Source organism: Antarcticibacterium sp. 1MA-6-2 (genome assembly GCF_021535135.1).
Lineage (GTDB): Bacteria > Bacteroidota > Bacteroidia > Flavobacteriales > Flavobacteriaceae > Gillisia.
Genome location: NZ_CP091036.1, coordinates 1,614,800 through 1,670,601, shown reverse-complemented (window position 1 = coordinate 1,670,601; position 55,802 = coordinate 1,614,800). Strand labels below are relative to the sequence as shown.

Genomic DNA, 55,802 nt, shown 5'->3' with positions numbered 1-55,802 from the left:
GATCTGAAGTAGTTTGTTTCCTGGACGATGATGTGGTACTTGAAAAAAGCTATTTCGAAAATCTTTTGGAAACTTACTATAAAAAACCTGATGCAGTTGGAGTGGGAGGTTATATTCTAAATGAGGTGAAGTGGGAAAAAAAGAAAATCCGGCTTCGTATAGAGAGTTTAAAATTGATGGATGGACCAGAAACCTTGGCAGCAGGAATTTGCTGCGAAAGAAATTTGGACTATTAAGCGATAGAGCACCTGGCATAATGCCGGACTTTTCCAACGGTTTTTCCACAGGTTTTCTGCCACCATCCGGAAAGATATATCCTGTAGAATATTTTATGGGAGGAGTCGCTTCTTACAAAAGGGGATTGGTTGAAAAAATAAATTTCTCACCCTACTTTGAGGGATACGGTCTTTACGAGGATATGGATTTTTGCCTTAGAGCTTCCTCACTGGGGCAGCTTTATGTAAATACTGCGGCACCCTTACATCATCTCCATGAAGAATCGGGACGCCCCAATAATTTTGAATATGGTAAAATGGTGGTGCGGAATGGTTGGTATGTATGGCGCGTAAAATACCCACAACCGAAACTACGAGCACAGCTGAAATGGCACGGTACCCTTTTACTGTTAACCCTGGTAAGAATAGGTAATATTTTTACGACTTCTAAAAGAAACGAAGCCTTAACTGAAAGTCTGGGAAGAATTGCTGGCTGGTACAGCCTTTTTCTGGATAAGCCGCTGATAAAAGATTCTCGGGAGTTATGAATTAAAAATCAATTTTTTAGCCTTAACAAGAAAAACGATTAGTTATAACTTTTATTGACTGGTAAAGGAGTCGACGTTTTCATTTTCAGGAGGTTCATTTTATATGGTGTTTATTCAACCGTGGAAAGTTTGTATTATTTCAGCAAATATGTGACGAAAGGAATCATTTTTTGATCACTCAAGATTTACTGGGAAAAACTTGGCTAAGGTTACGAATTAGACGTGCATAATGAATCAGAAGGTTATGTTTATATTTATTTCCGGAAAAACCACTTACTCCTCTAATTCTTAAAGGTATGTAAAAAGGTTTAAATGTTTTTCCTTCGATTTTATTGTATTGGTGAATGGAATCCCATAATGATAATTCAAAATTGTAGAGAAGAGTTATATTTTGACCTACCTCCAATTGGTACGGCCAAAAATCTAAAGTGAAAAAAAAGCACCTGGAATCCATATTTCCCTGTTTATAGGAATTTGCATATACCAAATGGTTTTGTTTCTTTCTATACTTTAGAAATGTTCTGGAAAGTTTTTTGAAGTTTAGAACCTGTAATCTTCCGGCTATTTTAGCAATCGCTTTTGCTTCTTTTATAAAGGTTGAGTTTTGAATGGCAAAATCAATTATTTCCAGTTCTTTAAATGCCTTACCACGATCGGGTTGAATCGGTTCAGATTTAAATGACAGGTATTCAATTCTTTCTGGTAGCAAGGGAAATTCCGCTAGTTGATCACCTGAATTTTCAGCAAAAACAATTTTATAATTTGTTTGATGAATATAGAAATTTAAGGCTTCAAGATATTGCTGCTTTCGAATTTTTGGTTCTGTGACCTTAAGTTTGGAATAAGTATTCGGAGTAATTGTGGCCGTAAGTAATATAATAAGATCTTGGTTCCTGTTTTTCATGTAATAAATGAATGGGATTTTAATCTATTCCGGATTAATACAACCCAAAGATTAAATTTTCCAAAAATTGATTTATTTTAATTACGTAAGTTAATATTTTATGATTGAAAATGGCCATATATTTAGTTGTTCAAATCTTAGACCTCAGAGAAGACAACTAAACATAATAACCGGGAAACCAGGAATAAAATTGCTGGTGCAACTTATTTTAAAATGTGCAGAAAAGAAAAGAGCTGGTGAATAAAAAAATGAAAACTGTATTTTTAGCTTTTACTTTAAAAAATAGCTCGGTTGCCGATTTTTTTGTAGAATTAGCTAATCGATTAAGTCTTACTTATAAAGTAATAATTTTTTCCCACGCGGTAGAGGAAAATTCCTTATCTATTAACAAGGAAATTATAATTAAAAAATGGCCTTCACCTCGTCCAACCCGAATGGCTGATTTGGTTTTTCTTCAAAGAATGATCAAAAAATATCGGCCACAGATAATGATTTCAAACTTTGCAGCCGTAAACTTATTTCTTATAGTAGGGTTCTTTTATAGAATTCCTCAACGCATTGCCTGGTACCATACTTTATATGCCCAAATTAAGAAGAACAGAATTTTAAAGTTTAGGAAACAATTTATTTATAAACTGGCGACTCATGTTATTGCAAATTCAACAGCGTCTAAAAAAGATTTGGTGGAGCATTTCGGAGTAGCAAAATCCAAAATCTTCGTTGTGCATAATGCGCTACATCGAGCTGAAATAATAAATACTGGAAATCCTGACCAAGTAGTTTATGCAGGTAGACTTGATGCTGTAAAAGGTTTATTAACCTTAATCAAAGCAATGTCTATTGTAGTTAAAGACTATCCTTCTGTAAAACTGCACATTGTTGGAGATGAAAAAACAGGCGATCAGGTAGAAAAAATTAAAGAGATGGTGAAGGATCTAAAGTTGACGGAGAATATTATCTTCAGAGGGAATATATCCCGAAATCAGGTCCTGAAAGAGTTTTCTAAAGCCTGGTTTACGATAGTTCCTTCACACGTCGAAGCTTTTGGATACGTAGTTATTGAAAGTTTTTCTGTAGGAACACCAGTTGTAGGATCTAAAACTACAGGTATTTCCGAAATTATAAGGGATAAAAAAGATGGTTTTCTTTTTAGAGTTCAAAATTTCAATGAACTTGCAGAAAAAATGATCTTACTATTAAAGGATCATAATCTAAGGAATGAAATGAGCATAAACTGCAAAAGAAATTTTGAAGAAAATTTTGAGCTTTCTTCCTCAGTTGAACGCCTCAATAAAATTCTCAATTTAACATAAGGAGATTTTTGATGAAAAAAGATGAGGAAGACATTATAGAAATAAATAAGAGGCAACAGATCTTTTATGACACCAAAGAAAAGAATTGGGCCACAAAGATCTGGTATTCTCTCCGTAATAGGAATCTTCAAAAGATTAGGAAAAGCCTGAACCTTGAGAAGCAAATTCAGGAATTGCACCTGGAATGGTGTGGAGATCTTTCAAATAAAAAAGTCTTGGATCTTGGTTGCTATGAAGGCAATTCCCTCTCTATATATCTGGCCCATAACTCTAAGGAGTACCTGGCTATCGACCTCAGTGAGAAAGGAATTAATCATCTTAGCGGTAGAATTAAGAATATTGAAAATGCACAAGCCGTTGTCGTAGATTTTCTTTCTGAAGATTTTCAAGAAGGTAGTTTTGATCTTATATATGCATATGGGGTGTTGCATCATTTTAAAAATACCAATCAATTAATTGCACGTCTTAAGGAGAAGCTTAACGAAAATGGAACAATTATAAGTAATGATCCTTTAATGACAAGCTTTCCTGTAAAAGTAGCCAGAGGAATTTACAGACCATTCCAGAGCGATAAGGATTGGGAATGGCCTTTTACAAGAAAAACCTACTATAAATTTGCTGCTGCTTTTGAAATAAAAGATCGAAGAGGGATGCTGGGCAGGGTAAAAAAATTGATGTTGTTAAACCTCTTACCTTTTTCTGAACAAAAAAAAACAATGATAGCCGAGAAATGGCATAATAAGGATTGGGAGAATTCAAGACATTCTGATATAGAATTGTTTCGTTGTATGCATATAACGATGTTGATGCAAAAGAAGAATTAAATGCGCTTCGCAATTTTTACTCACGTCTTACATACTGTAGAAGCCGGATGCTATACAGCTTATTCTCCTTATGTGCGTGAAATGAATTTATGGCTAAGGCATGTTGATGAGGTGGAAATTGTGGCCCCGGCCCCACAACCCCCTAAGGGGGAATTTATAGCTAAAAAAACTTATCGTCATTCTAATATTGCCTTTACACAAATACCCGACTTTGATCTTTTAAATTTTAGAAGTACACTTAAAGCATTTTTTAAGATTCCTGTCATTATTTTTAGAATAACAGGTGCCATGAACCGAGCGGATCATTTGCACCTGCGGTGTCCCGGAAATATCGGCCTTCTGGCCTGTATCTGCCAAATCTTCTTTCCAAAGAAAACTAAATCTGCCAAGTATGCTTAGAATTGGGATCCTGAAGCACGACAGCCCTGGACCTACAAACTTCAGAAGTGGATCCTTGCCAATACTTTATTGACAAGGAACATTAAGGTATTAGTATATGGAGAATGGCCTAATCAGTCGAATAATATTTTACCTTTCTTTACAGCTTCTTTTCCTGAGAAGGAAATTTTTGATGCTAAGGAAAAGAGCTTTAACAATCCGTTTCGTTTTTTGTTCGTGGGTAATCTGGTTCGGGGAAAAAATCCGCTGAAGGCGATAAAGATGGTACAGGAACTTCAGACTTTGATGGGCCTTAATCAGGAAAGTTGGCAATTACACTTAAACATCTATGGAGACGGTCCCGAACGTGCAATGCTGGAATATTATTGTGAAAAACATAATCTTAAACGGCTGGTGAGATTTAAAGGAAACCGTACTTTGGAAGAGCTTAAAATGGCATATGAGGATGCTCATTTCGTTATTTTGCCTTCACAATCTGAAGGATGGCCAAAAGCAGTTGCTGAAGGCATGTTCTTTGGTTGTATTCCTATTGCTACGGCCGTAAGCTGTGTGCCATGGATGCTTAATTACGGGAGTCGTGGTATATTAATTCCGGATTTAGGAAAAAGAGAAGAGGAAAGAGAGAAGGGAGAAAGAGTGGAGAGTGGAAAGTGGAAAGAGGAAAGTCATGAGGTGTTAGATGAGACGGTGAAGAAGATAGTTAAAATTATAAAGGATCCTGTTGAGATGAGGAGGATATCGCGACAGGCACAGGAATGGAGTCAACAGTATACGGTGGAGAAGTTTGAAGAGGCTATAAAGAAAGTTTTGCCCCCCCAGGCCCCGAAGGGGGAGCAACAAAAAATTGTATGAGGGTACTTCAACTTATTGACAGTTTGAGACCCGGGGGGGCAGAAAAGATGGCAGTAAATATTGCCAATGCTTTGCTGCCGCATATAGACGGATCTTATTTATGTTGTACTAGGCAGGAGGGGTTGCTAAAGGAACAGCTAAAACCGGAGGTGGAATATCTTTTTTTAAATAAAAAAAGTAGCCTGGATCTCTCTGCTTTTTTAAGACTAAGAAAATTTATTTTCAGGAATAAAATAACAATTGTCCATGCCCACAGCACCTCCTTTTTCCTTGCAAGTATTATTAAAAAATCAGGATTAAAATTTAATCTTATCTGGCACGACCATTACGGAGAGAGCGAATTTTTAGAAAAGAGGGAGTACAAACTACTAAAATTCTTCTCCGGCTCTTTTACGGGTATAATTTCAGTTAATTCTGATCTTAAAAATTGGGCACAAAAGAACCTGAACTGCAAAAATGTGGTAGAAATAAGAAATTTTATCTCTGAACCTACGCCTTCTTTAGATCAGAAGACACTTATAAAAGATCCTGAAAAATCTTTCAAAATTATTTGTGTCGCTAATTTGAGGCCGCAGAAGGATCATTTTAATCTCCTGAGCGCTTTTGAGATGCTGGATCCGACAATGTCTGTGAGTTTGCACTTGATTGGGGAAAATCCCGGCACTCTTTATTCAGTCGCTTTTTTAGAGGCCATAAGCAAATCTCCTGTTAAACAAAAAATTTTTTATTACGGAACTCAAACTGAAATAATATATTTATTAAAACAAGCTGATCTTGGAATATTAGCTTCAAAGTCTGAAGGTTTGCCATTAGCCTTACTGGAATATGGTATGGCAGGCTTACCTGTAGTCTGTACCCGGGTGGGTAAATGCGCAGAATTAATAGGTTCAGCAGGTAAAATAGTAGAGAGAGAAAATCCTTCAGCCCTCTATAATGGAATACTTTTTTATCTTAGAAACAGGGATAAAATGAAGCTTGATGCTGAACGTTTTAAATTTCAAACTGAAAAATTTTCGGAGAAAGAAGTGCTTAAAAATTTGCTTCAATGTTATAAGCTGTGCTAACTAGAGCAAAAAATATTAATTCTGAATATCTGAGGCTTCTTATATTACATATAGGCCTTGGATTTCTTGTTTACTATTTACGGTCTACATCGACTATTGTTATGTTGGCGACACTAGGTTATTTTCTATTTATAACTATTCAGAACGAGAACAGGAATAATGAAGCCTTAATGGGTGCGGCTTATATAGCCGGAGCTGAAGTTTTTTTTAGAATGACTTAGTGGAATGATCTTTTATGAAACCGGGAAATATGCGGTAATAATATTCTTAGCGATTGGTATGTTTTTTAAAGGAACATCATCAAAAACGGTTCCTTACTGGACATACCTTTTAATTTTAATTCCCGGTATAGTTGTAGCCTCCATTACAATGAGCTTAGAAGGTGATTTCAGAAGGTCAGTTATTTTTAATCTAAGTGGACCAGTTTGTCTTGGGGTTGCAGCTATTTATTGCTATTACAAAAAGATAAAACAACAAGATTTTCAGAAGGTCATTATGATGCTACTGTTACCTCTCATTTCGCAGGCTGTTTATTTATACTTATATACTCCAACCCTTCATGAGGGTATTATAAGTTTATCCGGCAATTATGCCGCGACTGGCGGTTATGGACCTAATCAAATATCAACGGTAATGGGCCTGGGAGCCTTTCTTCTTGTGACAAGACTTTTTACAGTAAAAAATAAGCTTATAAATATAATTGATCTTTTATTACTCGCATTTATGGGATATCGTGCAGTTATTACCTTTTCCAGAGGAGGGGTTCTTACAGCTCTTATTTGTATAGCCGCCTTTATTTTGTTTTTTTACATAAAACAGAACAAGAGAGAATTGACTGGAATTAATCTGAAAATTTTTATTTTACTAGGATCTATTGGTGCAATATGGCTGCTCTCTTCTGTAAATACTTTCGGTTTAATCGAAAACAGATATGCAGGGAGAGATGCGGCAGGACAATTAAAAGATGATATTACTACTGGAAGAGTAGAGTTAGTAACAACAGAATTACAAGCATTTTACGACCATCCTTTGACTGGTATTGGAGCAGGAAAAGGTTATGAGTATAGAGAAGAAACATTAGGTATAGAAATAGCTTCTCATAATGAAATCAGTCGTTTACTTTCGGAACATGGAATACTAGGTATCGTTGCACTACTTATTCTTATCTTTGTCCCCATAGTTTTTTGGACGAAGTTCAAAAACAACTACTATTTTCTGGCTTTTGTGGCCTTTTGGTTTTTAACAATTAACCACTCAGCAATGAGAATTGCACTGCTTACTTTTGTGTATGGGCTGGCATTATTATATATCGTAGATGAAAAAAAGGATCCTGTATATAGGAAACGACTTAGCAGTTAACAGTTTTACGGCTACCTACATTTCCTTTTTCAGCAGGGTGCTTAAGAAGGAGGGATACCAGGTACGGAAAGCTTCCAACAAGAGCAATAAAGCTTTGCGGCTGGTGGAGATGCTGGGGCTGATAGCTAAACACCATAAATCTACAGATATCGTTCTTATCGACACCTATGGGGCGATGAATTTTTATTACGCTTATCTTGTAGCAAAGGCCTGCCAGATCTATAACCTCGATTATATCCCTATCCTTCACGGGGGAAATTTGCCGGAACGGTTAAGTGATAATCCTATTTTTAAGCAAGAGCCTATTCGGAAAGGCAAAAGTGAATGTGGCACCTTCTTCATTTCTGTATAATATCTTTAAAGAAGCAGGTTTTGAAAATCTGCAGATCATCCCGAATTCAATAGAGTTAAATAAATATCCTTTTAAGGAACGGGGGAGTTTTACACCCAGCCTTCTTTGGGTACGAAGGTTTCAAACCAGGTATAATCCTATGCTCGCGGTGAAAGTGCTGGAGAATTTACTCCTTACTTATCCCGATGCTGAATTGTGTATGGTAGGTCCCGAAAAGGACGGAAGTATGAAATCCTGCAGGGCATATGCAGAAAAATACCGACTTCCTGTAAAGTTCACAGGAAAACTGAAAAAGAAGGAATGGGCAGAAATTTCTACAGATTACGACATCTTCCTGAATACCACCAATATTGATAACACGCCTATAAGCGTCATTGAATCTATGGCGCTTGGGCTGGCAGTAATTTCTACCGATGTCGGCGGAATGCACTACCTGATAAGCAATAAAAAAGATGGCTTGCTGGTGCCACCAAAAGATGAAGTGGCGATGACAGCTGCAGTAAAACAGCTTGTGGAGAATCCTGATGAAACCCGGGAGATGGTGCAGAAGGCAAGGGAGAAAGTTTCCGGTTTTGACTGGGAGATCGTGAAGGAGCAGTGGAACGAATTACTAAAGTAATGGGTAAGACCATTCTCTACATAGGCAACAAACTTTCCTCCTCAAAAACCAATCCCACCACCCACGCTACCCTCGAAGAAGGCTTAAAAGCAGAAGGATACAAAGTGATTTCAGCATCTCCGGTAAGGAATAAGATCCTGAGGCTGTCACATATGATCCTGGTGTTCTTCAAAAATTTCCGAAGAACAGATTACGTGCTTATAGACGTTTACAGTACACAGAATTATTGGTACGCTGTTTTGCTAGCCCGACTTTCAGCAGCATTTTCTAAAAAATACATTCCTATTCTTCACGGCGGAGCTCTTAAAGATCGCTTTAACCGCTCTCCAAATTCTACTAAAAAACTTCTGAAAAATGCCTGGTATATTATTTCTCCGTCCCATTACTTAAAAGAGGAAGTAGAGAGCTTGGGGTATTTGAACGTAAAATATATTCCGAACCCGCTGTTCCTTCAGAAGTACGAATTCAAAGAAAGAAATAAGTTTCAGCCGAAGTTGTTATGGGTGAGGGCTTTTGACAGGATCTATAATCCGTTACTGGCATTAAAAGTCCTGAAAATTCTTCTGGAGAAATATCCCGGAGCAGAACTTTGTATGCTTGGCCCTGATAAAGATGGTAGCCTGGAAATATGCAGAAAGTTTGCTAAAAAGAATAATCTCCCGGTAAAATTTCCCGGCAAGCTGAAGAAAAGTGAATGGGCAAAACTTTCGGTTCACTATGATATATTTTTAAATTCCAGTGAGATCGATAACACACCTGTAAGTGTTATTGAGGCAATGGCCCTGGGCTTACTGTATTGTTTCTACTAATGTTGGGGGCCTGCCTTACCTTATTGAGGATAAAAAGTGTGGCTTCTTAGTACCTGTTAATGATGCTGTTGCCATGGCCAAAGGGGTGATTTGGTTAATTGAAAATCCCGATGAAGCCAAACAAATTGCAGAATGTGGCAGAAGAAAAATAAAAGAATTTGACTGGCAGTTGATTAAACAGGAATGGGATGAGGTACTCGTCTGAAAATTTTTATATTAGGCGTAAAGTTTCTCCAATGCCTCAAAAGTCGCTGGTCCACTTTGATATTTCTGAAAGAAAGGTGCTGCTGCGCCTTCTGGACAATATTGTGGTTCTACTCACTCTCAGCCTGGTTGGCATTATCTTCCATTTTCCCTACTTCAGAATAAGCGAATACAACCTGGAATGGACGTTTACTCTACTGTTATATCTTAACGTTTTTGCAACCATATTTGAATTGTATGACCTTCAGCAGGCAGGAAGATTTGAAGTTACTTTAAAGAATGTAATCCTTACTGCGTCTCTTACGCTGTTGTTTTTTGTGCTTACCCCGTATTACACTCCCAGTCTTCCGGAGAATCGTTTACAGATCCTCTTCTTCTTTATTGCAATGGCTGGCTCTTTACTAATTTGGAGATATGCTTATATTACCTTAATTTCTTCAGCCAGGTTTTATAAAAAGGTATTGTTAATAGGAGATGCGGGAGAATTGGATGCTATGGTTAGTGCGTTGCAAAAGAGCGATCCTAATTATTCCATAGTTGGTTATGTAAATACTTCTAAGACAGATAAATTACCGGAGTCTCCAAATCTGTTACAATTTGAACCGGGAGAAATATCTTCGGTTCTAAAAGAACAGCATATTAACGAAATAGTAGTGGCAAGTTCTACAGTGCGTAATAGGGGAGTGAGTTATTCTCTTTTAGAGGAACTGAATAACCTGTTGCTGGAGGGGGTGTCAATTAAAGATTATACCCAGGTCTATGAGGATATTACCTACCGCGTGCTTAAGACAGCATATTGGGAGCGATTTCTATAAATTCTTCCTGTTTAGCCGAAGCAACCAGAACAAACTTTATAGATTTTTCCACAGGATGTTTGATCTTACAGCAGGGGTTATAGGTCTTTTTTTCTGCGGAATAATAATTCCTCTTGTTTGGCTTGGGAATTTAATTGGCAACCGCGGAAGTTTATTTTACACCCAGGAAAGAATAGGAAAAAATGCAGAGCCTTTTCAAATTATGAAGTTCCGCACAATGCCTGAAAACTCTGAAATTAACGGGCCACAATGGACAGAAAAAAACGACAGCAGGATCACCTGGTTTGGCAGAATATTAAGGAGAACTCGCTTTGATGAATTTCCGCAATTTTACAACATCATAAAGGGAGAAATGAGCGTTATAGGCCCCCGACCGGAACGGCCAAAGTTTGTCAAAGAACTTTCTGAAATAATGCCATTTTACAAAACCCGCCACTTAATAAAACCCGGCCTCACTTACTGGGCGCAGGTAAAAGCCAACTACGGCTCCAGTCACGACGATAGCCTTGAAAAACTGCAATATGACCTTTATTACATTAAACATAGGGGATTGTTCCTGGATCTTAATATTCTGTTGAAGACGTTTAGTACAGTCTTGTTCTTCCGCGGACAGTAGGGGGGTAGTATTGAGAAGTGAGTATTGAGTATTGAGGCGGGAGACCGCTGCGCTGTTAGATTTGAGACGTGAGATTTTAGATTGTTTCGCGGTATCAACTCGCTACCGTCATCGCGAAGCCGTTCTTCAGAACGGCTGTGGCGATCTCATGACTTGGAATTCAATTATACTCGTATTTCTAAACAATGAGATTGCCGCACTCAGGGATCTATTCCCTTACGACACACGCTCATCTTCTTCGCTCGCAATGGCGGTATCGATTTAATTTACATATTTTTCACTCGCAAAGAGCTGAAAAATATGTAAATTAATTATCTAACACTACAGCATTGAAACGCTCCTGGGTCTATATTATGGCTAATAAGAACAAAACCACTCTCTATACCGGAGTAACCTCCCGGCTTAGTCAGCGGGTCATCGAGCACAAGACAAAAAAATATAAAGGATTTTCTGCCAGATATAACTGTGAAAATTTAGTTTTCTTCCGCGAATTTACAGATATAAAACAGGCTATTCAATATGAAAAAAAATTAAAGGCGGGAAACCGTGCCAAGAAAGAGAGCCTTATCAATGAGCAAAATCCTGAATGGAAAGATCTTTATGACGATCTTAAATAGATTCTATAATCATTGTGAAGCCGCTTTGTTAAAGCGGTAAATGTGCCCCCCCCCCCTACCGTCATCGCGAAATAGTTATGGCTGTGGCGATCTTGTGACCTGGAATACAACCATGCTCGCAAAACTTTCTCTCGCTACCGTCATCGCGAAGCCGTTTAAGGCTGTGGCGATCTCATGAATTGAAATTCAATTATACTCGTAGTTCTAAACATGAGATTGCCACACTCAGGAATCTATTCCCTTACGACACGCTCATCTTCTTCGCTCGCAATGGCGGTATCGATTTAATTTACATATTTTTCACTCGCAAAGAGCTGAAAAATATGTAAATTAATTATCTAACACTACAGCATTGAAACGCTCCTGGGTCTATATTATGGCTAATAAGAACAAAACCACTCTCTATACCGGAGTAACCTCCCGGCTTAGTCAGCGGGTCATCGAGCACAAGACAAAAAAGTATAAAGGATTTTCTGCCAGATATAACTGTGAAAATTTAGTTTTCTTCCGCGAATTCACAGATATAAAACAGGCTATTCAATATGAAAAAAATTAAAGGCGGGAAACCGTGCCAAGAAAGAGAGCCTTATCAATGAGCAAAATCCTGAATGGAAAGATCTTTATGACGATCTTAAATAGATTCTATAATCATTGTGAAGCCGCTTTGTTAAAGCGGTAAATGTGCCCCCTACCGTCATCGCAAAACAGTTATGGCTGTGGCGATCTTGTGACCTGGAATACAACCATTCTCGCAAAACTTTCTCTCGCTACCGTCATCGCGAAGCCGTTTACGGCTGTGGCGATCTCATGACTTGGAATTCAATTATACTCGTAGTTCTAAACATGAGATTGCCACACTCAGGAATCTATTCCCTTACGACACGCTCATCTTCTTCGCTCGCAATGGCGGAAAAAAACAACAGCAACCGAGAACCTACAACGAGAACCTACAACCGAGAACCCACAACCGAGAACCTACAACAGAAAACCTACAACTAATATTCCTTCCTCACCGCCTCTTCCTCCGTTCGTATTTAACCACTGCAAACAGGAACAGGAATGCAGCAAGGAATTTTGAGACGCGGGCGATGTAGTCCCCGTGTCTTACGTAGAAAGTTTCTTCAGTATTAAGAGTTACTTCTCCCCGTATGCTTCCAACCTCTGTATAACCCAGAGTCTCCAGGATATCTCCTTTTTCATTTATAAAAGCGGAAATCCCGGTGTTGGCACTTCGCACGATTGATCTTCTTGTTTCTATCGCACGCAGTTTAGCGTAGTTGAGATGTTGCTTATGTCCCTGGGTGTCGCTCCACCAGGCATCGTTAGTAATGATCGTAAGGAAGTCCGCACCATTTCTTACGTAGCAGGTGACGTATTCCCCGTAGACGGACTCATAACAAATAATTGGCGCGGTGGAATAGCCGTTGTTCAGCTCGAATACTGCACGTTCCTCCTGGGTGGTTTTCATCGCCACGGTTCCCCCAAGATCAATCATAACATCTCCCAGGATGGGTTTCAGGATGCTCTGGTAAGGGAAATTCTCAACTCCCACCACCAGCTTTGATTTGTGATATAGCTGCGGCGGACTCTGCTGGTTCATTAAAAATGCCGAATTATAGTCATTGTACCAATCCATCGGCCCGAGTTGGTTGGATTGTTTGGCCACTCTCTCAGGATCATTAAATCTCTCGTACATTGAAATTCCGCTGAGGAAATTCAGGTTCGGACTCTGTTCCAGTATCTGTTTGCTGTAGAAAGCGGCTTCAGATTCCGGAAATTTGTTTAAGACAGTACCACTGGCAAAAACGGTTTCCGGAGCAACGACAAGGGCAGTATTATCTGTGATTTTTTCCCGACTCAGCTTCAGCAGATGTTCTCCTATCCGGGTGTCTGTGACGTTGTACTTTTCTTTGTATGGATCTATATTCGGCTGAAGAATAACCGCTTCCAGGGTTTTTTCAGCTTCAGAATAATAATTCCGAATAAGATATGAAACAGCAATAGGCAGGGCCACAAAGAGAGCTGCTTTAATAATTCCGCGCCAGATGATCTCCCGTTGCCGGAATTCGCGGTAGGAGATAACCGATTTAAAGATGCCAATGTTTACCAGGAGGATCCACAATGTCCCGCCAAATGCCCCGGTATATTCATACCACTGAACCCAGTTATGTGTAACCGCAAAAACATTCCCAAGATTTAACCACGGCCAGGAAAACTCCCAGCCAAGGTGGATGTTTTCAAATATGATCCAGATACTGATGAAGAAAGCAGCACCACTCCGAAAATCTGATCTCTTGGCGACGTAGTGGTAAAGTAAAAATACCAATGACATCAACAACGAATTCACCAAAATGGCAAAGGCTGCTCCAAAAAGGGTAGAGTAGTAGAGCCAGTAAGTGGTGATGAGGTTCCAGATAAGGAAGCTGAGATAAGACAGCCCCAGGATCTGCAGTTTTTTGTACCTGATCTCTGAATTCCTGATGTTGAATTCAGCAAAAAGAAGCGGTACAAAAGCCAGAAATATAAGGATCGGAAATCCGTAGGTTGGCCAAGCAAGCGCCAGGAGGAATCCGCTAAGAAGTGCGTATAGTAAGTTCTTCATTTTTTTTAGTTATTCAAAAATAACAAAGCTTTCTGAGTTATGGGAGAGGAAGTTGAAAAAGAGACAGGAAACCGGAAATAAGAAACAAGAATCAAGAATCAAGAGACAAGAATCAAGATTCAAGAATCAAGAGACAAGAATCAAGATTCAAGAATCAAGACATAAGAGAAGAGAGAAGAGAGAAGAGAGAAGAGAGAAGAGAGAAGAGAGAAGAGAAAATGAGCATAGAGAATATAAGAAAGATGCCGAAGAAAGAACCAGAACCTGAAACAACAATAGAATTTGAATTTACCATTTCGTATTTGGAATTTGGTACTTGGTACTTGGAATTTGGAATTTGGTACTTGGAATTTGAAATTTGGTACCTGGAATTTGTTATTTAAAGGTGCGCTTTCTCCCGACTCATTGTGCTGCCAATTTTTTGCTATTTTTACAAAAAAACCTTTTATGGCCATAAAACGACATGTTCCAAATTTCATAACGCTTTTGAATCTTATGAGTGGTGGTATCGCAGCCATCTTTGCAGTACAGGGAAATTTGATAATGGCAGCTGTCTTTGTTGGTCTCGGAATATTCTTCGATTTTTTTGACGGACTTGCAGCGCGGGCTCTTGATGTAAAGAGCGAAATGGGTCTGCAACTGGATTCTCTGGCCGATATGATCACCAGCGGACTCGTGCCGGGAATTGTGATGTATCAGTTATTGCTGAAAGCTCTGCCCGGCGATCTTATTACTTCTAAAGAATGGGCAGGTACTGGCACCTGGTGGGAATGGAATTTCCCAATCCTGGCCCTGATCGGACTTTTCATAACCGCTGCCTCCGGTTACCGACTGGCGAAATTCAACATAGACGAGCGTCAAACCGATTCTTTTATCGGTTTACCCACTCCCGCAAACGCACTTCTCATTTTAAGTCTGCCACTCATCCTGGCCTATCAGCCGCATCCCTGGGCAGTAGGTTTAATTCTGAATGAATGGTTTCTCATCATCCTCACCCTCGTAAGCTGTTATATGCTCAACGCTGAAATTCCGCTCTTCGCCTTAAAATTCTCTGACTGGTCGTTTGGAAAAAATAAGCTTAGGTATTCTTTCATAGCCTATTGTCTGCTGATGATCATCCTTTTTCAGTTCATTGCCATTCCAGTTATAATTTTGAGCTACGTGATTCTTTCTTTGCTTTTTCCTGCGGAAAGGGAGCAGGAGGAGGTTGTGAGAGGCTAATGGAGTGATTTCTTGTTCCCCTCCTTTGTCATTCTAAAACGCAGTGAAGAATCTCATGGTCCGATGGCAGAGGAAAGACAGTGGCAGATTAGTCGATCACTAGCCCCCAGTAGAAGAGGAGTAGAAGAGCGTGAATCCTCCCAAGAGATTCTTTCAGAACCCGCTCATCGCGGCTTCCTCAGAATGACAATGCGACTGTTTCCCTCCTTTTTGTTATTCTGAAACGAAGTGAAGAATCTCACCGCCCGATGTCAGAGGAAAGACAGTGGCAGATTAGTAGATCACTTACCCCCAGGAGAATTGTAGTAGAAGAGTGTGAATCCTCCCAAGAGATTCTTTCAGAATCCGCTTGTAGCGGCTTCCTCAGAATGACAATGCGACTGTTTCCCTCCTTTTTGTCATTCTGAAACGAAGTGAAGAATCTCAACGTCCGATGGCAGAGGAAAGACAGTGGCAGATTAGTAGATCACTAAGCCCCAGTAGAATTGGAGTAGAAGAGCCTGAATCCACCGCAAGAGATTCTTTCAGAATCCGCTTGTAGCGGCTTCTTCAGAATGACAATGCGACTGTTTCCCTCCTTTTGTCATTCTGAAACGAAGTGAAGAATCTCACCGTCCGATGGCAGAGGAAAGACAGTGGCAGATTAGTAGATCACTTACCCCCAATAGAATTGTAGTAGAAGAGCGTGTATCCTCCACAAGAGATTCTTTCAGAATCCGCTTGTAGCGGCTTCCTCAGGGGAGAATCTCACGGCCCGTCTGTATAGGAGGCACAGTGGCAGGTTTAACTCATCCCTGGCGCCCATTAAAAGAGACAGTTTTCCCTATTGTAATTTTCTTAAGGATCCCTTAATTTAAGAAAATGTTGAATAATGGCTATCATACCTACTACACTTATATTCTTACTAACAGGCACAAATCTGTTCTCTACACAGGTGTTACTAACAATTTAGCAAGGCGTCTTCAACAGCATAAAGAAGGTGCTGAGAAGAATAATAAAAGCTTTACTGCTAAATACAAATGTACATTTCTGATTCATTACGAGAAATACACCTGGATTCAGCAGGCAATAGCAAGAGAAAAGGAAATCAAGGGTTGGACCAGGAAAAAGAAGGAGGAGTTAATTAAGAGAAATAATCCCGAGTGGGAGTTTTTAAATCACCATTTTTCGATTCTACCATAAGAATTTGGATGTTTAATAGTAATTGGCCTCCAATAGAAGTGGAGTGGAACAGTGTGTATCCTCCGCAAGAGATTCTTTCAGAACCCGCTTGTAGCGGCTTCCTCAGAATGACAACTCGAGTGTTTCCCTCTTTTATCATTCTGAAACGCAGTGAAGAATCTCACGGCCCGTCTGTATAGGAGACACAGTGGCAGATTAGACGATCAACGGCCCCCAATAGAAGTGGAGTAGAACAGTGTGTATCCTCCGCAAGAGATTCTTTCAGAATCCGCTTGTAGCGGCTTCCTCAGAATGACAATGCGACTGTTTCCCTCCTTTTTGTCATTCTGAAACGAAGTGAAGAATCTCACCGTCCGATGGCAGAGGAAAGACAGTGGCAGATTAGTAGATCACCTGCCCCTCAGTAGAATTGTAGTAGAAGAGCGTGTATCCTCCACAAGAGATTCTTTCAGAATCCGCTTGTAGCGGCTTCTTCAGAATGACAATGCGACTGTTTCCCTCTTTTGTCATTCTGAGCGCAGAGGAGAATCTCACGGCCCGTCTGTATAGGAGGCACAGTGGCAGGTTTAACTCATCCCTGGCGCCCATTAAAAGAGTTAGTTTTCCCTATTGTAATCTTCTTAAAAATCCCTTAATTTAAGAAAATGTTGAATAATGGCTATCATACCTACTACACTTACATTCTTACTAACAGGCACAAATCTGTTCTCTACACAGGTGTTACTAACAATTTAGCAAGGCGTCTTCAACAGCATAAAGAAGGTGCTGAGAAGAATAATAAAACCTTTACTGCTAAATACAAATGTACTTTTCTGGTTCATTACGAGAAATACACCTGGATTCAGCAGGCAATAGCAAGAGAAAAGGAAATCAAGGGTTGGACCAGGAAAAAGAAGGAGGAGTTAATTAAGAGAAATAATCCCGAATGGGAGTTTTTAAATCACCACTTTTCGATTCTACCATAAGAATTTGGATGTTTAATAGTAATTGGCCCCCAGTAGAAGAGGAGTAGAACAGCGTGAATCCTCCCAAGAGATTCTTTCAGAACCCGCTTGTAGCGGCTTCCTCAGAATGACAACTCGAGTGTTTCCCTCTTTTGTCATTCTGAAACGTAGTGAAGAATCTCACCGCCCGTTTGTAAAGAAGGTACAGTGGCAGGTTTGAACGTCAACGGCCCCCAATAGAAGTAGAGTAGAACAGCGTGTGTCCTCCTCAAGAGATTCTTTCAGAATCCGCTCGTCGCGGCTTCCTCAGAGTGACAACTCGACTGTTTCCCTCTTTTGTCATTCTGAAACGAAGTGAAGAATTTCACCGCCCGTTTGTGAAGAAGGTACAGTGGCAGATTATACGATCACTTAGCCCCCAATAGAAGTGGAGTAGAACAGCGTGTATCCTCCTCAAGAGATTCTTTCAGAACCCGCTTGTAGCGGCTTCCTCAGAATGACAACTCGAGTGTTTCCCTCTTTTGTCATTCTGAAACGCAGTGAAGAATCTCACGGCCCATCTGTAAAGGAGACACAGTTGCAGATTAGACCATCACTTAGCCCGCAATAGAAGTGGAGTAGGAACAGCGGGTATCCTCCGCAAGAGATTCTTTCAGAACCCGCTTGTAGCGGCTTCCTCAGAATGACAAATGGGTTGTTTTCACCCTACTCAAAAAGTTTCTTCTTCCTTAACTCAAAATTCTGTCCCAGGTACACCTTTCTTACCATTTGATCTTCTGCCAGTTCCTCGGGAATTCCGTGTTTAAGGATGCTTCCTTCGAACATTAGGTAAGTTCTGTCGGTAATGGCGAGGGTTTCCTGCACGTTGTGGTCGGTAATGAGGATACCGATGTTTTTATTTTTGAGTTGGGCAACAATTCTTTGAATGTCCTCTACTGCAACCGGGTCGACACCTGCGAAGGGTTCATCCAGAAGGATAAAATGAGGATCGGTAGCCAGGGCTCGTGCAATCTCTGTACGGCGACGTTCTCCCCCGCTCAGTAAGTCTCCACGATTAGTCCGGATATGTTCTAATCCGAATTCTTCAATAAGAGATTCCATCTTGTCGATCCGTTCTTTTTTGGACAGTTTTGTGAGTTCCAGAACACTCATGATGTTGTCTTCAATACTCAGTTTCCGGAAAACCGAAGCTTCCTGCGCCAGATATCCAATTCCATATTGAGCACGCTTGTACATTGGAAATTTGGTAATATCTTCCTTATCCAGATATATCTTTCCGCCATTTGGCTTTATGAGACCAACGATCATATAAAAAGAAGTAGTTTTCCCGGCACCATTAGGTCCCAATAGTCCTACAATTTCCCCCTGGTTCACTTCCAGGGATATTCCCTTAACCACCTCACGGCCTTTATAGGATTTTATTAGATTTTCTGCGTAAAGTTTCATAGTTAGTGCTAAGATAAAATTTTTAGAATTAAATCAAGTGCTGTATTAAAATTCAAAATTGGAAATTTAAAAGTGGAGAGAGGAGAGTGGATAGTGGACAGTAATTGCTTAAAAAAAATTAAAATAAATTTTATTTCGACTTCAGGTAGCGTTGCAAGCTTCTTATCATTTTAAGAATTTCCAGCAACATAGCTCTCGCTTTTTTGTTTTCTTCATCTGTAATATATTTTCTTCGGAAAGCAATAGTGGTGCAGGTCACACATTCCCGTGCAGAATCTTCTGCTATTTGAAGGTAACGATGAAACTGGGAGTCCGTATCTCCCGATCCTTCAGCAGTATTTAACGCTATAGAAACAGAAGCCCTATTGAATTGTGAGCTTAATTCAAACCTTTCCTTAGCCGGAAATTTGGAAGTTAATTCATTAGCAAAATCTGTAAAATCCAATGCCTTCTGATATACCTTTAAATCCTCAAAATTAAATTTCACATCCTCCATAATATAAGATTCACTGTTCGTGTTTTTTCTTATCCTTCAAGCGTAGAATAGATACAGTTAATTCTTATCTAACCAGGAAATTAAGTCCCTGCTTTCCAATTTCCACCAAAATAATACGTGCCGAATTTCCCCTTTCTACTAAATGCGCCAGACTCTTCACATTTCACTAAACCACGTCTAACCTTTCCTCTTTCCACTTGCGTCTCTTCCCTAACATAAAACGCCAGACTTTTCACTCTCCACTTTCCTCTCTCCACTCCTTGAAGCAAAATCCATTTATCTAAAACAGATCATCCGGAAAACTAGGAATCTCCCTGCTCCTCAAGAGCATCCCAAAACTCATAAGCTCTCCTAAGGTGTGGAATCACAATTGTTCCTCCTACCAATGTTGCAATTCCGAGGGCTTCGGTGACTTCTTCCTTTGTTAATCCCTCTTTATAAGATGTCTCAAGGTGGTATTTAATACAGTCGTCGCAACGTAGCACTGTGGAGGCTACAAGGCCCAGTAATTCTTTTGTCTTTACATCCAAAGCACCTCCGGGGGCGTATGCGTTGGTGTCAAGATTAAAGATTCGTTTTATAATTTTATTATTATCGCTCAGGATCTTTTCATTCATCCTGGAACGGTATGAATTGAATTCTTCTACTTGGTTTTTCATAGCCTTATGGTTTTGTATTTAATTTCTTTGCTTCCCGTTTATAAACAATGACCGCAATTAAAATACTTACTTCATATAAAATTAGAATAGGTATTGCTACCACAATTTGGGATACCAAATCTGGAGGTGTAATTATTGCTGCGAGGATCAATACAATAATTAGGGCATATTTTCTATATTTTCTTAGGAACATAGGAGTTACAACCCCAACTTTTGTAAGGAAAAATATAATTATGGGAAGTTCAAAAAGCAATCCGCTCGCGATTACCGATGATCGTACGAGGCTTATGTAACTGCCTATATCAAATTCATTAAGAACTATAGAACTCACCTGGTAGGTTCCCAAAAAATTTATGGACAAAGGAGTCACTACATAATAACCAAATAAAACCCCTAAAAAGAAAAGGATAGAAGAGATGGCAATAAATCCGCGGGAAGTGTTTTTTTCATTTTCTTTCATAGCCGGAGCCACGAATTTCCAGAATTCATAGATTACATAAGGGAAAGCTATTACAAATCCTGCCGTTATGGAAACCCATATATGGGCTGAAAATTGTCCTCCCATTGTCCTGCTCTGGAGAGTGAATGGCAGCTCATCAAAGCAAAATCCACCATCTACTCCCATGAAGTTGGAGATCCTGCACAGTATATCATATGTCCAAAAATCTCCCTTACTGGGACCAAACAGAAGAACATCAAAAATAAATCCTTTTGCTAAAAACGCTATAGTTCCCGCTATGGCTATAGATAATGTTGCCCGTATTAAATGCCAGCGAAGATCTTCAAGGTGATCTAAAAACGACATCTCATCAGGAGCGGGTAATTTTTTTTGTGCCATTATAAAATTCCTTCCCGTATTAAATTATGAATGTGAACCACTCCGGCATACTGTTTATTGTCCAAAGCTATAAGCTGGGATATTTTATGCTCCTCAAGTTTGTCAAGCGCGTCAATTGCCATGGCGTCCTGTTGGATAGTTTTAGGATTTTTGCTCATTATATCTACAGCAGTAAGATGTTTAAACTCATCATTATTCCGCAGCATCCGGCGAATATCTCCATCGGTAACAATTCCTATAACCGTTTCATTTTCAATAACTGCAGTCACTCCAAGCATTTTTTCTGAAATCTCCACAATAACATCCCTCACATTAGTATCGGGAGAAACCTGTGGCTTTTGATTTTGTATAGTTATGTCGCTCACCCTTAAATATAATTTCTTGCCTAAAGCTCCTCCCGGATGATATTTTGCAAAATCCTTAGTAGAAAAGCCCCGGAGGTCCAGTAAACAAATAGCCAGAGCATCTCCTAAAACCAGTTGAGCAGTGGTGCTGGTGGTAGGTGCAAGGTTATGTGGGCAGGCTTCCTTCTCAACATACGCATTTAATATAAAATCAGACTGCTGACCCAGGAAAGAATCTTTGTTTCCGGTTATGGCAATGATCTTATTTTTAAAATTTTTGATGAGCGGGACCAATACCTTAATTTCAGGTGTGTTTCCGCTTTTGGAGATACAAATAACCACATCATCCTCCAGAATGCTTCCAAGGTCTCCGTGAATTGCATCTGCCGCGTGCATAAAAACTGCAGGGGTTCCTGTAGAATTTAAAGTAGCAACAATTTTACTTGCAATTATGGCGCTTTTCCCTATTCCTGTAATAATTACCCTACCTTTCGAGTTATAGATATATTGTACGGCTTCAGCAAACTCTGGAGTAAGAAGATTTTTTAAGTTCGCAATTGCTTCGGCTTCGATGGAAATAGTTTCTTTTGCTATAGAGAGAATTTTTTCTTCCAGTTTCAAATTTGTAAGCTTATGAATTGTGAATACTAAAGATTTATGTATCTTTAATTTTGTGCAAATGTATGTAAAATTGTAACACAATTGAATGGGTTCTACCGAAATAGATCTACACCAACAGCTTAAAAAGTACTTTGGCTTCAGCCAGTTCAAAGGCCTTCAGGAACAGGTGATTACAAGTATTGTAAAGGGGAATAATACGTTTGTTGTAATGCCTACCGGGGGTGGTAAATCGCTGTGTTATCAGCTTCCGGCACTTATCGAAGAAGGCACGGCCATAGTAGTCTCACCTCTTATTGCTCTAATGAAAAACCAGGTGGACGCCATCCGCGGAATTTCTTCGGAAACCGGGGTTGCACATGTTCTTAATTCCAGCCTTAATAAATCTGAAGTTAAGCAGGTAAAGGAGGATATCACCAATGGTGTTACCAAATTACTTTACGTAGCACCTGAATCTCTTACAAAAGAGGAAAACGTCGAATTTCTGCGCAGCGTAAAGATCTCTTTTCTGGCAGTAGATGAGGCGCATTGTATAAGTGAGTGGGGCCATGATTTTCGGCCGGAATACAGGAATTTACGTCACATCATCAAACGAATAGGAGACAATATTCCTATTATAGGGCTTACTGCCACAGCTACCCCAAAGGTTCAGGAGGATATTCTGAAGAACCTTGGGATCACCGATGCCAATACTTTCAAAGCAAGTTTTAATCCTAGCCCAATTTATACTACGAGATCCGGCCGAAGACGAAAAATGTTGATGCCGACATTATTCGGTTTGTAAAGCAGAATGCGGGAAAATCGGGAATTATCTATTGCCTTAGCCGTAAGAGGGTAGAGGAGCTGGCACAAACGCTTCAGGTAAATGGGATTTCAGCAGTTCCTTATCACGCTTGGTTTGGATGCCAAAACCCGGGTTAAGCATCAGGATATGTTTATCATGGAAGATGTGGATGTTGTGGTTGCGACTATTGCCTTCGGAATGGGAATTGACAAGCCGGATGTTAGATTTGTAATCCACCACGATATCCCGAAGAGTCTTGAAAGTTATTATCAGGAAACAGGACGCGCAGGGAGAGATGGCGGGGAAGGCCATTGCCTGGCGTTCTACAGTTATAAAGATATTGAGAAGCTGGAGAAATTTATGAGCGGCAAGCCTGTTGCAGAACAGGAAATAGGGCAGGCGCTGCTTCAGGAAGTTGTTGCATATGCCGAAACTTCCATCTCTCGAAGAAAATTTTTGCTGCATTACTTCGGTGAGGAATTTGACGACAAATTAGGTGAAGGCGCGAGCATGGATGATAATGTGCAAAATCCAAAGAAGAAGCACGAAGCAAAAGAAGATGTTGAATTGCTCCTGAGGACTGTTAAAGAAACTAACCAGATTTATAAGTCAAAAGATGTTGTCAATACGCTGGTAGGGAAATCCAATGCATTAATTCTTTCCCATAAGACCGATGAGCATAAACTCTTCGGAAAAGGGAAAGACAAAGATGGCAAATACTGGATGGCATTAATCAGGCAGGTGCTTGTTGCAGGATTTCTTCGGAAGGATATTGAAACCTATGGCGTTGTTCGTATTACTACCCGGGGTGAGGAATTTATAAATAATCCCCAGTCATTCATGATGACTGAAGATCACATCTTTGACAGTTCTACTGAAGGTGTAGTAACGGCGACAAAAGCTTCCGGAAACGAAGTGGATGAGCAGCTGGTCAAAATGCTGAAAGACCTTAGGAAGAAAGTGGCCAAGAAACAGGGAGTTCCGCCATTTGTGGTATTTCAGGATCCTTCAATTCAGGATATGGCCTTAAAATATCCTATGACCGTTGAAGAGCTTAGTAATATTCACGGAGTAGGAGAGGGAAAGGCAAAGAAATTCGGAAAGGATTTTGTTGACCTTATTGGCCGCTATGTAGAGGACAACGAAATTATCAGGCCAGATGACCTCGTAGTAAAAACTACCGGAGCCAACAGCGGACTCAAATTATACATTATTCAAAGTATTGACAGGAAGTTGCCTCTGGACGATATTGCCTCGGCAAAAGGAATGGAAATGCGGGAATTTATAAAGGAGATGGAAGCTATTGTATACTCAGGTACCAAACTTAACATTGGATACTGGCTGGATGACATCCTGGATGAAGATCAACAGGAAGAGATCCACGAATATTTCCTTGAAGCCGAAACTGACAAAATTGAAGATGCCCTGGATGAATTTGATGGTGACTATGATGATGAGGAATTAAGGCTCTATAGGATCAAGTTTATTAGTGAGGTGGCGAATTAAGGTTTTCGGTTGTAGGTTCTCAGTTATAGGTTGTAAGTTCTTAGTTAATAAATAGTGGAAAGAGGAGAGTGGAGAGAGGATAGTCTGTAGCGCAATTTTTTTTTTCACTTCGTTCAGGTTTAAAAGGTTGTGTCAGGTCGAGCGCAGTCGAGACCTCTGTCTTACCTCAGAGAGACATCTGTTATATGGATGTATTATACACCTCGCTTTCCTTCTGAAGAAACCGCTACTACCACGAATGCGAAAATTACAATTTGAGAAGTATTGTTGCAGCAGGCACTGTCTCTGTTGGCGGATCGGACGGGGAGATTCTTCACTTGGTTGAGAATGATAAAAGGCGATAACCAGCAACAAGAAATCCCAAAAAGGAACAACAAACATCCTAAATCTGATATCCCACAACAACTTTCCTACTCCCAAAAAAGTTTATCTTTGCATTATTAACTTAAAACCATTGAAATGCAAGACGGATTATATGCAAAATTTCATACTGAAAAAGGTGAAATTCTTGTAGCACTTGAATACGAAAAAACGCCGGGAACTGTTGGAAACTTTGTCGGTTTGGCCGAGGGTAATATTGAGAACAAAGCTATTCCGCAGGGGAAACCATACTATGACGGACTTAAATTTCACCGTGTGATCCCCGATTTTATGATTCAGGGAGGAGATCCTAAGGGAAATGGAACAGGAGGCCCCGGTTACAACTTTGAAGATGAAATTCATCCTGATTTGAAACACGATGCTCCGGGAAAACTTTCTATGGCAAATGCTTAGCCCCGGTACAAACGGAAGTCAGTTTTTTATTACTCACACCGCGACTCCATGGCTTGATGGGAAACATACAGTATTTGGTAATGTAGTGGAAGGACAGGATGTGGTAGACGCTATAAAGCAGGGAGATCGAATAGAAAAGGTTGAAATAATAAGGCAGGGAGATTCAGCTGAAAATTTTAAAGCAGTTGAAGAATTCAGATCTTTTAACGGAGCCAAAGCTGAAAGAGAAGCTGCAGCAAAAAAGCAACAGGACGAACTTTTGGGAAAAATGTCTGAAGGATTTGAAAAGACTTCCAGCGGACTTAGATATAAGATTGAGCAGAAAGGTGACGGAGCCAAAGCTGAAAAAGGTAAAACTGTTTCAGTTCACTATAAAGGAATGTTGAGTGACGGTACCGTGTTTGACTCTTCGTACAAAAGAAATGAACCTATAGATTTTGCTCTTGGAAAAGGACAGGTGATCTCCGGTTGGGATGAAGGAATTCAGATGCTAAGAGTAGGAGACCAGGCAAGATTTATCATTCCTTCTAATCTGGCATATGGAGAAAGAGGTGCAGGAGGGGTTATTCCTCCAAATGCTACTCTTATCTTTGATGTGGAGCTGGTAGCTGTGAAATAACGCCCACCCCAACTCTCAAGTGAAGGATATAATCGAAAAAAATAAACCTCACAGGTTTTTAAAACCTGTGAGGTTTTATATTTCTAATACTAATTAAATTAATTCTTTAGAACTGAGAAGATTATTCTCTAAATCCCTTCGGGAACATGTTTTTTGCTTCTTCGCCTGAATCGGAATTCCTGTTAAATGGTGGTTGAACCATTGCTGCTTCTGTTACTATCCGGTTGTGGAGTCATTCTCAAATATGGTTTTACTTCTTTAAATCCTTTTGGAAACATCCCTTTTGCATCTTCATTGGAAATTGACGGACTTATTACCACATCGTCTCCGCTTTTCCAGTTGGCAGGAGTAGCTACTTTATGGTGGGCAGTAAGTTGTAACGAATCAATTACCCTAAGCAGTTCTTCAAAATTTCTTCCTGTACTGGCTGGATAAGTGATCATTAATTTTATCGTTTTGTCCGGACCAACAACATATACCGATCTTACGGTCAAGGTATCGTTAGCATTTGGGTGGATCATATCATAAAGATTTGCGATCTCCTTACTCTCATCTGCAATAATTGGATAATTGACTGTTGTGTTTTGAGTCTCATTAATATCGTTGATCCAGCCTTTATGGGATTGAAGGCCGTCCACGCTTAGCGCCATCACCTTCACATTTCGTTTGGCAAATTCATCTTTATATTTTGCCGCTGCACCTAATTCAGTTGTACACACAGGGGTATAATCTGCCGGATGTGAAAATAGGATTCCCCAGCCGTCTCCCAGGTAATTGTAAAAATTGATTTTTCCTTCGGTTGTTTCAGCATCAAAATTTGGTGCTTTATCTCCTAATCTTAGACTCATAATTCGTAAAATTTAAATGAAACTAAAGTTACTGATTCCTGAGGTTTGGAGCGTTAATACTTTCAGAAAAATAATGGTTAGTAATGAGTAGTTAGTATTGAGAAGTTAGTATTGAGAAGTTAGTATTGAGTATTGAGATCTAAATACGACTTCACTAAAATTTTCTTTCCACTTTCCACTCTCCACCAGAATTTTCTCACCAATTTCTCTCTTCTCTCTCCTCTCTTCTCTTTCCTCTCTTCTCTTTCCTCTCTCCTCTTTCCACTTTCCTCTTTCCACTTTCCTCTTTCCACTTTCCTCTTTCCTCCTTCCACTTTCCTCTTTTCTCAGGGCATATACCTCGCGTCCCGCCACTTAATATTGCAGCCGATACTCGGTTTCTGGTCATCATAAACTTTTCTATTATTTAAAACGCAGTCCAGAGCTTCGCGAAGATCTCTTCCATTGCATGGAATACCGTTGCCCGGTCGGGAATTGTCAAGTTGTCCGCGATATATAAGTTTAAGATCAGAATCAAAAAGATAGAAATCAGGAGTGCAGGCTGCATCATAGGCTTTTGCCACTTCCTGCGTCTGATCAAAAAGGTAGGGAAAAGGGTAGTGGTTTTTTCTGGCCGTTTTCCACATTTTGTCGGGATGATCATCGGGATAACTCTCAATGTCATTACTCATTATAGCTACAAATCCGAAGCCCAACACCCGGTAATCATTAGCCACTCTAACAATTTCTTCATTCACATGTTTTACAAAAGGGCAGTGATTACAAATAAACATGATCACCGTTCCCTTATCGCCTTTTAGTTCCTGTAGGCTATATCTGTTATTGGTAACTGCATCAATAAGTTCAAAGTCGGGAGCTTTCGTTCCCAGTGGAAGCATATTTGAAGCTGTTCTGGACATATTTTTTAGATGTTTTAGATTTCTGAAAATACAAATTTACGATGGAATAACTGCAATTTTATTATCTTGGATAGAGATAACAGACAACAAATTCCAAAGACCAAAATTCAAGCCCCAGCAATAAACAACGAACAAAGAATAACGAACAAAGAACAAAGAACAAAGAACAAAGAGCAAAGATACCCGGGTACCAAAAACAAACTTTCAAGAACTAACAACTTATAACTTATAACTTACAACTTATTACCAATAATGAAATCTCTAGACACCTGGTTTTCGGAATATGCCGTGAGCCTTCAGAATGAAACCAACAAAGCCATACATTATATATGTGTTCCTGCTATTTTCTTTTCTATTGTTGGCTTGCTTATGAGTATTCCTCCGGGAATTTTGCAGGAAGTGTTTGCAGGGGATTATCCTCTTGTTGAAAATTGGGCAGTACCGATACTACTACTCGTTCTGGTTTTTTACTTCCGGCTTTCAGTAATGATGGGTTTGAAGATCCTGGTTTTTGCAGCCATTTGTATTGTCGGTAATTATTTCATTTCCCTGGCAGCACCTTTATGGCTGGTATCATTGATTATATTTGCGGCAGCCTGGGTAGGGCAATTCTACGGGCACAAAGTAGAAGGCAAAAAGCCTTCTTTCTTAAAAGATCTTCAATTTTTGCTAATTGGCCCCGCGTGGGTAATTGATAATTTGTTCAGATAATGGAAATAACCTGGAATGACTTTGAAAAAGTAGAAATGAGAATTGGGACGATTTTGGAAGTCGATAATTTTCCGGAAGCCCGAAATCCCGCCTATAAACTGGTGATAGACTTCGGAAAGGATATCGGCATCAGAAAATCTTCAGCACAAATTACCCGTCGCTATTCCGCAGAAGATCTTATAGGAAAACAAATAGTCGCTGTGGTGAATTTTCCGAAGAAACAAATTGCGACTTTTATGAGTGAATGTTTAGTGCTGGGAGCTGTTGGAGAAAATAATGATATAGTTCTTCTCAATCCCGATTTTAAAGTGGAAAATGGACTGCTGGTGGGGTAACGGTTCGCTGCGTTGCACACGGATCTGGTATAAGAAACCTCACAGGTTTTTAAAACCTGTGAGGTTTTAACCTTTTCTACATTCAACACAAGCAGGAAATGGCTTCTCCTCCTTTTTTCCTAAATTTGCCACTGTGAAATTCCTGGCGCTCATAATGTCTTTCCTGGTGCTGTTTTTAAACAGTGTTACCTGTTGTATTCTTGATGAATGTGCAGAGGAAACTGCCGTGGAGAATCAGGACCATGAGGAGAAGGAGGCTTGTGAAAACTGTTCTCCTTTTATTAACTGTGGAACCTGTACAGGATTTTTATTGGTTTTCGAATCTTCCCAATTTTCTTCGGAAGTTATTGAAACAAATGAGGAATTTTATAAACTCCAGGATCTTTCAAATTCCCGGTATGTTCCCGCTATCTGGCAGCCGCCTCAAATTGTTTAATGAAACTTAGTTGGATAATTACCACATTACTTATAGTCATTAAACATTCTAAATTTTAAAAATGTATAAATATTTTATGAGCCTGATGGTCTTTCTCATGGTGACCGTCAGCAGTGCTCAGAATAAATTTGAGGCAAAAATTATTGATGCAGATAATCAAACTCCTCTCTTTGGTGCCAATGTCGCAGTACAGGGCAGTACTCTTGGTGCGACCGCAAATGAAGAAGGTCTTGTTGAAATAAATAACATTCCGGACGGGCAGCAGGTAATTTTAATTAGTTTTCTGGGTTACGAACCTCAGGAATTAAATCTGGAATTTCCACTTGAAGAAGACAAAGTATTTCAGGTACTGCTCCATGCGGGAGGAGAAGAAATGGAGGAAGTTTTTATTTCGGCAACACGTTCCCGCAGAACAATTATTGATCTGCCGACGAGAGTGGAAGTAATCTCTGGTGAGGAACTTGAAGAGAAGGGGAATATGAAACCCGGTGACATAAGAATGTTGCTGAATGAAACTACGGGAATCCAGACGCAGCAAACATCTGCTACTTCCTATAATTCCAGTATCAGGATCCAGGGATTGGATGGAAGATATACCCAACTTTTAAAAGATGGATATCCTTTATACAGCGGATTTTCCGGCGGATTAAGTTTATTGCAAATTGTGCCGCTGGATCTAAAGCAGGTGGAGGTGATCAAAGGTGCATCTTCAACTTTGTACGGTGGTGGCGCTATCGCGGGATTGGTAAACCTGGTTTCCAGAACTCCCGGCGAAGAAAGACAGATAAACTTTCTCCTTAACGGAACTTCAGCTCTGGGCCTCGACGTCAGCGGATTCTATTCAGAGCAGTATGGGAAACTAGGAACAACTTTATTTGCTTCTTATAATATCGGTACCCCCTATGATCCTGCCGATATTGGTTTAACGGCAATTCCTGAATTCCGAAGATATACCATTAATCCACGTCTGTTTTACAACTTTAGTGACAGGACCACTTTAAATGTGGGAGTTAATACCACCGTAGAAGAGCGAACGGGAGGAAATGTTGATTACATTGAAGGAAACGCGGTGAGCAATCCTTACTTTGAACAAAACAATACTAACAGGGTCACTTTACAATCGGGCTTTGGACACGAGCTGTTGAATGGAGACTGGCTGGAAATAAAGAACAGTTTCAGCTTTTTCGACAGGGAGATACAAACCCCCGGTTACAGATTTGCAGGAAATCAATTTGCCTCTTATAATGAAGCAACGTATCGTTTTGGAAACACCGATATGGAATGGATTGGCGGCCTGAACCTTTGGGTGGATCGTTTTGACCAGGAGGATGAAAATCCAAGACTTAGTCAATTATAACCATCTTACCTACGGAGCTTTTATTCAAAATACCTGGAATGCTTCTGATCTCTTTAAACTGGAAACTGGTTTAAGAACAGATTATCAAAATGAATACGGGGTATTTGTGCTACCGCGAATTTCAGCAATGTTTGATTTTAATAATAATTGGACAGCAAGAGTAGGAGGGGGACTTGGTTACAAAACCCCGACTGTTTTTACTGAAGATGCCGAGAGAATTCAGTTTCAAAATGTACTTCCTATAGATGTGGAAAACACTGTAGCTGAAAGATCTATAGGTGGAAATTTTGATGTGAATTACCGTACTGAATTTTGGGAAACTATTGGATTTACTGCCAATGTTCTTTTCTTTTACACCAAAGTCAATGATCCTTTGATCCTGATGAACACTTTCCCCGCTACCTGGGAATATACCCAGCCGGATGGATTTATAGATACCAAAGGAGTAGAAGCCAACTTTAAATTCAGTTACCGGGATTTCAAATTGTTCACTAAGCTATACCCATGCCGATGTAAATCAACATTACAATGATGTTACAACACCCATGCCTTTGGTAGCCGCGCACCTAGCTGAACAATGTGCTAATGTATGAGGTGCATGAGAAATGGAAAATAGGTCTGGAAGCTTATTATTTCAGTCCGCAGAAGCTAAGTGACGGCTTTACGGGTCAGGAGTACTGGATCTTCGGACTTATGATGGAGCGACTATGGGAAAATTTCTCTCTCTTCCTGAATTTTGAAAATTTCACCGATACCAGGCAAACTAAATTCGATTCGATTTACACAGGTTCATTATCTGATCCTCAGTTTCGGGATATCTATGCTCCTGTAGATGGTTTCGTGGTGAATGGAGGGATAAAGATAAAGCTGTAAGTGTGACGTGAGGCACGGATTGCAAATCCGCGCCATCTAATCCGCGCCATAGCCGCGCTTAGCTGAAAAGTAATTCGACATACTGTCACGGATCACAGATCCGCGCCAGCTGATCTGCATCTGTCGGAAAAAAGTAAACCTCACAGGTTTTTAAAACCTGTGAGGTTTTGTTTTTCAACCTACAACCTACAACCTTGAACCTTGAACCTTGAACCTTGAACCTCGAACCTACAACAGATAACTAACATCACATTTCATCTCCAAAGAAAATAGCGTTCATAAGCAGTTTGTTGGTTCCAAACCAAAATGCCCTGAAATTAGTATTATCAGTAAATAGTATCACATTTCCTCTTCCCATTCCTGTTTGTCTGAAGGGGACTGTGTTGGAAATCAATTTTAAATTTGGATTGCTGATGTAGCCTGCCAGCAAAGGATTTTCGTTGTACTGAATAGGATTGTTATAGCTGGTGGAATCTGCTTTTATAAATATGGTTGTATCCCTGAAGAGTGGAATCTGATCATCTTCATAACCAAAATTTACAGGATGTGACCTGTCCTGTTTTGCCTGGAAAATCGCTCCTCCAATTCCCTGTGCTCCCCGAAAATCCTGAGCTTCTTCAAAACTCACGTTTTTGGCTTTTACATCATTTTCGAGAAATTCCAGTTTCATAAAATCATTACTTTTAAACCAACGTGCAGCATTTTTGTAGCCAATTAAAGTGCCTCCGCTTCGAACCCAATCCTTTAATTTGTCAGCATCATTTTTACTCAATGCACTTCCCCAGCTGTTTGGTAAAATAATATCAGTATATGAGCTTAGGTCAGTACGTCCGAAATTTTTTGTGTCCAGCTTTGTAATTTTCATGTTGTACCTCTGGTCAAAAAGATGCCATATCTCTCCGGCATCATAGGGAGTAACTCCTTCCCCTACGATCATCGCAACTTTCTGTGGTTCCAAAGAGCCAAACTGGTTGCTTCCCAGGGTTATTCCTGTTGTTAAACCCGTAGAAACCGCATTTATTTCCACACTGGATTCTTCGGCAACATCTTTGAGAAATTCGAATAATTCATCGGGATTCATCGTCTGGTTTTGGACAGGGATCATTACCGTGCCGTAATCATATTTCATGTTTCCTGAAGTGAAAGGTTGCATTGCTACGCTGGCCCTCAAATCTTTATTTAGGACCATATTAAGAGCTTTTGGAGAGTAGTAATCATTCCATTTAAGGAGATATGCATATTCACTCTTTGTTGGTGCGGGAACAGAAGGTTTTTTTAACTCTTCTATTTTTGGTCCTGCATACCGCATATTCACATTTTCGTCATAGCTGAGATCAAATGCCAGCGGAAAGCTCCAGGCGGAAATGTCATAGAACAAACTATCTTCAAAAGTGGTTCTTTTTTCAAACATAGCTTCTACCAGCCTGTGCTGCTTTTGATTTTTAGGAATAATGTAGGCGCTTCCTTTTTTATATCGTTGCCCGTTGACTTCTAAATCTTCAGTTATTTCGTGCACTTCGATTTGCTGACGCTTTAAAATATCAGCCAGGTGCCAGGCTTTGTTGGCATCTGTAGTATTTCCAAAAACATAAGCTCCCTTTCCTGCTGTTTTTCTTGCTTCAGCATAAAAATTCCGCTGAAAGTTCAGGATCTTTTCTCTCATATTGGACGCAGCTTCGAGAGTAGAAAGGGCAGTGGTAAATTGATTTCTAATGGTGAATGGAAAAGTGAGTAACCCGTTATCGGTTTCCTGTACATTTCCGCGGGAACTTCCCTGCTCAAATAAGATTCCAATACTTCCATTAATGTCCGGAAAGGTGGAGCCTTTTCCGTAGTAGAAATCGTCGTAATCTTCTTCAGTATAATAAAAAGACCCAATTTTATCCAGCGCAGCAGCGTGATAAGTTCCTATTTCCTTTGTAAGATCCTGATTCATTTGTGGAGTTAAAGGATGGGTTCTCGACGGGATCCCCGGTTGAAAAAAGAAAGAAGAGTTTGATCCCATCTCGTGATGGTCTGTCAAAATATTTGGATGCCATTTGTGAAATGTTTCAATTCTCGCTCTTGATTCCGGCAATTGTACCAAGCAGCCAGTCCCTGTTCATATCGAACCAGTAGTGATTTGTTCTTCCACCAGGCCAGGTTTCATCAAATTCGCGGTCCTGGGGATCGGCGTTGAGGTTATGGCTTCTGTTCGTATTTACCCAACTTGCAAAACGCTGCAATCCATCAGGATTAAAAGCAGGATCAAAAAGAATAACTGTGTTATCGAGCAAGTCTTCAACTTCAGGTCCTTGTGCGGCAGCAAGGTAGTACGCCACAAGAAGGGCGGCATTAGAACCGCTGGCTTCGTTTCCATGAATAGAAAAACCTTGGTTTACCACTACAGGCATATCTGCAGTGTTAAGGTTAGAACCATTTTCTCCCGTGAGAGTCAGATGAGTTTTTCTTATTTCTTCAAGATTGTTTTGATTTTCAGGCGAAGTGATCGTGAGGAGGATCAATGGGCGGCCTTCATAAGTTTGTCCGCGGGTTTCAATTGATATGCGTGGAGATTCTTCAGCAAGTTGGCGCATGTAGGCCACCAGATTATCGTGAGAGACATGCCATTCCCCCGGCACAAATCCCAGCACTTCCTGTGGTTTGGAAATTTCCGGATTATAAGTAATATTTTGCGGTAGGTAGTAACTGAGGTCAAGATCTTCCTGCGCAAAAAAAGGTAAGGCAAAAAGCAGGAGGAAGGAGTAAATTATAATTTTCATCAAGGATATAAATTAAAAATGTCAATATAAAAAAACCGCTCCATATACAGGGAGCGGTTTTATAGTAAAAAAATTTTACCTGTTATATGTCTTCAAAACTTATATCAGTAAATTTTTCAGGAGAGGTAGCACCTGCCGTTTCCACGTCAGCTTCCTCATATTCCTTTTTAAAATCCTTTTGGTGTCTTTCACTAATTACCTCTTCGCCTTTTTCATTCACGATGTAATCAGTCATTTCGTTTAAGATTTCAGCAAATCCCTCAAAATCCTCTTTGTACAAATAGATTTTGTGCTTCTTGTAATGAAAAGATCCATCTGCATTAGTAAACTTTTTACTCTCAGTAATAGTGAGGTAGTAATCATCGGCTTTGGTGGCTCTTACATCAAAAAAATAAGTGCGTCTTCCTGCTCGTAATACTTTAGAGAAAATTTCATCTTTCTCCATCATTCCATTTTCACTCATAAAATAAATCTTAAATAGTTAATTGTACCAAGACCCAAAAATCTAAAAATTTTTAACATTTAGCAAAAAATTTTCACATTTCTTTTTCACTTAGCTGTTTCGCGTAAAGTTCTTTATAGTACCCTAACTCTTCGATAAGCTCCTGATGCGAGCCTTGCTGCACGATTGAGCCATTATCCATGATGATTATTTTATCTGCATTCTTTGCTGAAGAAATTCTACTGCTTACCAGGATCGTTGTCTTTTCTTTGGAAATTTTGAATAGATTGTTAAGGATCTCTTCTTCAGTTTCAGTATCTACTGCGGAAAGTGAATCGTCCAGCAGAAGGATCTGCGGATCATGAATTATTGCCCTTGCAATAGAAACCCTTTGTTTTTGTCCGCCCGAAAGAGTAATTCCCCTTTCTCCTAAAACGGTATCATATCCTTTGCTGAAGCCTTTAATGTTTTTATGAACAGAAGCATTTTTTGCTGCTTCAATAACTTCCTCATCTGTGGCACTGGTTTTTCCGAACCTGATGTTATTTCTTATAGAATCACTAAAAAGGAATGCATCCTGTGGCACATAACCAATGCTATTCCTTAGATCATCCAGATTCACCTCTCTTATATTCTTGCCGTCTATCAAAATCTCTCCCTGCTCAACATCATACAAACGACCAATTAATTCTAAAACAGTAGATTTTCCAGATCCGGTTTTGCCGATAATCGCCAGGGTTTCCCCTTTCTTAACTGTAAATGACAAATTCCGAAGAGCGGTAATATTAGTATCTTCATAAGTGAAGGTAACATTGCGAAATTCTATTTCTCCTTCAATTTCAATATTTGCAGGTTGCAGATTTTTAATCTGTGGTTCTTCCTTTAAAAATTCGTTGATCCTTGCCTGTGACGCTTCTGCCTGTTGCACAATTGAAGTTACCCATCCCACTGTGGCTACGGGCCAGGTGAGCATGTTCACGTAAAGAAGGAATTCAACAATAATTTCAATTTCAATTTCTCCATTGATCACCTGCTTAGCCTCCAATAAAGATCACCAAAGTATTGCTAACGCCAATAAGCAGCACCATTAGTGGAAAAAAGAAAGCCTGCACTTTTACCAGGTCCAGGTTTTTTTCTTTGCTGCCATTAGAAAGTTCTACGAAATTAGTATTTGTTTGTGGCTCAAGTCCGTAAGATTTAATAACTGAAATTCCACTGAAGCTTTCCTGGGTAAAAGTGTTTAGCCGCGACAGGTATTGTTGCACCACAGTACTTCTTTTGTTAATGGCCACGCTCAATTTATATATAGCAAAAGAGAGAATTGGTAAAGGTGCAACGGTATACAGAGTAAGAAGAGGAGCTGTGTCTATCATATACCAAATAACAACCACAAAAAGAGTTAAGGTCGTAACACTGTACATAATAGCCAGTCCCAGATACATTCTCACCTTGGAAACATCTTCACTTATCCTGTTCATAAGGTCTCCTGTGCGGTTCTTTTTATAAAAATTGAGGGAGAGTCTTTGATATTGCTCGTATACCTCATTTTTCAGGTCGTACTCCATATGTCTGGAAACCACAATAAACATTTGCCTCATCAGGAAGGTGAAAAAAGCAGAAACCAGGGTGGCCCCAATGATCAATAGGATGTTATAAAAAAGTTCTTCACGTAATAACTCTGCACTGGTATTCTCATCATTCACATAGCTTTCAATAATTCCCGTGGAATCCCCGATAAATTGTACGGGATATAGTGCAAAAATTCTTGCAGCAATTGTGATAAGGAACCCCAGCAGGAGTTTCCATTTGTATTTGTAAAAATATTTGTTGAGGTGTTGTAATTCTTTCATAAGTCAAAATTGCCGAATTCGCATTTTTGGGAACTAATTCAGCAAGGAATTTAAAATATTCATTATTTTTGCACCCTGATTTTTAAAATTAAGAAAAATCTGTTTAAATAATTATTCTATGCAAGTTGAAGTGCTAAGTGCAAAAGAACTTAAGTCCAGCGGGTAGGTATTTGGACAACTGTCTTTTAATGACCACGAACAGGTGGTTTTTTGTAATGACAAAGATACAGGTTTAAGGGCAATAATAGGTATCCATAACACCGTTTTAGGACCTGCTTTGGGAGGTACAAGAATGTGGAATTACAACAGTGAGTGGGAAGCTTTGAACGATGTACTAAGGTTATCCCGGGGAATGACTTACAAGAGTGCAATTACAGGTTTAAACCTTGGAGGAGGAAAAGCGGTTCTTATTGGAGACGCAAAAACACAAAAAACTCCCGAACTTATGAGAAGGTTCGGTGAGTTCGTACATTCTCTTAGCGGAAAATACATTACTGCAGAGGATGTGGGAATGGATACCGAGGATATGGATATTGTAAGAGAAGTGACTCCTTATGTTACGGGGATATCTGAGTCTAAAGGAGGTGCAGGAAATCCTTCTCCTATTACTGCCTACGGGGTTTTTATGGGAATGAAAGCCGCTGCGGAATACAAGTATGGAAGTGACGATCTCGATGGCAGAAAAGTTTTGGTACAGGGGATTGGTCACGTGGGGGAATCTCTTGTTGAACATTTGAGCAACGAAGGAGCTAAAGTTTACATTGCAGACATAAATCCTGCACGTCTTGAAGAAGTAGCAAGAAAATACAGTGCTCAAATTTATACTGAAGACGTGTACGAGGCAGATGTGGATATTTACGCCCCCTGCGCTTTAGGAGCTACTATAAATGACGATACGATTTACAGGATAAAGGCTTCAATTATTGCAGGTGCTGCCAACAATCAATTAGCTGATGATAAAGTGCACGGCCAGATCCTTCAGGAAAAAGGAATTGTTTATGCTCCCGATTTTTTAATCAACGCCGGAGGAATTATAAATGTTTATGCAGAATTAGAAGGTTACGACAGAACCGAAATTATGCGAAGAACAGAAAATATATACAACACTACTCTTGAAATCTTAAAAACAGCTGAGGCAAGAAAGATCTCAACTCATTTTGCTGCATTGCAAATTGCACAGCAAAGAATTGACAATAGAAAAAGAGAGAATTCGAACTAAGGAGTTTGAAATAAATGTTATTTTTGCAGGGCGAAAGAATTTTCTTTCGCCTTTCTTAATTTTAAAAGTTCTTTTACACCTATGTTGACCAGAAGACATATTCGAGTTAAAGTAATGCAGTCGCTCTATGCATTTCATCAAAGTCAGAATAAAAACTTTCAGTCTGAAGAAAAATTTCTTCAAAAAAGTATGATGGAAATGTATGATCTTTTCCTGCTTCAGCTAAAGTTGATCATAGAGATTAGAGATTATGCCGAAAGATATCTCGAAAAATCTCAGAAAAAATTCCTGGCCACTTCCGAGGATAAAGATCCAAACCAAAAATTTCTCAATAATGAGGTGATAAAAATCCTTGAGAATAATAATAATCTTCAGGATCTTCTGGAAGAAAGAAAAATTACCCACTGGAACAGGGATGGAGAATATGTGGCAATACTATGGGAAGAACTTAGAAATAGTAATGCATTTGAACAATATATGTCTACCAGGACCTCCAGTTTTAAAGAGGACAGGGAATTTGTAATTCTTTTGCTTAAAGATTTTATAGCACCTAATGAAAAACTTTACGATTATCTTGAAGATTCCAAGTTGACCTGGTTGGATGATCTTCCACTGGTAAATACTGCAATCCTTAAATTTCTAAATAAACTAAAGGAGAATTCAAAACAGGAGGCAAAATTACCAAAGCTTTTTAAAAGTGAGGATGATGAGGAATTCGCAATAAATCTATTTCGAAAAGTATATGTGAAGGATGAGGAACTTGCAGGGGAAATGCTGGGGAAAACCCCTAATTGGGATAAAGAAAGGATTGCCGAAATTGATACCATTCTTATTAAAATGGCGATCTGTGAGTTTTTGCATTTTTCCTCTATTCCTGTAAAGGTTACTATTAATGAATATCTGGAAATAGCAAAAGAATACAGTACTCCAAAGAGCAGTATTTTTATTAATGGAGTCCTGGACAAACTTTCCAAAGAATACGTTGAGGAAAAACGTCTAAATAAAGTTGGACGCGGACTTATGTAGTTCAAAAAATTTAGTATTTTTAACGTTTGAATTAAAACAAATAATTATGAAAAAAGGAATCTTGTTAATAGCGGCCATTGGGGCCATGGTTTTTACTTCCTGTAAGGATGATGCTTCCAGTAAAGTGAAAGCAGAAAACGTAGAAACGGCAGCAGAACGTGATGCACAGGCCGTTTATTATCCCGAAATGTCTTTTGAAGAGCAAGAGCACGATTTTGGTACTATTGCAAAAGGAACGACTGTAGAGCACAAATTTAAATTTACCAATACAGGTAAAGCTCCTTTGGTAATTACTAATGCAACCGCTACTTGTGGATGTACTACTCCCGATGTTCCTAAAAACGAATCTATTGCTCCTGGTGAAACAAGAGAAATGACTGTGAAATATGATGGATCAGGACAGGGACAGGTTACAAAAACTGTTACTATCACAGCTAATACTGAAAAAGGAACAGAACAAATAAGAATCAAAGCTTTTGTTGAGGTAGCGCTAACGCGACAGGAGCCTAATAGCTTTTAAAATTTTCTATGGAACAATTATCCCAGTGGGCCCCAATTATTTTAATGTTTCTCGTGGTGTATTTTTTTATGATACGCCCTCAAATGAAAAGAGCTAAACAAGAAAAAAACTTTGCATCTGAACTTAAAAGAGGTGACCGAATAGTTACCAAAAGCGGAATGCACGGTAAGATCGTAGACTTTAGCGAAAAAAATAATGCAGTAATTATAGAAACCTAGGTGCCGGAAAGATCACTTTTGATCGTTCTTCCATCTCGATGGAAATGAGCAGGAAACTTAATGAACTTAGGGTTGAAAAGAAATAGTTATTTCTTTATAAAATATAAAAAAAGCGGTGAAAATTATTTTTTCACCGCTTTTTCGTTATGTAGGGTAGATATTTAAAGTTCTTTCACCATTTCCTCCAAAACTGGATTCTCCTGCAGCTTGGCGTAATGATAAGCAGTATTTCCCTGCACATCTTCCAGGGATTTGTCTGCTCCATATTGAAGAAGCAGTTCGGCAATTTTTTGCTGGCCAAAGGTGGCAGAATAAATTAATGCCGTAGAGCCATTGGAATTCTGAATATTTACATCGGCTCCATTTTTTAAAAGCAGTTCTGCAATAGCAGTATTTCCTTTAAAACACACTCCCATTAAAGCAGTATTTCCTGCTGCGTCCCGGGCATTAACTTCGGCTCCGGACTTCAGCAACAATTCAGTTATTTCATATTGTTCATTGTAACTAGCCAGGACTAAAGGAGAAAAACCTCTGGAGTCGGTGGATTGGAGAACATCAGGATCTTTTTGGATAGCCTGCTCAATCCCATTGCTGTCTCCCTGCCTTATTAAGTCAAAAAAATCCATTGAAAATTTATTTGGTGCTGTTGAAAATATTAGTTTTAAAAAGTGAAGGTATAAAATGAAAGGTTTGAACAGGAGCTGGTTCCATTTTATATTCTTTAGCCTGAATAGATTTTATTTATTGTTAATTCTAAAAACAGAAACCTGCCGGAAGAAAAGCTCCAACAGGTTTTTTCTTACCGGGCTTTGCATTAATCCTGTACCTGAAAAATAATAGGAAGGGCATAAGAAACCTATATGGTTTTCCCCGCTGTTTTCCCGGCTGCATTTGAGGAAGAGCATTTATTACTCTTTCCGCTTCTTCTTCCAGTTTTGGATGTGGGGCACGGGATTGGACATCAATAATATTACCCTGCTTATCTATTTTAAATATAACATTCACACGGTTTATACCTTTTAAATTAAGCTTGGGTCCCAGGTCTGTATCAAAATTTTTATTGACAAAGCGAGTAATTTTTTCGCTCATGCAATTTCTCCTTTCCTCATTAGAACTCAATCCTTCGCATCCCGGGAAAATAGGAACATCTTCAATTAATGTAAAAGGAACTAGGTGCAATGGGATCATCTGTAGGAGCTTCAATAATGTCATCAATTTTTATAATATCCATTTGGCTACTCTCGGAAGATGGAATAGTATCCTCCTGCTTAGGATCTTCATTTTTAATTACTTCCAATACATCGGGAGATGGAGGAATAACGGGAGGTGGTGGAGTTTGCGGAAGAACTGTAATAGGAATAGGTTCATCATCTGGTTCTTCCATAGTTAAAAGATCCCTCTGGATTTCCTCCTTTTCGTAGGTTTTCCATTCTATACCGAAGTAGGCGAATAAGAGTACGAGAATTAAACCTAGGTTTGAAGAAACAATACACTTCTTTTCTTAAGATCAACATCAGAGTTTTTTTTAGGTTCCATAAGTATTACGTGTTTTAATTAATAAACATGTTTGAAGCTGTTATAGCTTTACTCTAATGGTTGGATAGAAATGGTAGTTGCTTCTATAGCAACAATGACCGTGCCTTATTTTAAAGAATTCTGTAGGATTTTACTTAAATATTTAAATAGTTTTCAGTCTGAATAAAATAAACCTGGTCTATACCCCGATTTTTTCGATCAGCAATACAAGTTAGATCAATAGATCCTTTATTAAAATTTGTTCCCGGACGGAGGAGGAACAGTTGAAGTGAAGTTGAGATTACTTCGGGGAACTGAAGCATTTTGAAGATCCTTAACCTCCCGATAATTAGTATAGCTATGCGTTCCTGGGATCAGGTGTTCTTCTTACTGTTTTTCCTTCCCTGATCTTTAAAGAAATATCCTCCAAAATCAGGTAAAGACAGGGGACCAGAACCAGAATAATTGAAGTGGCAAATACTATCCCAAATCCTAATGAAATTGCCATAGGAATTAAATATTGTGCCTGGCTGGAAGTCTCCAGGATAATGGGAGTGAGACCTCCAAAAGTGGTAAGAGTAGTGAGCATTATTGGCCGGAAACGCCGAAGTCCTGCTTCATGAATGGCATCGTAAACAGAAAGTGTATCTCTTTTGTTATTAGCGTAGTCAATCATAATAAGGCTGTCATTAACTACAACACCTGATAAAGCAATAACACCCATTAAGCTTACAAGTGAAAGATCGTAACCAAGCAGGATGTGACCAATTACCGCTCCCACAATTCCGAACGGAATCGCAGAAAGTACCACCAGAGGCTGGGTGTAACTACTAAAAGCAATTGCAAGCAAAGCATAAATAAGGAGCATAGCCATAGAAAAACCGCTCCAGAGAGAGTCTGTAGATTCTCGCATATCTGCCTGGCTTCCTTCAAAGGTCCAGGTAATCCCGGGGAAATCTGCCCGTAATTGCGGGAGTACTTCCTGCTGTACAGAAGCAAGTACCCGCGTCACCGCATTTGCAGGTTCAACATCCATTCCTACATTGACCACCCTGCGGCCGTCTCTTCGGTTAATATTTGTGAAAGCTTCCCGTTCTTCTACCGTGACCACATCCATCAATGGAACTTCTACGCCATCGGGAGTCCTTACAAGAAAATCTTCCAGGTTTTGAATATCCCGACGCTCCTCAAGAGGTAATTTTACACGGACTTCAATTTCATTTGTACCTCTGAGCTGTCGCATAGCAAGTGCGCCAAAAAATGCATCCCGCACCTGTCGTCCCACTTCATTGGAAGTAAGCCCCAGGTTCCGTCCCTCCGGCAAAAGATTAAAATCGTATTGAAGTTTGCCTTTGTTATAGTTGTCACTAATGTCCCGGGTATTATTAAAAGTTTCCATTCTCTGCATGAAAGCGTTACTGGCCTTTTCAAGAACTTCTATATCAGTATGGCTAAGATCTATACTGATGTCCTGTCTTGCACCCCCCGGCCCTCGTTCTGCTTCAAAGGTTATTTGATCCACCCCCTGGATATCTCCTATATTATCACGCCACAAGGCAATTAGCTCTTTAGCGGTCATATCGCGTTCATCCGGAGGTCGCATCACGATCTCCACGTCAATAAAGTTTTGTCCGCGTACATTGGTTTTAATTCCTTCGGCCACTTCGTGGAGATTATGTTTGTCAAACATTTCCCGGGTAGATTGAGTGATCTCTTCGGCTACTTTTGCAGCCTGAATATTTGTTGTTCCCACAGGTAATCTAACCCCGGCTTCAATCTCATCTGCGGCAACTTCCGGCATCATAATCATTCCCATATGATCGCTGTAACCATAGCCTCCCACTATGAGAAGTAGTGCAATGGCAGCACTCAGAGTAATATATCTGTATTTTAAACACAGGTCTAAAAAGGGGCGGTAATATTTGTCTATAACCCTGTTGAATCCTTTTGCAAAAGATTCCTGCCAGTTTTCAAATTTTAAGATCCAGCCTTTACTTTTTTTAGCAGAAAGATGTGCAAGGTGGGAGGGAAGAATAAATAATGCCTCCAGCAGCGAAACTGCAAGAATTACAATTACGACTGCCGGAAGAGGCCACCAAAATTTTCCGTTTTCCCCAGGCATAAAAAGGAGAGGCGTAAAAGCAAGAATAGTTGTTAATATACTAAAGATTACAGGTTTTGAAACGTTTTTAGTACCTTCAATGGCTGCTTTTACCGGGCTCATTCCCTGTTGGCGGAATTCGTAAATATTCTCTCCTACAACAATGGCATCATCAACAACAATTCCCAGGACAACCAGGAAGCCGAACATGGAGATCATATTTATACTCACTCCAATCATTGGCAGAAATATTATTCCTCCTATAAAAGAAATGGCCATTCCCATCATCACCCAAAAGGCAAGACGGTATTCCAAAAAGAGGGTAAGAATAATTAAAACTATAACAATAGCCATTATTCCATTTTCGGTAAGCAGGGACAGCCGTTCTTCGTAATCTTCAGCACGGTTACTGTCTATACGATATTCTACTCCCGGAGGAAGGTCTAAATCTTTCAGAATAGCCTGAACAGCTTCAGCAATATCTGATGGAGACTGATCGCCCACGCGAAAGATCTCAATTTCTACGGAAGGAGTTTGATTAAAGTGTCCGTGAAAACCTGTTTCTTCAAAACCATCAGTAATAGTAGCAATATCGGCCAAAGTGACCCGCGCACCCGATTCGGAAGAGACTATAGTAATTTTCCCGAATTCCTCAGCCCATTGCTTTCGTTCCTGCATTCTAAGGAGAATTTCACCCGAATGAGTCTCCACTGCACCTGCAGGAACGTCTTCACTGGAACGGGCAACGATATCTGCAACCTGTCCCAGGGTGAGGTTGTACTGCCGGAGTTGGTGGCGCGGGATTTCAATGTGAGTTACATAATCAGGAACATTTCCAATTTCCACCTGTGTCACCTGGGGGTCGCTGAGCAATGCCATTGCGAAAACGTTCCGCCAGTTTTCTCAGGGTCCAGACGTCAACATTTCCGTAGATGCCAATTTCCATTACATCCTGTTGCCGCGACTGAAGATTTACCTGTGGCCGCTCAATATCATCGGGAAAAGTTTGAATTCGCCTTACCGCCTGGTCAATATCCTGAAAGGCCTGCATTCTGTCAGTTCCTGCAACGAGTTCAATAGATATTTGTCCTGAACCTTCGTTTGCTGTGGAAACGATTTCTTTAATACCCTGAATTCCGCGAATGGCTTCTTCTACCGGAAGTAAGATTCCCTGTTCCACTTCGGTAGGAGCTGCTCCGGGATAATTTACACTCACTTCTACAAAATCCAGCTGGAACTGAGGGAAAACTTCTTTCTGAATATTGAACATCGTCCAGATCCCACCACCTATTAAAATTATCATTAAAAGATTGGCAGCAATAGAGTTTCGAGCCATAAAACCTATAGCCCCTTCTTTACGTATATCTTTCTTATCCGGCTTATTCATGGCTGCTAATCTTCAGGTAATTCTGCTTCAACCTTTAAAGTATCCTTAGAGGTTGTTCCCTGTGTTCGTAAAGGAATTCCCTCGGCTACAGTACTAAGATTCGTTGTAACGACACTATCTCCATCTTTCAAACCCTCGGTTATATATGCAAATTCTGCATCTGTGAGATCTACAGTGACCTTACGAATGGCAAGTTTTCCATCCTCCATGACCCATACAGTTTGATTGGTACGTACATAGTCACTGTTCACTCTTACAGCATCTTTAATTTCTTCTCCTTCAACTAAAGCATCTACAAAAGATCCTATCATTAATTCAGGAACTCCTTTTTCCTCACGGACGAGGGGGTCCGGAATTTTTACCAGCACCCTTGCCAGCCTGGTTTGAGCATCAAGAGCTCCTACCTGGTTAGCCAGAAAACCTGTGCGGAAAGTGTTTTTTGGCCAGGATGTGGTATTGCGGATTTTCACTGAAGATCCTTTTTCACCTTCTGATTCCGGGAATTTTAAGTAGTGAAGTTTGGACACAGGAACTGTAAGGACTAACCAATAGTAATCGGTGCTAACGAGCCTTCCTAATTCATCTCCGGGTGAAACCTGGGATCCCACTGTAACGTTCTGGCTTAAAATATGTGCATCAAAAGGCGCTCTAATAGTTGTACGGGCAAGATTGGTTTCTGCCTGTTCTACAGCCGCTCTTGCTGCCTGGATAGTTGCCTTAACGGCATTCAGCTGGGGTTGTCGTAGGACCAGCGACTGCTCTTCCCGGGTAAGAGAATCCCCTCCCACAAGAGCCAGATCCTGTTGCGCCACTTCCTGCCTTCCCATTTCCACGGAAAGATTGCTTTCCGTTTGCCTTAATTCGCTTTTCCTTAATTCCAGAGCATTGCGGTAATCTGATGGATCTATTTGCAGGAGAATTGTTCCTTTTTTCACAAAACCTCCGGGAACAAAGGCAGGAGACATGCGTGTGATCTGCCCGTTCACCAGCGGGCTCAATAACACATCTTCTACGGCTGGACCGTGCCTGTAGAAGAGATTTCAGGAACATAATTTCCTTTTTCCACCTTTTCTACGTCTACCAGCATCGCCATTTCCCGGGTTGCAGCTTCACTACCCGCTGTAGGTTCTGTCATAAAAATAAAGACGGTTATTGCCACTGCCACAAGCAAAATTCCGGCGCATATCAGGATTATTTTTTTTGTCTTCATTAGTATTAATTTTGTTGCTCGAGCATTGGAGGTGTGTAACCTTCAGTTTCAAAGCCTCCCGCAATGGCACGATAAAGAGCTATTCTTATTTCCAGTTGAGTTTGTTGTGCCTCCAGTAATTCTCGTTGTAATTGCTGTTCCTGATCCAGAGAGAGCAGTACATCCAGATACTCTGTCATTCCGTTTAGAAACTCTATTCTTAATTGCCCGTTTGTTTTTTGTGCAAGCTCCAGTTGTTTAGCCAAGAATTTCAATTCGTTCCTTCTGCTTTAGTTCGCGTAGAAGTGCGTCCTCTACTTCCCGAAAAGCAACTAAAACAGTTTGGCCGTATTGATATAACAATTGATTTTTTATAGCTTCAGTTCGATCTACTTCTGCGCGTAATCTTCCCCAATAAAGAAGGGGTGCTACAATATCTGCTCCCAGGGTATAAGCCCAATCCTGGAAAAGGGAACTGTAATTATTCGATCTCATTTGCCCTGCAAGAGAAAAGGAAAGCCGGGGATATTTGCTTCTTATCGCCTGTGCCATTTCCCTGTCTGCGGCCAGGACGAGATTATACGCGACTTTTACGTCGGGTCTTCTTCTTACCAGTTCCAAAGGTAGCCCCGTCTGTGGAAGAGGAGGTAGTTCAGGAATAAAAGCTCCTGCAGCAACTTCTTCATTTTGAGGCGGCCGTCCTAATAAAACCGCCAGTTGGTTTTCTAAAAGTTCAATTTCTGTTTCATAAAAGACTTTTTCATTCCGGGTGCTTTCGAGGAGTTGTTCCTGCCGAAGAATATCTACCGCCCGAATTTGTCCACTGGTAAACCTGGCCCTGATGAGCCTCATAATGTCGTTATTCGTTTGAATTTGTTCATTTACCAGCAGCAGTTGTTTCCGGGCTGTTACAAGTTGATACCACGTAATTGCAGTTTCTGCAGAAACTGTCATTGCAGCGGTTTGAAAATCGAAAAATGTGGCTTCTGCACGAAATTTCTCAGCCTGAATTCCCGATCTAATCCTGCCCCACAGGTCGAGCTCATAAGATGCGGAAAGGCCTATTTGTGTATTTTCACCACCCGCAAAATCCGGCTGTGGCCTGCTAATGGCAGTTCGTGCTGTGGCATCTACAGCAGGAAATAATTGTGAATTTTCACGTCGCACTACAGCTTCTGCAGCCTGAAACTGTTCCCAGGATCCTGCCAGATCCAAATTCTTATCTATTGCCATCCCTACAATGGAATCCAGGGTGGGATCATCAAATGTAGTCCACCATTCTTCAGGAAGGGTTTCTGTTCCTGTTAGGCTAAATTCTTCCGGTTGTTCAATAGGAGCTGCTACGGTATCCATTTTTGGAGCACAACCTTCAGATAAAAGTAAAGTACATACAAGCAATGGCAGCCATAAATTAACTGGCGGCCTGCAGGTACTTACTCCTGTCTTTGGCGTTAATGGATAAAAAATGATAATAGCAGCAATTTTTTATAAAAACCTAAAATCCTCTTTTCTTTATTTAGGAATTTGTGTGTATTCTGGATAATTAAGAGGCTTTTTTCTAAAGTTACTGTTTTTTTGGAAGTTGGCAATTTAACCTGTAAGGGACTTCTGGAGTAATTGAAAAAATATTTGCACAGTCTTTTTCCTTCAGGAGTTCTTTAAGCAGTATATTTATTAATTAAATAAAATTTGAGCTGAACATTAACAAAGAAAAATTTATAGATTTCTTCATGAATTTTTAACTTTATATATATAATACTACTATTTACAACTAAATTGTATGGACAGGTTATTGAAACTCATTGAAGAAGGGGAAGCCGATGTTATTCTTTCTGAAGAAAAATTAATCCCCCGATTTAATGAATTAATGAAGCACGATCTGGTCACACTAAAAGATGAAAAAGTTTTTTTGACCGAGAAAGGTAAAAAGGCAAAAGTGGAAGGTGTAGACAAGATTATTAATCGGGAAAAAGAGTTACAGGTTCAGAATTCGCATATCTCTAAAAGATCCCCTGCTATTACTATTTTAAATAAAGACCGAAACAGGAAAAAATGGTTATTGGGTCTTGCGTTATTGCTACTTTTAGCTGTTGGTTTTGCTGCAGTGGCGGTTTAAAATTAATTTTGAAAGTCGAATGAGTTCAGGAGTTTTCATTCCTTCTCAGGAAGTCAGACTTTATAATCGATGTTTACAATTTCTTTGATTCCCTCGGGATATGGCGTGGGTTTAATGTTAAACCGTCTTTCAAATTTCTCACTTTCGAAGACATAATCTCTATTGTACTGGTAAAGCATTTCCGGCAGTTCCCGCATAAAAGGAACAAAAATGCCAATTAGTTTCAACATGATCCCGGACACCAGTTGAAATCGTGTTTCATTACCTAATTCTTTAGCAATAGTTGTTATCTATTCCTTGCCTGTCAAAGGGTTTTGAGCAGTATGTAAATGCCATCCTGGTTGTAAGCAGCTTCAGTATTACCGAGTAATGCAGTTGCCCTGCTTAGCGTCGGGAGTGTATGTAAAGGAATGTTTGTACTTAACCGATCCCATCCAACTCGCTTTCTTACCCCGGCTTAAGGGTTTGAAAACTGTTTCTGTAAGCAGGCTGCAAAAACTCCAGTATTATAGAATTTTGATTATATCTGCCTTTGATTTTTTAGGATTTTCCTTTTAAAACTTAGATTTTGCAGGCCAATGCTCCTGCTCCCGATGATTTAAGACCACTTAATTGTAGTTATATATTAAGATTTAAAACCGAACTATAAATAATTAAATAAAAAGAAAGACTTCAGGCACTGTATATCAAGGGTTTTTGGCAAATATTATTTCGTGTAGCCGTAGCAATAGAAGGCGCTTCAGGTGGATTTAGAGATTTTTAAAGAAGGTCAAAATGTCTTAAATTGAAAACTTTTCCAGCCGGAAAAAGGTGGAAGTAATGAAGAACGAAAAACAGAAAAGAAAATGCAGGAGGAAGTATTTCAGAATAAAAAAGAATTTAGACTTGTAGGACTATCAAGAAGTGGAAATCACGGGGTAATAAACTGGATTATTAATCAACTGGAAGGCCGTTATTGTTTCCTCAATTGTACAGAACCCAAACACAATCCTTTCTCAACAGTAAGGCCCTTAAATGCAGATGGTGACGTGTACAGGACTAATATCCGCGATTTTAATCTGGATCAGGAGAAAACAGGAAAATTTTCATCCAAGGATTTTCTTTTATATAACCACGAAGATTGTTTTCTTGGTCCCTTAAATGGTAAATTTTTTCAGCAGAAAAAAACAGAATGGACGGGAGAATCAAAGGAAAGGAAGGATATTCTTTTGCTTCGGGATCCCTACAACCTTTTTGCAAGCCGTTTAAAATCAGGACTAATTAGAGGACATTACACTCATCATGGTTCTAAACCAATTTCTTTACTTACTCTTCAGAGGCTTTACAAACAGCACGCCCGGGAATTCTTAGGAGAGAAAAATTACCTTAAGAATAAGATTCTCATCAACTTCAATTTATGGGCAAGAAGCAGGGACTACAGGGAAAAACTTGCAATTGAACTTGGAATTCCTTTTACCGATAAAGGATTTAAAGAAGTTACAGAAGTTGCAGGTGGCAGTTCTTTTGATGGCACAAAATTTTCTGGGATGGCTCATAAAATGGATGTGAACGACAGGTGGAAAAAATATGCAGCAGATCCTGAATTTCAGGATTTGTTTGATCCTGAGATCAATGAACTGGCTACAAGGATCTTCGGGGAAATTGAGCCTGTAAAGCATTTTAAAAATAATCTTATTTCTGTTTAAAAAATTTGCTGCAGGTCTTTCAGAAAAAGGAAGGAATATTAGGAACAGGAAATCACTACTGCAGTAAAAGTTTGAAAATTATTATGTTTTACAGGATCAGGGACACACCCGATAAGGAGAGCAGGATTAACAGGATGTTTCTAAACTGGGCTTTATTGATCTTGGGAAAAAGCTTTACTCCCAGGAATTGTGCAAGAATGAAAACAGGCAATATCATCAAACTCATTTTCACATGCTGAAGATTAAGAATACCACTGATGCTTAATGCTTAAGACACGAACCAAAGTCACCAGGGCCAATACTCCTATCATAGTTGCTCTAAAAGTTCTGGCTTCCTGAACAGTGTTTTTTACGCTTATAACGTAAAGAGGGCCCCCTGTTGAGAAGACCCCGGCAAAGAACCCACCAAGAACTCCAAACGCTAAATTTGTTTTCCGTCCCAGGATAAGTTCATTTTTGCCAAATAAAACATATGCTACATAGAGCAGAATGAAGATCCCAAGACCTTTTTGTAAAACTATGGGTTTGGTGTAACTAAGAACTATGATTCCAAGAACAACCCCAATAACTGATGCCAGGCTTAACCGAAGAATGGTATCCCTGTCTATGTTTTTCCATTCTTTAAATACCATAAAGGAACTGGAAAAGAGATAGAATATTGATATATAAGCAATTGCATCTGGTAATTTTAAAGCAATTAGAAGTATTGGCAAAGCAACTAACGAACCTGCGAATCCAACCAGGGTTTGAACAAAGAAGCCACAAAAAATCGCAATAGCCAGTATTACAAGTAAAAATATATCCACTAGAGAAGAGTTTTTCAGGTTGCAAAATTAAGTGATATCAGGATTTCCTTAAAGTGGATTCAATGGGGAAAAATCCTTTTTTCAGTCAAAAATTTGTATTTTTAGTTCTCTAACAATTGAAAGAATGGTAGATGAGATCGATCGCAAGATTATTAATATCTTAAAACTTAACTCCCGATTGCCTTATGCTGAAATCGGTAAAAAAATCTTTTTATCTCCGTCTTCAGTAAGAGAACGCGTAAAGAAACTGGAAGACAGCGGAGTGATTAAAGCATACACCCTAAGCCTAAACCAGTCAATGTTGGGAAATAGCCTGGAGGTTTTTATAATGCTTAAGATCTTTAGCGGGAAGTTTAAAACTGCTCTTTCTGAAATAAATTCTTATCCCGAAGTAAAAGAGGCCTTCAGGATTACAGGGCAGCATAATATACATATGAGAGTAGCCCTTAAGGATCAATTGCATTTGCAGCAGTTTATCGATAAGCTGATCAATTTTGGCGAGCCAACAACTCACCTGATTCTGTCTAAAGTAGGGAAGGAGTAGGCATAAAGAATAGAATTTACTTTCTTATAAAAGAGATTTGTTTTCCTGTTTATAGGAGTTTTCCATTTTTAAAGAAAATTCAAAAATTTTTTTAACTTTCAATATTAATTACTCTCAGTTCACGCATATGAATGCAAAAAAGAATTTATCGTTAGAAGAACAGGAAGAACTTTTGCAAACCTTAAAAGCTCGCTTCGGGAAGAACAAAGGCTAAGCATAAATCGCAAAAATGGGAGGAAGTAGAAGAAAGGTTAAAAGCGAAGTCTGATAAACTTAATTCTCTTTACGAGATGGAAAACACCGGAGGAGAGCCCGATGTCGTTGGGCAGGATAAGAAGACCGGGGAATATATTTTTTACGATTGCTCGGCTGAAAGTCCAAAGGGCCGAAGAAGTTTTTGTTACGACCGCGAAGCTTTAGAATCCCGGAAGGAACACAAGCCGAAAAATAGTGCAGTGGATATGGCTGCTTTTATGGGAATAGAGATTTTAACCGAGGAAGAGTATCGGGAACTGCAAAAACTGGGCGAATTTGATTTGAAAACTTCCAGCTGGGTGAAAACTCCTGCAAAAATCAGAGAGCTGGGTGGTGCCGTTTTCTGCGATCGTCGTTATGACCAGGTTTTTCTTTACCACAATGGAGCACAATCTTATTACGCCAGCCGGGGATTTCGCGGATCTTTAAAAATTTAATGACATTATTCCTTTATAAATGACTCCAAAACCCGAGCTTTATTTTGAAACAGATAATGAATGGAGGGAATGGCTACAGGAAAATCACGCAACTTCAAAAGGAGTTTACCTTATCCTTTACCGGGTAAGTTCTGTTAAAGCCTCTATGCGATGGGAAGAAGCTGTGAGAGTAGCTCTTTGCTATGGATGGATTGATTCTACTGCGAAACGAATAGATGACGAGAAGAGGAAACAATTATTTACTCCAAGAAAACCTAAAAGTGTTTGGAGTAAGGTAAACAAGGTTCATGTTCAGGAGTTGATTGATTTGGACCTGATGCACGAAAGCGGACTTTATAAAATAGAAGCAGCAAAGAAAGACGGCTCCTGGATTGCACTTGATGATGTTGAAGATTTGGTCATTCCTGAAGATTTACTGGCTGCTTTTGAAACCCATCCTGTTGCATTTAAAAATTATTCAGCCTTTAGCCGCTCTTACAGAAAAAATTATCTGTACTGGTTAAATTCTGCCAAAAGAACTACAACCCGGGAGAAGCGAATTTCAGAAATCATCAAATGTTGTAACGAGAACCTGAAAATGAGACCAGGCGTAAGGTGAGTAAGTTCTCATTAATAGGTTGTGCCCAGGACTGGGGGGAATGTATTAGGATCTTCAGGATGTAATAATTTGTTATCCCTAACAACCCCGGTAATGTAATTATACCGTCTTTCGGAGCTATGAATTAAATTGGCCATAAGGAATTATCAATAATATGAATAATTCCGTTGGAGGCCTGGATGCTTCTAGTAATTTTAGCCTCCTTCCCAGAACTGCCTTTAATTTGCAAGGTTTCACCCTCCCTTTTTAAATATATTTTTTCACCACTAAGCGAATTAATGAAGGAATTTGAGGAGGAGTCTGTAACTGCAATTTGTAAAAGTTCTTCGGGTGTATAAGAAGTTTTTACAAAGTAATTAGAAAGCAAATCTGGCTCTCCCATTTTTTCATCAGCAGGAAATGCGTTATTATCAGGTGCAAAAACGGTGAATAACTGCTCGTCCGTCATATAGAAAGGCAATTCTTCAGCTTCCATAAGCATTGCAAAATTACTTAATTCAGCTTCACTTTTCAAGGTTTGCATAATATCCTTTCCTTCCGGCTCTGCAACCTCCTCAATGTATTCTTCTTCTATATCTGGTACAGGGCGAACCTCATTGTCTTTACAGGCGGAAAAGATAAATATAAGGATCAAGGGTATAAATTTTACTGTTAATTTAAATTGTGGATTTATCATATTTAAAGTATTATTTTAATGAATGGTTTTTCTTAAATTACCTTTTTTCCTTAGATGTACAAAAAAAATTAATAATAGTTTAAGGGTTAAGCCTTAGAGTTTCCGAACACACCAATCCTTTATGAAACGGCCAAATTCTATTCTGCTTTACCTGCTTATCGGTTTAAGTACCTGCATCGTAATACTTAGTCTTCTTTCCCTCATTCACGATTTAAAATTCTGGTATTTTAAAATTTTGGACTTTCCGCGGCTACAGTATTTACTGTTTGCAGTCATTTTTCTTATTCTTTTTTTAATTATAAATAAGAAATGGAAATTTTCTTCAGCCTTCCTGGTTTTGGGTCTTTTGGCCTCTATTTTTATCCAGGGAAAAGTAATCCTGCCTTACTACATAGGAAGTAAAACCGTTCCTGATGCAGGAAATGGAGCTTCAAATAAAGGCAGAAGTGTAGGAATTCTAATTGCCAATGTTTTGATCACCAATAGAAATTCTGAAAAATATATAGACATAGTAAGAGAAGCAAATCCTGACATGGTGCTGGCCATGGAAGTAAATAAGTGGTGGGTTGAGCAACTTCAGGTTTTTAAAAATGAGTTCCCTTATACGATGATACTTCCTCTGGATAATGCCTACGGAATGGCTCTCTATTCAAAATATCCTTTGAAGAATCAGGAAGTCATGTTTTTAAACAAGGATAATGTACCTTCATTTTATGCTGAAGTCCTATTAAAGTCGGGAGAGAGTTTTTCTTTTTTTGGAGTTCATCCTGTGGCACCAGTACCTTCCGGAAAATATCCGGATAATCAGGGGGAAAAGGAGGTGGCACTTTTAAAAGTGGGGGAAATGGTAGTAAATCAAAAACTTCCTGTTGTAGTGGCAGGAGATTTTAATGACGTTTCCTGGTCACATACTTCCCGATTATTTGAGGGAACAGGAGCCCTTAAAAATGTGCGTATTGGCAGGGGATTATACAATACTTTCGATGCCAATTCCAGTTTTCTTCGCTGGCCTTTAGATCATTTTTTTGTAACTTAGTGAGTTTTCATTGCTAAACCTGGAGCGACTGCCTGATTTTGGCTCAGATCACTTTCCTGTATTGGCTGAATTTGTGTTATCTGAATAAGTAGTGGTCTCAGAAAAATTTGGAGTTGTTATTGAAAAGAGAGATTGTACATTCCTGCAGATTCTAACAAATTTGAATTATGATATTAGGGTTTTTCCCGTATCCCTTCCAAAATTATGCTGTCAACAGTTTGATCTCCTGTATTTTCAGACTTGTACAAAACTGAAATATCTCCCGTAGATTCCAGAACGACAGCAAGTACCTGGTTTACATGAATGATATTAGCTTCCCTTAACTTGGCGATTAGCTGGGATCTCTCAATTCTTGCATACCTTAAATTTTCTTCAATTATATGCTCTCCCTTCATCAACATCAGCGGTTTATTTGAAATGGCCGAACTTAAAGCAGGGAATCTTTTTTGCAATATTGAAAATAAGAAAGCCAGGAAAAGAAGACTCGCTATTGCTACAGAGCCATGAACAATAGATGTACTGGAAGTTAGTGTAGAGGCTATAATACTACCAACAGCAATGGTGAAAGCAAAATCGTAAACGGTAAATTTTGCAAATGATCTCAGGCCTATAATTCTCGTCAACAGGATAATAACCAGGAATAATAAAATACTTCCCAGTACTGTTTCTAAAAGGGGATCACTTTTGTCAAATATCCATTCCATATGCTCATCTATTTGAAAACTAAATCTATGAATAAATATTAGCAGTATGATGTGTATCATAAATTAACTGCTGTAGCTGCTGTTATTTTACTATCTGGAATAGGAAACAATGACATCAATAGAAAAAATTATAAAAAGAATAGAAAAAGGGGATGCAGTTTCAATTCTGGCTGAAGATTCCCTGGTTCAAATACTTAATGAACTTCTAAAATATGAGTTTATAGATTTGGTTGGTGATAAACTGGTGGTAACCCACAAAGGGAGAGAAGCAAGTTTAATTGGAATTGATAAAGTATTATCAAGGTTATAAATTCAGGAGGAACTAAAAGAATTTTCTGTAGAGGTACAGAGAAAGGCAGCTTTTGTCTTTAAAATGTGGCTGATCCTTTGCTTGTGCATCCTAATATTATTCATAGCAGGAATAATTTCAGATTTTCAGTTTCTGTTTTAAAACAGAAAAGAAAGATTCAGTTCAAGAAATATTATTTCCGTTGTTTTAGGTATTTATTCCTGATGTTCCTTTGCTTTTTTTATAGTAGCATCAATACCTTTTAAAAGACTTTCCACGTCAAAAGGTTTGGGTAGAAAATGATTGGCTCCGGCGGCAAGGCAATCCTCTTTGGCCCCATCTTCCCCAGACATCATCATAATAGGTATGTCTGAAATATTATCTGTATTTCTAATTGCTGCACAAATTAAAGTTCCATCAAGACCGTTTAATCTCTTATCCATTATAACCAGATCAAAGGAATCATTCTGTAGATTTTCGACCGCCTTTGCAGGTAATCTTAACAGGTTTACTTTGAATCCATTCATTTGGAGATGGTCACTAAGAATTATTCCCAAAAATTCATCGTCCTCTACTAATAAAATTTTCTTCATTTAGCCTTTTATCAAATTTTAATACAGGAGGTCAAAACCTGATAGCAGACCCTCTATTAAATGGAACATATAAATCCGATTTTCAACATTAGTATCTCAGTTTATTAATTTTAAGTCAGGTGCAAAAAATCACACTACTATTAAATCACTTGAAATTAGTAAATGAAGAACTTTGCTGCTGCCAAAAATAGGAATAAAACTATAAACCACAAGCTTACTTAATCTTACTAAACATAATCTTTACTTAAACTTTCAGGAAAAAAGAAGAGAATGGTTTTAACAGTTGTTTAATTAGGCCAATCTAGTCCTAGACTTCTCTGGCCCAAATCAAATCTTAATGATTTTTTCTTTTTTCACATTAATTTCACATATTTTTTAGATTTAAAGTGTTTTTTTTACCATTCGTTGATTTGTAATAATTATTGACCTTTTTCTTAAATACTAATTGTATTAAACCCCCATAGAGAAATGCCGAAGACAACTGCACCCGTTAAACCCGATAATAAAATTTCTGCTCGTAAAACAACTCCCCGGAAAGGCTCCCTTGCTAAAAAAGCAAAAAGAGTTCCTCATAGTGAAATGTTTAAGGATAACGAATACGTGCATGAGCAGCTAGACAGGCTGATTTTTGCACTGGAAGCTTTTAGGGAAGGAGATATTTCTGTTCGACTATCAAAGGAACGAAATGACAAATTTGCCGATCTCGCGGAAGCTTACAATTCGATGGTGGAAATGATTGGGGGTGTTAGTACCGAGGTATCGCGGATATCCAGGGTAGGAGGTATTGAAGGAAACCTGGATGCCAGGGCAGAGTTTAAGGCTTCCACAGGGG

At 39.3% G+C, this 55,802-nt stretch carries 62 protein-coding genes and 6 pseudogenes (2 of these 68 running past the window's edge); 40 read left to right on the top strand and 28 right to left on the bottom strand.

The genetic code is table 11. From position 1 onward, the window contains the following. Positions 1–236 carry the 3' end of a glycosyltransferase family 2 protein gene (locus LZ575_RS23465; protein ID WP_311196035.1) on the top strand. The gene continues 244 nt to the left of window position 1, outside the view, so only the last 236 of its 480 coding nucleotides appear in the window; its start codon lies off the left edge, out of view; it ends in the stop codon at positions 234–236. Beyond that, positions 131–763 carry a hypothetical protein gene (locus LZ575_RS23460; protein WP_311196034.1) on the top strand — a complete coding sequence of 211 codons (633 nt, stop codon included), beginning with the start codon at positions 131–133 and terminating at the stop codon, positions 761–763. The genes LZ575_RS23465 and LZ575_RS23460 overlap by 106 nt, the downstream gene beginning before the upstream one ends. Positions 764–941: 178 nt before the next feature. On the opposite strand, the gene LZ575_RS08420 is transcribed toward LZ575_RS23460, so the two are convergent. After that, positions 942–1,667, bottom strand: a complete 726-nt coding sequence (locus tag LZ575_RS08420; protein WP_235330254.1) for a hypothetical protein — start codon at positions 1,665–1,667, stop codon at positions 942–944. 248 nt (positions 1,668–1,915) lie between these two features. Here LZ575_RS08420 and LZ575_RS08415 point away from each other — a divergent pair, with 248 nt between their 5' ends. From LZ575_RS08415 to LZ575_RS08365, 14 genes are all read left to right on the top strand, one after another. Continuing rightward, complete coding sequence (locus LZ575_RS08415) at positions 1,916–2,980, top strand: glycosyltransferase family 4 protein (RefSeq protein WP_235330253.1); 1,065 nt, start codon at positions 1,916–1,918, stop codon at positions 2,978–2,980. Positions 2,981–2,991: 11 nt separating this feature from the next. Further along, positions 2,992–3,804, top strand: a complete 813-nt coding sequence (locus LZ575_RS08410) for a bifunctional 2-polyprenyl-6-hydroxyphenol methylase/3-demethylubiquinol 3-O-methyltransferase UbiG (RefSeq protein WP_235330252.1) — start codon at positions 2,992–2,994, stop codon at positions 3,802–3,804. Beyond that, positions 3,805–4,203 carry a hypothetical protein gene (locus LZ575_RS08405; RefSeq protein WP_235330251.1) on the top strand — a complete coding sequence of 133 codons (399 nt, stop codon included), beginning with the start codon at positions 3,805–3,807 and terminating at the stop codon, positions 4,201–4,203. A 69-nt stretch (positions 4,204–4,272) separates the two neighbouring features. Continuing rightward, positions 4,273–5,055 carry a glycosyltransferase family 4 protein gene (locus tag LZ575_RS08400; protein WP_235330250.1) on the top strand — a complete coding sequence of 261 codons (783 nt, stop codon included), beginning with the start codon at positions 4,273–4,275 and terminating at the stop codon, positions 5,053–5,055. Further along, entirely contained in the window at positions 5,052–6,119 is a 1,068-nt protein-coding gene (locus LZ575_RS08395; RefSeq protein WP_235330249.1) for a glycosyltransferase, read from the top strand. Before LZ575_RS08400 ends, LZ575_RS08395 begins: the two co-directional genes overlap by 4 nt. Before the next feature lie 225 nt (positions 6,120–6,344). Next, the gene (locus tag LZ575_RS08390; RefSeq protein WP_235330248.1) at positions 6,345–7,478 is read left to right on the top strand and encodes an O-antigen ligase; all 1,134 of its coding nucleotides are present in this window, start codon (positions 6,345–6,347) and stop codon (positions 7,476–7,478) included. After that, positions 7,435–7,830 carry a hypothetical protein gene (locus tag LZ575_RS23455; protein ID WP_311196033.1) on the top strand — a complete coding sequence of 132 codons (396 nt, stop codon included), beginning with the start codon at positions 7,435–7,437 and terminating at the stop codon, positions 7,828–7,830. Before LZ575_RS08390 ends, LZ575_RS23455 begins: the two co-directional genes overlap by 44 nt. Next, positions 7,799–8,449 carry a glycosyltransferase family 4 protein gene (locus LZ575_RS23450; RefSeq protein WP_311196032.1) on the top strand — a complete coding sequence of 217 codons (651 nt, stop codon included), beginning with the start codon at positions 7,799–7,801 and terminating at the stop codon, positions 8,447–8,449. The genes LZ575_RS23455 and LZ575_RS23450 overlap by 32 nt, the downstream gene beginning before the upstream one ends. Next, positions 8,428–9,258 (top strand): glycosyltransferase family 4 protein, encoded by an 831-nt coding sequence (locus tag LZ575_RS22430; RefSeq protein ID WP_255702883.1) that lies wholly within the window; start codon positions 8,428–8,430, stop codon positions 9,256–9,258. Before LZ575_RS23450 ends, LZ575_RS22430 begins: the two co-directional genes overlap by 22 nt. Further along, complete coding sequence (locus tag LZ575_RS22425; RefSeq protein WP_255702882.1) at positions 9,212–9,463, top strand: glycosyltransferase; 252 nt, start codon at positions 9,212–9,214, stop codon at positions 9,461–9,463. Before LZ575_RS22430 ends, LZ575_RS22425 begins: the two co-directional genes overlap by 47 nt. 31 nt (positions 9,464–9,494) lie before the next feature. After that, the gene (locus LZ575_RS23445) at positions 9,495–10,277 is read left to right on the top strand and encodes a hypothetical protein (protein WP_311196031.1); all 783 of its coding nucleotides are present in this window, start codon (positions 9,495–9,497) and stop codon (positions 10,275–10,277) included. After that, the gene (locus LZ575_RS23440; RefSeq protein ID WP_311196030.1) at positions 10,222–10,893 is read left to right on the top strand and encodes a sugar transferase; all 672 of its coding nucleotides are present in this window, start codon (positions 10,222–10,224) and stop codon (positions 10,891–10,893) included. Before LZ575_RS23445 ends, LZ575_RS23440 begins: the two co-directional genes overlap by 56 nt. A 329-nt stretch (positions 10,894–11,222) precedes the next feature. Continuing rightward, positions 11,223–11,510, top strand: a complete 288-nt coding sequence (locus tag LZ575_RS08370) for a GIY-YIG nuclease family protein (protein ID WP_235330247.1) — start codon at positions 11,223–11,225, stop codon at positions 11,508–11,510. A 352-nt stretch (positions 11,511–11,862) separates the two neighbouring features. Further along, entirely contained in the window at positions 11,863–12,066 is a 204-nt protein-coding gene (locus tag LZ575_RS08365; protein WP_311196029.1) for a GIY-YIG nuclease family protein, read from the top strand. A gap of 453 nt (positions 12,067–12,519) precedes the next feature. Here LZ575_RS08365 and lnt read toward each other — a convergent pair whose 3' ends face one another. After that, positions 12,520–14,112 (bottom strand): apolipoprotein N-acyltransferase, encoded by a 1,593-nt coding sequence (gene lnt, locus LZ575_RS08360; RefSeq protein WP_235330246.1) that lies wholly within the window; start codon positions 14,110–14,112, stop codon positions 12,520–12,522. Between the two features lie 52 nt (positions 14,113–14,164). Between lnt and LZ575_RS08355 the strand changes: the two genes are divergently transcribed. The 4 genes from LZ575_RS08355 (at position 14,165) to LZ575_RS08340 (ending at position 17,480) form a co-directional block, all read left to right on the top strand. Continuing rightward, entirely contained in the window at positions 14,165–14,380 is a 216-nt protein-coding gene (locus LZ575_RS08355; RefSeq protein ID WP_235330245.1) for a hypothetical protein, read from the top strand. A 179-nt stretch (positions 14,381–14,559) separates the two neighbouring features. Then, entirely contained in the window at positions 14,560–15,333 is a 774-nt protein-coding gene (locus tag LZ575_RS08350) for a phosphatidylcholine/phosphatidylserine synthase (RefSeq protein ID WP_235330244.1), read from the top strand. Positions 15,334–16,194: 861 nt separating this feature from the next. Beyond that, on the top strand, positions 16,195–16,515 hold the full coding sequence (locus LZ575_RS08345; protein ID WP_235330243.1) for a GIY-YIG nuclease family protein: 321 nt from the start codon (positions 16,195–16,197) through the stop codon (positions 16,513–16,515). 644 nt (positions 16,516–17,159) lie between these two features. After that, a complete protein-coding gene (locus tag LZ575_RS08340; protein WP_235330242.1) occupies positions 17,160–17,480 on the top strand; it encodes a GIY-YIG nuclease family protein in 321 nt (106 codons plus the stop codon). 684 nt (positions 17,481–18,164) lie between these two features. On the opposite strand, the gene lptB is transcribed toward LZ575_RS08340, so the two are convergent. From lptB to LZ575_RS08315, 5 genes are all read right to left on the bottom strand, one after another. Next, the gene (gene lptB, locus LZ575_RS08335; RefSeq protein WP_235330241.1) at positions 18,165–18,905 is read right to left on the bottom strand and encodes an LPS export ABC transporter ATP-binding protein; all 741 of its coding nucleotides are present in this window, start codon (positions 18,903–18,905) and stop codon (positions 18,165–18,167) included. 130 nt (positions 18,906–19,035) lie between these two features. Continuing rightward, positions 19,036–19,401 (bottom strand): four helix bundle protein, encoded by a 366-nt coding sequence (locus LZ575_RS08330; RefSeq protein WP_235330240.1) that lies wholly within the window; start codon positions 19,399–19,401, stop codon positions 19,036–19,038. A 302-nt stretch (positions 19,402–19,703) separates the two neighbouring features. After that, positions 19,704–20,060, bottom strand: a complete 357-nt coding sequence (locus LZ575_RS08325) for a carboxymuconolactone decarboxylase family protein (protein WP_235330239.1) — start codon at positions 20,058–20,060, stop codon at positions 19,704–19,706. A 4-nt stretch (positions 20,061–20,064) separates the two neighbouring features. After that, positions 20,065–20,898 carry a twin-arginine translocase subunit TatC gene (gene tatC / locus LZ575_RS08320; RefSeq protein ID WP_235330238.1) on the bottom strand — a complete coding sequence of 278 codons (834 nt, stop codon included), beginning with the start codon at positions 20,896–20,898 and terminating at the stop codon, positions 20,065–20,067. Beyond that, positions 20,898–21,863: an SIS domain-containing protein gene (locus LZ575_RS08315; protein WP_235330237.1), complete on the bottom strand. Its 966-nt coding sequence runs from the start codon at positions 21,861–21,863 to the stop codon at positions 20,898–20,900. Before LZ575_RS08315 ends, tatC begins: the two co-directional genes overlap by 1 nt. Positions 21,864–21,948: 85 nt before the next feature. Between LZ575_RS08315 and LZ575_RS08310 the strand changes: the two are divergent. Next, a pseudogene (locus LZ575_RS08310) lies at positions 21,949–24,150 on the top strand (RecQ family ATP-dependent DNA helicase). 459 nt (positions 24,151–24,609) lie between these two features. Further along, a pseudogene (locus LZ575_RS08305) lies at positions 24,610–25,543 on the top strand (peptidylprolyl isomerase). 182 nt (positions 25,544–25,725) lie between these two features. Here the strand turns inward: LZ575_RS08305 and LZ575_RS08300 are convergent. The 3 genes from LZ575_RS08300 to LZ575_RS08290 form a co-directional block, all read right to left on the bottom strand. Continuing rightward, entirely contained in the window at positions 25,726–26,394 is a 669-nt protein-coding gene (locus LZ575_RS08300; RefSeq protein ID WP_235330692.1) for a peroxiredoxin, read from the bottom strand. 102 nt (positions 26,395–26,496) lie between these two features. After that, on the bottom strand, positions 26,497–26,670 hold the full coding sequence (locus LZ575_RS08295; protein WP_235330236.1) for a hypothetical protein: 174 nt from the start codon (positions 26,668–26,670) through the stop codon (positions 26,497–26,499). A gap of 47 nt (positions 26,671–26,717) precedes the next feature. After that, the gene (locus LZ575_RS08290) at positions 26,718–27,290 is read right to left on the bottom strand and encodes a thioredoxin family protein (RefSeq protein ID WP_235330235.1); all 573 of its coding nucleotides are present in this window, start codon (positions 27,288–27,290) and stop codon (positions 26,718–26,720) included. A gap of 252 nt (positions 27,291–27,542) precedes the next feature. Between LZ575_RS08290 and LZ575_RS08285 the strand changes: the two genes are divergently transcribed. From LZ575_RS08285 to LZ575_RS08260, 6 genes are all read left to right on the top strand, one after another. Next, positions 27,543–28,001, top strand: a complete 459-nt coding sequence (locus LZ575_RS08285; RefSeq protein WP_235330234.1) for a DUF962 domain-containing protein — start codon at positions 27,543–27,545, stop codon at positions 27,999–28,001. Beyond that, a complete protein-coding gene (locus tag LZ575_RS08280; RefSeq protein WP_235330233.1) occupies positions 28,001–28,336 on the top strand; it encodes a tRNA-binding protein in 336 nt (111 codons plus the stop codon). The genes LZ575_RS08285 and LZ575_RS08280 overlap by 1 nt, the downstream gene beginning before the upstream one ends. Before the next feature lie 133 nt (positions 28,337–28,469). Next, a complete protein-coding gene (locus LZ575_RS08275; RefSeq protein ID WP_235330232.1) occupies positions 28,470–28,772 on the top strand; it encodes a DUF6660 family protein in 303 nt (100 codons plus the stop codon). 61 nt (positions 28,773–28,833) lie between these two features. Further along, positions 28,834–30,129 (top strand): TonB-dependent receptor, encoded by a 1,296-nt coding sequence (locus tag LZ575_RS08270; RefSeq protein ID WP_235330231.1) that lies wholly within the window; start codon positions 28,834–28,836, stop codon positions 30,127–30,129. Next, positions 30,101–30,661, top strand: a complete 561-nt coding sequence (locus tag LZ575_RS08265) for a TonB-dependent receptor domain-containing protein (protein WP_235330230.1) — start codon at positions 30,101–30,103, stop codon at positions 30,659–30,661. Before LZ575_RS08270 ends, LZ575_RS08265 begins: the two co-directional genes overlap by 29 nt. A 53-nt stretch (positions 30,662–30,714) precedes the next feature. Beyond that, entirely contained in the window at positions 30,715–31,002 is a 288-nt protein-coding gene (locus tag LZ575_RS08260) for a hypothetical protein (protein WP_235330229.1), read from the top strand. Between the two features lie 247 nt (positions 31,003–31,249). Here LZ575_RS08260 and LZ575_RS08255 read toward each other — a convergent pair. From LZ575_RS08255 to LZ575_RS08245, 3 genes and pseudogenes are all read right to left on the bottom strand, one after another. Then, a pseudogene (locus LZ575_RS08255) lies at positions 31,250–33,764 on the bottom strand (M14 family metallopeptidase). Positions 33,765–33,846: 82 nt separating this feature from the next. After that, a complete protein-coding gene (locus LZ575_RS08250) occupies positions 33,847–34,227 on the bottom strand; it encodes a PUR family DNA/RNA-binding protein (RefSeq protein ID WP_235330228.1) in 381 nt (126 codons plus the stop codon). A 73-nt stretch (positions 34,228–34,300) separates the two neighbouring features. Next, positions 34,301–36,056, bottom strand: a pseudogene (locus LZ575_RS08245) (ABC transporter ATP-binding protein). A 178-nt stretch (positions 36,057–36,234) separates the two neighbouring features. On the opposite strand from LZ575_RS08245, the gene LZ575_RS08240 reads away from it, so the two are divergent. The 4 genes and pseudogenes from LZ575_RS08240 (at position 36,235) to yajC (ending at position 39,125) form a co-directional block, all read left to right on the top strand. Then, positions 36,235–37,275: a Glu/Leu/Phe/Val dehydrogenase gene (locus tag LZ575_RS08240; protein WP_235330691.1), complete on the top strand. Its 1,041-nt coding sequence runs from the start codon at positions 36,235–36,237 to the stop codon at positions 37,273–37,275. Positions 37,276–37,356: 81 nt separating this feature from the next. After that, positions 37,357–38,301, top strand: a complete 945-nt coding sequence (nusB, locus tag LZ575_RS08235; RefSeq protein ID WP_235330227.1) for a transcription antitermination factor NusB — start codon at positions 37,357–37,359, stop codon at positions 38,299–38,301. A 46-nt stretch (positions 38,302–38,347) separates the two neighbouring features. Further along, entirely contained in the window at positions 38,348–38,821 is a 474-nt protein-coding gene (locus LZ575_RS08230) for a DUF1573 domain-containing protein (protein WP_235330226.1), read from the top strand. 8 nt (positions 38,822–38,829) lie between these two features. Then, a pseudogene (gene yajC, locus LZ575_RS08225) lies at positions 38,830–39,125 on the top strand (preprotein translocase subunit YajC). Positions 39,126–39,200: 75 nt separating this feature from the next. Here the strand turns inward: yajC and LZ575_RS08220 are convergent. The 9 genes from LZ575_RS08220 to LZ575_RS08190 form a co-directional block, all read right to left on the bottom strand. Next, positions 39,201–39,665: an ankyrin repeat domain-containing protein gene (locus tag LZ575_RS08220; protein WP_235330225.1), complete on the bottom strand. Its 465-nt coding sequence runs from the start codon at positions 39,663–39,665 to the stop codon at positions 39,201–39,203. A 127-nt stretch (positions 39,666–39,792) separates the two neighbouring features. Next, positions 39,793–40,128 (bottom strand): energy transducer TonB, encoded by a 336-nt coding sequence (locus tag LZ575_RS23435; protein WP_311196028.1) that lies wholly within the window; start codon positions 40,126–40,128, stop codon positions 39,793–39,795. Between the two features lie 61 nt (positions 40,129–40,189). Beyond that, positions 40,190–40,423, bottom strand: a complete 234-nt coding sequence (locus LZ575_RS23430) for a hypothetical protein (protein ID WP_311196027.1) — start codon at positions 40,421–40,423, stop codon at positions 40,190–40,192. Positions 40,424–40,912: 489 nt separating this feature from the next. Then, on the bottom strand, positions 40,913–43,534 hold the full coding sequence (locus tag LZ575_RS08210; RefSeq protein ID WP_255702881.1) for an efflux RND transporter permease subunit: 2,622 nt from the start codon (positions 43,532–43,534) through the stop codon (positions 40,913–40,915). After that, the gene (locus LZ575_RS22420; protein WP_255702880.1) at positions 43,479–44,042 is read right to left on the bottom strand and encodes an efflux RND transporter permease subunit; all 564 of its coding nucleotides are present in this window, start codon (positions 44,040–44,042) and stop codon (positions 43,479–43,481) included. Before LZ575_RS22420 ends, LZ575_RS08210 begins: the two co-directional genes overlap by 56 nt. Positions 44,043–44,047: 5 nt before the next feature. Then, a complete protein-coding gene (locus LZ575_RS08205) occupies positions 44,048–45,040 on the bottom strand; it encodes an efflux RND transporter periplasmic adaptor subunit (protein ID WP_235330224.1) in 993 nt (330 codons plus the stop codon). Between the two features lie 11 nt (positions 45,041–45,051). Next, positions 45,052–45,252: a hypothetical protein gene (locus tag LZ575_RS08200; RefSeq protein WP_235330223.1), complete on the bottom strand. Its 201-nt coding sequence runs from the start codon at positions 45,250–45,252 to the stop codon at positions 45,052–45,054. Between the two features lie 5 nt (positions 45,253–45,257). Continuing rightward, positions 45,258–45,506, bottom strand: coding sequence for a hypothetical protein (locus LZ575_RS08195; RefSeq protein WP_235330222.1), 249 nt, complete (start codon positions 45,504–45,506; stop codon positions 45,258–45,260). Beyond that, entirely contained in the window at positions 45,490–46,584 is a 1,095-nt protein-coding gene (locus LZ575_RS08190) for a TolC family protein (protein ID WP_235330221.1), read from the bottom strand. The genes LZ575_RS08195 and LZ575_RS08190 overlap by 17 nt, the downstream gene beginning before the upstream one ends. Before the next feature lie 427 nt (positions 46,585–47,011). Here LZ575_RS08190 and LZ575_RS08185 point away from each other — a divergent pair, with 427 nt between their 5' ends. After that, positions 47,012–47,347 (top strand): hypothetical protein, encoded by a 336-nt coding sequence (locus LZ575_RS08185; protein WP_235330220.1) that lies wholly within the window; start codon positions 47,012–47,014, stop codon positions 47,345–47,347. A 53-nt stretch (positions 47,348–47,400) separates the two neighbouring features. On the opposite strand, the gene LZ575_RS08180 is transcribed toward LZ575_RS08185, so the two are convergent. Beyond that, on the bottom strand, positions 47,401–47,577 hold the full coding sequence (locus LZ575_RS08180; RefSeq protein WP_235330219.1) for a hypothetical protein: 177 nt from the start codon (positions 47,575–47,577) through the stop codon (positions 47,401–47,403). Positions 47,578–48,192: 615 nt separating this feature from the next. Here LZ575_RS08180 and LZ575_RS08175 point away from each other — a divergent pair. Beyond that, on the top strand, positions 48,193–49,032 hold the full coding sequence (locus tag LZ575_RS08175; protein ID WP_235330218.1) for a hypothetical protein: 840 nt from the start codon (positions 48,193–48,195) through the stop codon (positions 49,030–49,032). An 88-nt stretch (positions 49,033–49,120) separates the two neighbouring features. Here LZ575_RS08175 and LZ575_RS08170 read toward each other — a convergent pair whose 3' ends face one another. Both LZ575_RS08170 and LZ575_RS08165 read right to left on the bottom strand, forming a co-directional pair. Continuing rightward, positions 49,121–49,258, bottom strand: coding sequence for a hypothetical protein (locus LZ575_RS08170; protein WP_235330217.1), 138 nt, complete (start codon positions 49,256–49,258; stop codon positions 49,121–49,123). Between the two features lie 16 nt (positions 49,259–49,274). Continuing rightward, positions 49,275–49,838 carry a sulfite exporter TauE/SafE family protein gene (locus tag LZ575_RS08165; RefSeq protein ID WP_235330216.1) on the bottom strand — a complete coding sequence of 188 codons (564 nt, stop codon included), beginning with the start codon at positions 49,836–49,838 and terminating at the stop codon, positions 49,275–49,277. A 124-nt stretch (positions 49,839–49,962) separates the two neighbouring features. On the opposite strand from LZ575_RS08165, the gene LZ575_RS08160 reads away from it, so the two are divergent. From LZ575_RS08160 to LZ575_RS08150, 3 genes and pseudogenes are all read left to right on the top strand, one after another. Further along, on the top strand, positions 49,963–50,382 hold the full coding sequence (locus LZ575_RS08160; RefSeq protein WP_235330215.1) for an Lrp/AsnC family transcriptional regulator: 420 nt from the start codon (positions 49,963–49,965) through the stop codon (positions 50,380–50,382). 127 nt (positions 50,383–50,509) lie between these two features. Beyond that, positions 50,510–51,074, top strand: a pseudogene (locus LZ575_RS08155) (DUF4256 domain-containing protein). A gap of 19 nt (positions 51,075–51,093) precedes the next feature. Then, positions 51,094–51,672, top strand: a complete 579-nt coding sequence (locus LZ575_RS08150; protein ID WP_235330214.1) for a YdeI family protein — start codon at positions 51,094–51,096, stop codon at positions 51,670–51,672. Positions 51,673–51,796: 124 nt separating this feature from the next. Here LZ575_RS08150 and LZ575_RS08145 read toward each other — a convergent pair whose 3' ends face one another. Further along, positions 51,797–52,306: a fasciclin domain-containing protein gene (locus tag LZ575_RS08145; protein WP_235330213.1), complete on the bottom strand. Its 510-nt coding sequence runs from the start codon at positions 52,304–52,306 to the stop codon at positions 51,797–51,799. A 163-nt stretch (positions 52,307–52,469) separates the two neighbouring features. Here LZ575_RS08145 and LZ575_RS08140 point away from each other — a divergent pair, with 163 nt between their 5' ends. Continuing rightward, positions 52,470–53,384, top strand: coding sequence for an endonuclease/exonuclease/phosphatase family protein (locus LZ575_RS08140; RefSeq protein WP_235330212.1), 915 nt, complete (start codon positions 52,470–52,472; stop codon positions 53,382–53,384). A 173-nt stretch (positions 53,385–53,557) separates the two neighbouring features. Here LZ575_RS08140 and LZ575_RS08135 read toward each other — a convergent pair whose 3' ends face one another. Beyond that, a complete protein-coding gene (locus tag LZ575_RS08135) occupies positions 53,558–54,148 on the bottom strand; it encodes a YetF domain-containing protein (RefSeq protein WP_311196026.1) in 591 nt (196 codons plus the stop codon). Positions 54,149–54,197: 49 nt separating this feature from the next. Here LZ575_RS08135 and LZ575_RS08130 point away from each other — a divergent pair, with 49 nt between their 5' ends. Beyond that, complete coding sequence (locus LZ575_RS08130) at positions 54,198–54,398, top strand: hypothetical protein (RefSeq protein WP_235330211.1); 201 nt, start codon at positions 54,198–54,200, stop codon at positions 54,396–54,398. 194 nt (positions 54,399–54,592) lie between these two features. On the opposite strand, the gene LZ575_RS08125 is transcribed toward LZ575_RS08130, so the two are convergent. Next, the gene (locus LZ575_RS08125; RefSeq protein WP_235330210.1) at positions 54,593–54,970 is read right to left on the bottom strand and encodes a PleD family two-component system response regulator; all 378 of its coding nucleotides are present in this window, start codon (positions 54,968–54,970) and stop codon (positions 54,593–54,595) included. A 468-nt stretch (positions 54,971–55,438) separates the two neighbouring features. Between LZ575_RS08125 and LZ575_RS08120 the strand changes: the two genes are divergently transcribed. Beyond that, a protein-coding gene (locus LZ575_RS08120) for a HAMP domain-containing protein (RefSeq protein ID WP_255702877.1) crosses the window boundary here: on the top strand, positions 55,439–55,802 show its beginning. Its footprint extends 5,426 nt past the window's final position; only the first 364 of its 5,790 coding nucleotides appear in the window; its start codon is at positions 55,439–55,441; its stop codon lies off the right edge, out of view.

Bases quoted from the DNA above. Each gene is read 5' to 3' on its own strand.
- LZ575_RS08160 (WP_235330215.1), top strand. From the start codon at position 49,963: ATGGTAGATGAGATCGATCGCAAGATTATTAATATCTTAAAACTTAAC.
- tatC (WP_235330238.1), bottom strand. From the start codon at position 20,898: ATGGCACAAAAAAAATTACCCGCTCCTGATGAGATGTCGTTTTTAGAT.
- lnt (WP_235330246.1), bottom strand. From the start codon at position 14,112: ATGAAGAACTTACTATACGCACTTCTTAGCGGATTCCTCCTGGCGCTT.
- LZ575_RS08210 (WP_255702881.1), bottom strand. From the start codon at position 43,534: ATGGCATTGCTCAGCGACCCCCAGGTGACACAGGTGGAAATTGGAAAT.
- LZ575_RS08180 (WP_235330219.1), bottom strand. From the start codon at position 47,577: ATGTTGAAACTAATTGGCATTTTTGTTCCTTTTATGCGGGAACTGCCG.
- LZ575_RS08125 (WP_235330210.1), bottom strand. From the start codon at position 54,970: ATGAAGAAAATTTTATTAGTAGAGGACGATGAATTTTTGGGAATAATT.
- LZ575_RS08415 (WP_235330253.1), top strand. From the start codon at position 1,916: ATGAAAACTGTATTTTTAGCTTTTACTTTAAAAAATAGCTCGGTTGCC.
- LZ575_RS08330 (WP_235330240.1), bottom strand. From the start codon at position 19,401: ATGGAGGATGTGAAATTTAATTTTGAGGATTTAAAGGTATATCAGAAG.
- LZ575_RS08150 (WP_235330214.1), top strand. From the start codon at position 51,094: ATGACTCCAAAACCCGAGCTTTATTTTGAAACAGATAATGAATGGAGG.
- LZ575_RS08250 (WP_235330228.1), bottom strand. From the start codon at position 34,227: ATGAGTGAAAATGGAATGATGGAGAAAGATGAAATTTTCTCTAAAGTA.
- LZ575_RS08220 (WP_235330225.1), bottom strand. From the start codon at position 39,665: ATGGATTTTTTTGACTTAATAAGGCAGGGAGACAGCAATGGGATTGAG.
- LZ575_RS08140 (WP_235330212.1), top strand. From the start codon at position 52,470: ATGAAACGGCCAAATTCTATTCTGCTTTACCTGCTTATCGGTTTAAGT.
- LZ575_RS22420 (WP_255702880.1), bottom strand. From the start codon at position 44,042: ATGAATAAGCCGGATAAGAAAGATATACGTAAAGAAGGGGCTATAGGT.
- LZ575_RS08265 (WP_235330230.1), top strand. From the start codon at position 30,101: ATGAAAATCCAAGACTTAGTCAATTATAACCATCTTACCTACGGAGCT.
- nusB (WP_235330227.1), top strand. From the start codon at position 37,357: ATGTTGACCAGAAGACATATTCGAGTTAAAGTAATGCAGTCGCTCTAT.
- LZ575_RS08135 (WP_311196026.1), bottom strand. From the start codon at position 54,148: ATGATACACATCATACTGCTAATATTTATTCATAGATTTAGTTTTCAA.
- LZ575_RS08345 (WP_235330243.1), top strand. From the start codon at position 16,195: ATGTTGAATAATGGCTATCATACCTACTACACTTATATTCTTACTAAC.
- LZ575_RS23455 (WP_311196033.1), top strand. From the start codon at position 7,435: ATGAAAAAAAGGATCCTGTATATAGGAAACGACTTAGCAGTTAACAGT.
- LZ575_RS23435 (WP_311196028.1), bottom strand. From the start codon at position 40,128: ATGAGCGAAAAAATTACTCGCTTTGTCAATAAAAATTTTGATACAGAC.
- LZ575_RS08170 (WP_235330217.1), bottom strand. From the start codon at position 49,258: ATGAGTTTGATGATATTGCCTGTTTTCATTCTTGCACAATTCCTGGGA.
- LZ575_RS23430 (WP_311196027.1), bottom strand. From the start codon at position 40,423: ATGGAAGAACCAGATGATGAACCTATTCCTATTACAGTTCTTCCGCAA.
- LZ575_RS08290 (WP_235330235.1), bottom strand. From the start codon at position 27,290: ATGTCCAGAACAGCTTCAAATATGCTTCCACTGGGAACGAAAGCTCCC.
- LZ575_RS08175 (WP_235330218.1), top strand. From the start codon at position 48,193: ATGCAGGAGGAAGTATTTCAGAATAAAAAAGAATTTAGACTTGTAGGA.
- LZ575_RS08185 (WP_235330220.1), top strand. From the start codon at position 47,012: ATGGACAGGTTATTGAAACTCATTGAAGAAGGGGAAGCCGATGTTATT.
- LZ575_RS23440 (WP_311196030.1), top strand. From the start codon at position 10,222: ATGAGGATATTACCTACCGCGTGCTTAAGACAGCATATTGGGAGCGAT.
- LZ575_RS08260 (WP_235330229.1), top strand. From the start codon at position 30,715: ATGTATGAGGTGCATGAGAAATGGAAAATAGGTCTGGAAGCTTATTAT.
- LZ575_RS08270 (WP_235330231.1), top strand. From the start codon at position 28,834: ATGTATAAATATTTTATGAGCCTGATGGTCTTTCTCATGGTGACCGTC.
- LZ575_RS08230 (WP_235330226.1), top strand. From the start codon at position 38,348: ATGAAAAAAGGAATCTTGTTAATAGCGGCCATTGGGGCCATGGTTTTT.
- LZ575_RS08420 (WP_235330254.1), bottom strand. From the start codon at position 1,667: ATGAAAAACAGGAACCAAGATCTTATTATATTACTTACGGCCACAATT.
- LZ575_RS08410 (WP_235330252.1), top strand. From the start codon at position 2,992: ATGAAAAAAGATGAGGAAGACATTATAGAAATAAATAAGAGGCAACAG.
- LZ575_RS08200 (WP_235330223.1), bottom strand. From the start codon at position 45,252: ATGAAGACAAAAAAAATAATCCTGATATGCGCCGGAATTTTGCTTGTG.
- LZ575_RS08325 (WP_235330239.1), bottom strand. From the start codon at position 20,060: ATGAAAAACCAAGTAGAAGAATTCAATTCATACCGTTCCAGGATGAAT.
- LZ575_RS08405 (WP_235330251.1), top strand. From the start codon at position 3,805: ATGCGCTTCGCAATTTTTACTCACGTCTTACATACTGTAGAAGCCGGA.
- LZ575_RS08130 (WP_235330211.1), top strand. From the start codon at position 54,198: ATGACATCAATAGAAAAAATTATAAAAAGAATAGAAAAAGGGGATGCA.
- LZ575_RS08190 (WP_235330221.1), bottom strand. From the start codon at position 46,584: ATGGATACCGTAGCAGCTCCTATTGAACAACCGGAAGAATTTAGCCTA.
- lptB (WP_235330241.1), bottom strand. From the start codon at position 18,905: ATGAAACTTTACGCAGAAAATCTAATAAAATCCTATAAAGGCCGTGAG.
- LZ575_RS08340 (WP_235330242.1), top strand. From the start codon at position 17,160: ATGTTGAATAATGGCTATCATACCTACTACACTTACATTCTTACTAAC.
- LZ575_RS08395 (WP_235330249.1), top strand. From the start codon at position 5,052: ATGAGGGTACTTCAACTTATTGACAGTTTGAGACCCGGGGGGGCAGAA.
- LZ575_RS08350 (WP_235330244.1), top strand. From the start codon at position 14,560: ATGGCCATAAAACGACATGTTCCAAATTTCATAACGCTTTTGAATCTT.
- LZ575_RS08285 (WP_235330234.1), top strand. From the start codon at position 27,543: ATGAAATCTCTAGACACCTGGTTTTCGGAATATGCCGTGAGCCTTCAG.
- LZ575_RS23445 (WP_311196031.1), top strand. From the start codon at position 9,495: ATGCCTCAAAAGTCGCTGGTCCACTTTGATATTTCTGAAAGAAAGGTG.
- LZ575_RS08390 (WP_235330248.1), top strand. From the start codon at position 6,345: ATGATCTTTTATGAAACCGGGAAATATGCGGTAATAATATTCTTAGCG.
- LZ575_RS08280 (WP_235330233.1), top strand. From the start codon at position 28,001: ATGGAAATAACCTGGAATGACTTTGAAAAAGTAGAAATGAGAATTGGG.